Annotated in this window: 47 protein-coding genes and 1 tRNA gene (1 of these 48 running past the window's edge); 19 read left to right on the top strand and 29 right to left on the bottom strand. The window is 48.3% G+C overall.

Going from position 1 to position 57,671, the window contains the following annotated elements:
* Window positions 1–9: 9 nt before the first annotated feature.
* The 8 genes from BWI97_RS08845 to BWI97_RS08885 all read right to left on the bottom strand — a co-directional run bounded on the left by BWI97_RS08845 (window position 10) and on the right by BWI97_RS08885 (window position 10,432).
* Window positions 10–1,707, bottom strand: coding sequence for an ATP-binding protein (locus tag BWI97_RS08845; RefSeq protein ID WP_094813201.1), 1,698 nt, complete (start codon window positions 1,705–1,707; stop codon window positions 10–12).
* On the bottom strand, window positions 1,704–2,813 hold the full coding sequence (locus BWI97_RS08850; RefSeq protein ID WP_102200772.1) for a histidine kinase: 1,110 nt from the start codon (window positions 2,811–2,813) through the stop codon (window positions 1,704–1,706). The genes BWI97_RS08845 and BWI97_RS08850 overlap by 4 nt, the downstream gene beginning before the upstream one ends.
* A 63-nt stretch (window positions 2,814–2,876) precedes the next feature.
* Entirely contained in the window at window positions 2,877–3,935 is a 1,059-nt protein-coding gene (locus BWI97_RS08855; protein ID WP_102200773.1) for a porin, read from the bottom strand.
* Window positions 3,936–4,068: 133 nt separating this feature from the next.
* Entirely contained in the window at window positions 4,069–4,614 is a 546-nt protein-coding gene (locus BWI97_RS08860) for a K(+)-transporting ATPase subunit C (protein ID WP_102200806.1), read from the bottom strand.
* A gap of 345 nt (window positions 4,615–4,959) precedes the next feature.
* On the bottom strand, window positions 4,960–7,008 hold the full coding sequence (gene kdpB, locus BWI97_RS08865) for a potassium-transporting ATPase subunit KdpB (RefSeq protein ID WP_094814306.1): 2,049 nt from the start codon (window positions 7,006–7,008) through the stop codon (window positions 4,960–4,962).
* A gap of 81 nt (window positions 7,009–7,089) precedes the next feature.
* Entirely contained in the window at window positions 7,090–8,829 is a 1,740-nt protein-coding gene (gene kdpA / locus BWI97_RS08870) for a potassium-transporting ATPase subunit KdpA (protein ID WP_102200774.1), read from the bottom strand.
* A gap of 376 nt (window positions 8,830–9,205) precedes the next feature.
* Window positions 9,206–9,598, bottom strand: coding sequence for a DUF1398 domain-containing protein (locus BWI97_RS08880; protein ID WP_102200775.1), 393 nt, complete (start codon window positions 9,596–9,598; stop codon window positions 9,206–9,208).
* 3 nt (window positions 9,599–9,601) lie between these two features.
* A complete protein-coding gene (locus tag BWI97_RS08885) occupies window positions 9,602–10,432 on the bottom strand; it encodes an AraC family transcriptional regulator (protein WP_102200776.1) in 831 nt (276 codons plus the stop codon).
* 142 nt (window positions 10,433–10,574) lie between these two features.
* Between BWI97_RS08885 and BWI97_RS08890 the strand changes: the two genes are divergently transcribed.
* Complete coding sequence (locus tag BWI97_RS08890) at window positions 10,575–11,147, top strand: dihydrofolate reductase family protein (RefSeq protein ID WP_102200777.1); 573 nt, start codon at window positions 10,575–10,577, stop codon at window positions 11,145–11,147.
* Window positions 11,148–11,246: 99 nt separating this feature from the next.
* Here BWI97_RS08890 and BWI97_RS08895 read toward each other — a convergent pair whose 3' ends face one another.
* The 6 genes from BWI97_RS08895 to BWI97_RS08915 all read right to left on the bottom strand — a co-directional run bounded on the left by BWI97_RS08895 (window position 11,247) and on the right by BWI97_RS08915 (window position 16,022).
* Entirely contained in the window at window positions 11,247–11,729 is a 483-nt protein-coding gene (locus tag BWI97_RS08895; protein ID WP_102200778.1) for a hypothetical protein, read from the bottom strand.
* Window positions 11,730–11,787: 58 nt separating this feature from the next.
* The gene (locus BWI97_RS28285; RefSeq protein WP_233207789.1) at window positions 11,788–11,970 is read right to left on the bottom strand and encodes a hypothetical protein; all 183 of its coding nucleotides are present in this window, start codon (window positions 11,968–11,970) and stop codon (window positions 11,788–11,790) included.
* Window positions 11,943–12,524, bottom strand: a complete 582-nt coding sequence (gene bla / locus BWI97_RS08900) for a metallo-beta-lactamase (protein WP_233207790.1) — start codon at window positions 12,522–12,524, stop codon at window positions 11,943–11,945. The genes BWI97_RS28285 and bla overlap by 28 nt, the downstream gene beginning before the upstream one ends.
* 67 nt (window positions 12,525–12,591) lie before the next feature.
* A complete protein-coding gene (locus BWI97_RS08905) occupies window positions 12,592–13,923 on the bottom strand; it encodes a sigma-54 dependent transcriptional regulator (RefSeq protein WP_102200779.1) in 1,332 nt (443 codons plus the stop codon).
* Window positions 13,924–14,065: 142 nt separating this feature from the next.
* Entirely contained in the window at window positions 14,066–14,977 is a 912-nt protein-coding gene (locus BWI97_RS08910) for a flagellar motor protein MotB (protein ID WP_102200780.1), read from the bottom strand.
* Between the two features lie 547 nt (window positions 14,978–15,524).
* Window positions 15,525–16,022, bottom strand: a complete 498-nt coding sequence (locus BWI97_RS08915) for a hypothetical protein (protein WP_233207791.1) — start codon at window positions 16,020–16,022, stop codon at window positions 15,525–15,527.
* A gap of 633 nt (window positions 16,023–16,655) precedes the next feature.
* On the opposite strand from BWI97_RS08915, the gene BWI97_RS08925 reads away from it, so the two are divergent.
* A complete protein-coding gene (locus tag BWI97_RS08925; RefSeq protein WP_094814384.1) occupies window positions 16,656–17,876 on the top strand; it encodes a S9 family peptidase in 1,221 nt (406 codons plus the stop codon).
* Window positions 17,877–17,941: 65 nt separating this feature from the next.
* Here the strand turns inward: BWI97_RS08925 and BWI97_RS08930 are convergent, their stop codons facing one another.
* The 3 genes from BWI97_RS08930 to BWI97_RS08940 all read right to left on the bottom strand — a co-directional run bounded on the left by BWI97_RS08930 (window position 17,942) and on the right by BWI97_RS08940 (window position 22,980).
* Window positions 17,942–20,041 (bottom strand): hypothetical protein, encoded by a 2,100-nt coding sequence (locus tag BWI97_RS08930; protein WP_102200783.1) that lies wholly within the window; start codon window positions 20,039–20,041, stop codon window positions 17,942–17,944.
* A gap of 123 nt (window positions 20,042–20,164) precedes the next feature.
* Entirely contained in the window at window positions 20,165–20,404 is a 240-nt protein-coding gene (locus BWI97_RS08935) for a hypothetical protein (protein WP_094814380.1), read from the bottom strand.
* 104 nt (window positions 20,405–20,508) lie between these two features.
* On the bottom strand, window positions 20,509–22,980 hold the full coding sequence (locus BWI97_RS08940) for a ribonucleoside-diphosphate reductase subunit alpha (protein WP_102200784.1): 2,472 nt from the start codon (window positions 22,978–22,980) through the stop codon (window positions 20,509–20,511).
* Between the two features lie 418 nt (window positions 22,981–23,398).
* Between BWI97_RS08940 and BWI97_RS08945 the strand changes: the two genes are divergently transcribed.
* Window positions 23,399–23,644 carry a type B 50S ribosomal protein L31 gene (locus tag BWI97_RS08945; protein ID WP_094814378.1) on the top strand — a complete coding sequence of 82 codons (246 nt, stop codon included), beginning with the start codon at window positions 23,399–23,401 and terminating at the stop codon, window positions 23,642–23,644.
* Window positions 23,645–23,719: 75 nt separating this feature from the next.
* On the opposite strand, the gene BWI97_RS08950 is transcribed toward BWI97_RS08945, so the two are convergent.
* Window positions 23,720–24,487, bottom strand: a complete 768-nt coding sequence (locus BWI97_RS08950; protein WP_158242725.1) for an SdiA-regulated domain-containing protein — start codon at window positions 24,485–24,487, stop codon at window positions 23,720–23,722.
* Window positions 24,488–24,671: 184 nt separating this feature from the next.
* Window positions 24,672–24,956: a SelT/SelW/SelH family protein gene (locus tag BWI97_RS08955; RefSeq protein WP_094814374.1), complete on the bottom strand. Its 285-nt coding sequence runs from the start codon at window positions 24,954–24,956 to the stop codon at window positions 24,672–24,674.
* Between the two features lie 103 nt (window positions 24,957–25,059).
* Between BWI97_RS08955 and BWI97_RS08960 the strand changes: the two genes are divergently transcribed.
* Window positions 25,060–25,410, top strand: coding sequence for a YraN family protein (locus BWI97_RS08960; protein ID WP_094814372.1), 351 nt, complete (start codon window positions 25,060–25,062; stop codon window positions 25,408–25,410).
* Window positions 25,411–25,476: 66 nt separating this feature from the next.
* Window positions 25,477–26,868 (top strand): alpha-L-fucosidase, encoded by a 1,392-nt coding sequence (locus BWI97_RS08965; protein WP_102200786.1) that lies wholly within the window; start codon window positions 25,477–25,479, stop codon window positions 26,866–26,868.
* 64 nt (window positions 26,869–26,932) lie between these two features.
* Here the strand turns inward: BWI97_RS08965 and BWI97_RS08970 are convergent, their stop codons facing one another.
* The gene (locus BWI97_RS08970) at window positions 26,933–27,601 is read right to left on the bottom strand and encodes a phosphatase PAP2 family protein (RefSeq protein WP_102200787.1); all 669 of its coding nucleotides are present in this window, start codon (window positions 27,599–27,601) and stop codon (window positions 26,933–26,935) included.
* A gap of 150 nt (window positions 27,602–27,751) precedes the next feature.
* Window positions 27,752–28,579: an N-acetylmuramoyl-L-alanine amidase gene (locus BWI97_RS08975; RefSeq protein ID WP_102200788.1), complete on the bottom strand. Its 828-nt coding sequence runs from the start codon at window positions 28,577–28,579 to the stop codon at window positions 27,752–27,754.
* Between the two features lie 307 nt (window positions 28,580–28,886).
* Between BWI97_RS08975 and BWI97_RS08980 the strand changes: the two genes are divergently transcribed.
* The 4 genes from BWI97_RS08980 (at window position 28,887) to BWI97_RS08995 (ending at window position 34,072) form a co-directional block, all read left to right on the top strand.
* On the top strand, window positions 28,887–31,580 hold the full coding sequence (locus BWI97_RS08980) for a putative LPS assembly protein LptD (RefSeq protein WP_233207792.1): 2,694 nt from the start codon (window positions 28,887–28,889) through the stop codon (window positions 31,578–31,580).
* Between the two features lie 69 nt (window positions 31,581–31,649).
* A tRNA-Lys gene (locus BWI97_RS08985) sits at window positions 31,650–31,722 on the top strand.
* Between the two features lie 1,022 nt (window positions 31,723–32,744).
* Window positions 32,745–33,764 carry a sugar transferase gene (locus BWI97_RS08990; protein WP_102200790.1) on the top strand — a complete coding sequence of 340 codons (1,020 nt, stop codon included), beginning with the start codon at window positions 32,745–32,747 and terminating at the stop codon, window positions 33,762–33,764.
* A 71-nt stretch (window positions 33,765–33,835) separates the two neighbouring features.
* Window positions 33,836–34,072 (top strand): hypothetical protein, encoded by a 237-nt coding sequence (locus tag BWI97_RS08995; RefSeq protein ID WP_102200791.1) that lies wholly within the window; start codon window positions 33,836–33,838, stop codon window positions 34,070–34,072.
* A gap of 380 nt (window positions 34,073–34,452) precedes the next feature.
* On the opposite strand, the gene BWI97_RS09000 is transcribed toward BWI97_RS08995, so the two are convergent.
* On the bottom strand, window positions 34,453–35,379 hold the full coding sequence (locus tag BWI97_RS09000; protein WP_094814356.1) for an AraC family transcriptional regulator: 927 nt from the start codon (window positions 35,377–35,379) through the stop codon (window positions 34,453–34,455).
* A gap of 667 nt (window positions 35,380–36,046) precedes the next feature.
* On the opposite strand from BWI97_RS09000, the gene BWI97_RS09005 reads away from it, so the two are divergent.
* Window positions 36,047–36,451, top strand: coding sequence for a hypothetical protein (locus BWI97_RS09005; protein WP_094814351.1), 405 nt, complete (start codon window positions 36,047–36,049; stop codon window positions 36,449–36,451).
* 27 nt (window positions 36,452–36,478) lie between these two features.
* On the opposite strand, the gene BWI97_RS09010 is transcribed toward BWI97_RS09005, so the two are convergent.
* The 6 genes from BWI97_RS09010 to BWI97_RS09035 all read right to left on the bottom strand — a co-directional run bounded on the left by BWI97_RS09010 (window position 36,479) and on the right by BWI97_RS09035 (window position 43,654).
* On the bottom strand, window positions 36,479–38,386 hold the full coding sequence (locus tag BWI97_RS09010) for a sialate O-acetylesterase (protein WP_102200792.1): 1,908 nt from the start codon (window positions 38,384–38,386) through the stop codon (window positions 36,479–36,481).
* A gap of 60 nt (window positions 38,387–38,446) precedes the next feature.
* Complete coding sequence (locus BWI97_RS09015; protein ID WP_094814392.1) at window positions 38,447–39,178, bottom strand: 3'-5' exonuclease; 732 nt, start codon at window positions 39,176–39,178, stop codon at window positions 38,447–38,449.
* A gap of 161 nt (window positions 39,179–39,339) precedes the next feature.
* Complete coding sequence (locus tag BWI97_RS09020; RefSeq protein WP_094814346.1) at window positions 39,340–39,753, bottom strand: hypothetical protein; 414 nt, start codon at window positions 39,751–39,753, stop codon at window positions 39,340–39,342.
* 25 nt (window positions 39,754–39,778) lie between these two features.
* Entirely contained in the window at window positions 39,779–40,510 is a 732-nt protein-coding gene (gene lipB, locus BWI97_RS09025; protein WP_094814344.1) for a lipoyl(octanoyl) transferase LipB, read from the bottom strand.
* A 248-nt stretch (window positions 40,511–40,758) separates the two neighbouring features.
* Window positions 40,759–41,547: a uroporphyrinogen-III C-methyltransferase gene (gene cobA, locus BWI97_RS09030; RefSeq protein WP_102200793.1), complete on the bottom strand. Its 789-nt coding sequence runs from the start codon at window positions 41,545–41,547 to the stop codon at window positions 40,759–40,761.
* Between the two features lie 16 nt (window positions 41,548–41,563).
* Entirely contained in the window at window positions 41,564–43,654 is a 2,091-nt protein-coding gene (locus tag BWI97_RS09035) for a HEPN domain-containing protein (RefSeq protein ID WP_102200794.1), read from the bottom strand.
* Window positions 43,655–44,008: 354 nt separating this feature from the next.
* Here BWI97_RS09035 and BWI97_RS09040 point away from each other — a divergent pair, with 354 nt between their 5' ends.
* The 4 genes from BWI97_RS09040 to BWI97_RS09060 all read left to right on the top strand — a co-directional run bounded on the left by BWI97_RS09040 (window position 44,009) and on the right by BWI97_RS09060 (window position 51,871).
* Window positions 44,009–47,347, top strand: a complete 3,339-nt coding sequence (locus BWI97_RS09040; RefSeq protein WP_102200795.1) for a TonB-dependent receptor domain-containing protein — start codon at window positions 44,009–44,011, stop codon at window positions 47,345–47,347.
* A 332-nt stretch (window positions 47,348–47,679) separates the two neighbouring features.
* Entirely contained in the window at window positions 47,680–48,429 is a 750-nt protein-coding gene (locus BWI97_RS09045; protein ID WP_102200796.1) for a GLPGLI family protein, read from the top strand.
* A gap of 6 nt (window positions 48,430–48,435) precedes the next feature.
* Entirely contained in the window at window positions 48,436–50,973 is a 2,538-nt protein-coding gene (locus tag BWI97_RS09050; RefSeq protein WP_102200797.1) for a carboxypeptidase-like regulatory domain-containing protein, read from the top strand.
* Between the two features lie 592 nt (window positions 50,974–51,565).
* Window positions 51,566–51,871 carry a hypothetical protein gene (locus BWI97_RS09060; RefSeq protein ID WP_102200798.1) on the top strand — a complete coding sequence of 102 codons (306 nt, stop codon included), beginning with the start codon at window positions 51,566–51,568 and terminating at the stop codon, window positions 51,869–51,871.
* Window positions 51,872–51,886: 15 nt separating this feature from the next.
* On the opposite strand, the gene BWI97_RS09065 is transcribed toward BWI97_RS09060, so the two are convergent.
* Window positions 51,887–52,621 carry an RDD family protein gene (locus BWI97_RS09065; protein ID WP_102200799.1) on the bottom strand — a complete coding sequence of 245 codons (735 nt, stop codon included), beginning with the start codon at window positions 52,619–52,621 and terminating at the stop codon, window positions 51,887–51,889.
* Window positions 52,622–52,793: 172 nt separating this feature from the next.
* Between BWI97_RS09065 and BWI97_RS09070 the strand changes: the two genes are divergently transcribed.
* The 5 genes from BWI97_RS09070 to BWI97_RS27645 all read left to right on the top strand — a co-directional run.
* The gene (locus BWI97_RS09070) at window positions 52,794–53,753 is read left to right on the top strand and encodes a stage II sporulation protein M (protein ID WP_102200800.1); all 960 of its coding nucleotides are present in this window, start codon (window positions 52,794–52,796) and stop codon (window positions 53,751–53,753) included.
* A 15-nt stretch (window positions 53,754–53,768) separates the two neighbouring features.
* The gene (locus tag BWI97_RS09075) at window positions 53,769–54,629 is read left to right on the top strand and encodes a hypothetical protein (protein WP_102200801.1); all 861 of its coding nucleotides are present in this window, start codon (window positions 53,769–53,771) and stop codon (window positions 54,627–54,629) included.
* On the top strand, window positions 54,619–55,347 hold the full coding sequence (locus BWI97_RS09080) for a DUF4129 domain-containing protein (protein WP_102200802.1): 729 nt from the start codon (window positions 54,619–54,621) through the stop codon (window positions 55,345–55,347). Before BWI97_RS09075 ends, BWI97_RS09080 begins: the two co-directional genes overlap by 11 nt.
* A gap of 100 nt (window positions 55,348–55,447) precedes the next feature.
* The gene (locus tag BWI97_RS09085; protein ID WP_102200803.1) at window positions 55,448–56,701 is read left to right on the top strand and encodes a DUF4350 domain-containing protein; all 1,254 of its coding nucleotides are present in this window, start codon (window positions 55,448–55,450) and stop codon (window positions 56,699–56,701) included.
* 3 nt (window positions 56,702–56,704) lie between these two features.
* Window positions 56,705–57,671, top strand: partial view of an AAA family ATPase gene (locus tag BWI97_RS27645; RefSeq protein WP_158242726.1) — the 5' portion only. The gene runs 728 nt beyond the window's last position; only the first 967 of its 1,695 coding nucleotides appear in the window; the start codon lies at window positions 56,705–56,707; its stop codon lies beyond the right edge, outside the window.

Here is a 57,671-nt window from a genome sequence, read left to right on the forward strand (position 1 = left end):
GCTCTTTTGTTAGGTATGGAGTGGTAATCGGAAGGCAAACAAGCTGCCGTATCCCAACCCCTCGCTTTGAGCCCAGATGTTGCCGCCCTGAGCTTCGATGAAATCTTTGGCGATGGCCAGACCCAGGCCCGTACCCGTTTTTCCCTGTCCGTTCGGAATCTGGAAATACCGTTCGAAAATCTTGTTGAGGTACGATGCCTCAATGCCCCGCCCCTGATCGCGTACCGAAAATTCCGCCCATTGATCCACTTGTCGAATAATGATCTGTACAGTTCCCTGTTCCGGACTGTACCGAATGGCGTTAGTAAGAAAATTAATCAGTACCCAGGCCGTTTTTTCCGGATCCGCCAGTACGGATAAAGGAGTAGGCGGTACCTGAACGGCCAGTTGCACGTGCCGTTGATCCGCCGTACTTCGAACGCTTTCCTGGGCTAGGGAAAGAATCGTTTCAGCGGATACGGGAGCAATCTGTAGTTGAATATTGCCCGTTTCCACCTGCGAGAGTTCCAGGAGTTCACCCGTAATCCGCAGGAGCCGCTGGGCATCGCTCTGAATACTCGACACGAGTTGCTGCTGATCTTCGTTGAGGTCACCCACCCGCTTGTCGGTGAGTAATTGCAGACTCATCTTAATGGCTGAAATGGGCGTTTTTAGCTCGTGAGATACCGTTGCAATAAAGTTGGTTTTTGCCTGATCCAGATCGTGAAAGCGGGTAACGTTCCGGAGTACAATGACTTCACCAATCTGCGTATCGCCGTTTTTAACGGGTTGCGTTTCGCGACTGAAGTAGCCCTCCTGCCCTTCCATCACGATTTTCAGTTCATCGCGGTCGCCCTGCAACAGCGTGCGGAGCAGATCATTCCGTACGGCTACATCGGGGGCGTATTTACCTACCAGATCGGACTCTTTCATCCCCAGGAGCGAAAGTCCCAGTGGGTTCACAAACAGAATCGTCCGTTTTTCATCCAGACCAATAATAGCTTCCGGCATGGAAGCGATTACCGTTTCCACGCGTCGCTTCTCGAACTGAATTTTCGCCAGATTACTGTTTTCCCACTGGTCGAGTTTCTGGGCCATGGTATTGAAGGCGGCGGCGAGTTCGCCAAATTCGTCATCCGAACGAAAACCCAGCCGGGTCGCGTAATTACGGGCGGCAACCTCCTTGATTTTTCCGGTTAGTTCCCGAATCGGATTGGCAATGAAGGAAGGAAAGTTAATGGCAAACGAAAACGTCACCAGAAGGCAGAAGGTAGCAATACAACTGAGGAGTAACAGAGCGGTATCGGCCGTCTGACGGGCCGTTTGGCTCTTACGAAAAATAGCCTGTCGGTTCAGTTCGGAGATTCGGTGCAAGGGTTCGCGTAAGCTTTTCAGGGGAAAAAACTGACTCGTATCCCGTTGCCATTGCGTATAGCCCAATCGAAGCTGATGGGTAAGGTTCCGCTCGCCTACTTCAGTTACGTTTTGCTCCTGTTTTCGCAAAGCCGTTTCAAATTCCTGCATATCGGTCACGCGTGAACGGTCTTCGCGGCTATCAATGAAGCTGGTCATCTGCTCCACGTAGCTCAGGGATTCGTAATTGGCTTTAAGAATGTCCTGCGAATCCTGAGCCAGCTCCCGTAGGAAATACAGGCCGAGTCCGCCCAGCAGGGAACTGACCAGAAACAAAAACCACAATCCCAGCGAAAGCTTTGCCTTCAGTTTCATGATAATAGGATCAAATCAATGTCCGACTCGCTCAGTTGTTTAAGCAGTCGGCTGAATATATTGGTACGCCAGATCACCTGAAGTAAGCTCAGGTGTGGTTTGCCGATGCAGACCGTCGTAATCTGGTGTTTTTCGGCAGTTGTCGTAATGGCCTGGGCAATATCGTCTTCGTGCAGCTGAATGACTTCGGCTCCCAGTTCGGTTGCAAGTTTGAAGTTATTAATCAGATGACGTTGCAGGGCCAGGGAAATATTATTCTGGTTTTCTTTTGGCGTATGCACGTACAACAGCACCCACTGGGCATTGTAATACGAGGCCAGCCGGGCCGTTTTGCGGATAATCCGGCGGGCGGTGTCTGCCGAGGAGCTAATACAGGCCATAAACCGCTCGGGTTCGGCGGTACCGGGGAGTTCTTTCTGAATTTTTCGTTCGACCTGCGTGGCTACTTCCCGCAGGGCCAGTTCGCGGAGCTGAAGGATTTTCTCGGACTGGAAAAAATTACGCAAAGCCTGCTGAACCTTGTCCCGATGGTAGATTTTTCCTTCCTGTAAACGGGCAATGAGTTCATCGGCTGTGAGGTCAATGTTGACGACTTCGTCAGCCAGCCGCAACACGTGGTCGGGAATTCGTTCGGTAATGGGTACGCCCGAAATGCGTTCGACATCTTCATTCAGACTTTCCAAATGCTGAATATTCACGGCGGAAATGACACTAATGCCCTGGTCCAGAATTTCGAGGACATCCTGCCAGCGTTTTTCGTTTTTGCTGCCGGGGATATTGGTATGAGCCAGTTCATCGACCAGTACTACTTCGGGATGGGCGGCCAGTACCGTCGCCAAATCCATCTCCTCCAGTTCCTTTCCTTTATAAAATACCTTCCGGCGGGCCAGCATCGGAAGCCCCGTTACCAGGGCTTCCGTTTCGGCTCTTCCGTGGGTTTCGACAAATGCAATCTGAATGTCTACGCCGTTGCGGTGCAGGGTGTGGGCTTCCTGTAACATCCGGTAGGTTTTGCCCACGCCCGCACTCATCCCGATATAGACTTTAAACTTTCCCCGCCGGGATTGCTGAAGGAGTTCCAGAAAATGGCGGGTGGAATTTTCCATGATGGTTTATGAATAGAATAGATTAGCGTGAATGAAGAAGCTTTTTGAAAGCTGTAACGGTTGTTAAAAGGCAATGGAAATCGACGTTTTGATACTGGTACTCTGATCCGTATAGCCCCCGTTTTTCTGGAACACGTTTTCCGAACTGCTCAACTGACGAGCCTCCAGCCGAGCCAGCACCTGATCCGAAATTCGGTAATCAGCGTTCAGCGAATATCCGTATACCTGAAAGGGAGCGGGCGAAGCAATGATCACGCCTTTTTTATCTTCATAATACTCAAAGCGAGCGGCCAGAGCGAAGCGATCCGTCGCCGCAAACCGCAGAATTCCCACGGGCGAGTACCAGAAGTTGTAATCGCTGGAGCCTTTCGATGCCTGCTCCCAGCCGCTGTCAAATCCGGTGATCAAACCCCATTTGGAATTCAATTGGAAAATGCCGTAAAAGTTATGAAAGTACCGCATCTGCCGGGTGGAGTCGGGCTTGTCGTTTCCGATAAAGCTGCTGGAATTAAGCGTTACCCGATCCGAAGGTTTGTACTGTACCTGCCAGCCCAGGGCGGGCGTCTGGTTGCCATCCACCCGCCGGATTCGCTGCCATCCGTTCAGGACTAAGGCAGACAGCGACCACTTACTCGTAGCATAGGAAAGTTTGGCTCCGGTTTCGTAGTACGGCGAGTTTTCGGCCAATAAACTACGGCTCAGCGTCCAGTTGTCCTTACCAATGGCACTTTCAAAGCCAAGGTGCGAAGGCATGATCCCGGCATCCAGCCAGAGGTCCTTTGCCAGTTTTACGCCTACATTCGCTTCAAATACGTGACGCAGAAGTTCGGGTTCGGCCGCCAGGTTATACTGGGCGTAGGTACCGGCCATCAGAGCCAGATTGCCCCGAACGCGGTTGGTTTGGTAAGCGGCTTTGATGAAACCCAGGTTCAGATTGAATTCATTGTGACGGTTATGATTGTACAGAAAGCCATCGCTAAGGTGATTGGCGGGACGGTTAAAATCGTAACCATAGTATACTTCGGCGTAGCCACTGATGGTCAAAGCTTTCGTGGAGTCCGACTGGGCCTGAACGGTCAGGGCGGAAGCACTAAGTACGAAAGCAGTAAGAAGGGTTTTCATAGGTACTGAAAAGGGAGTGAAATAAAAAATCGATGTCTGGTCTGTGCTTTCCCCGCAGGGCATACGGGGCTATTGAGATTGAACGCATTAACCATCGTATCAAAGGGGTTGTACCAGACACCAGGAAAAGAAATTAAAGGGCTGCGTTGAGTTGAAGAACGTTCACCGTTTCGACACCCCCGATTAGTGAACGCTGCGTATGGGTTTTAACCAGTTGCTGGAGTTTTTCCTCGGAAATCTGCCGAAGCCGTGCAATGCGGGGAATCTGTACTAAGGCTCCCGGTACGCTGATGTCAGGATCGAGGCCGGAACCCGAAGCCGTTACCAGATCGGCAGGAATATCGGCTTTTTTTACGCCGGGATTATGAACCAGAAAGGTGTCGATGCGAGCCTGTACATCTTTCAAATAGTCGGGGTTAGACGGGCCTTTGTTCGAACCGGCGGAACTGGCGGCATTGTATCCGGCCGCCGACGGACGGCCCTGAAAGTAAGTATCCTGCGTAAAAGATTGACCGATCAGGGCCGCCCCTACGACTTTGCCTTTATGCTCGACCCAGGCTACCTTACCCTTCGTCGGACTTAGTTGAGCAATGCCCCAAACGAATGCGGGATAAACGATACAGAAAAAGAGAATCGTGAGTATAGTCAGCTTGAGGGCTGGAAAAAGATGAGATTTCATGGTTTTACTTTTATAATGATCCATTTAATAAATACTAGGGCTTCCCGTATTGCAGAGTCACTGTTTCGTCCCGCAAACACGGCTGGTTATTTAGTCCGTATCGCGAACGCCGCTCACTTCCTCTTGCTCTAGGCCACCGCATTGCCGAGGAAGTAGGCGACTTATCGCGATAGGACGGGATGCGGTTTTATTGCGTCCATGCAGAAATCGGCTAATTCCAAACAACAACTATCAATAAATGCTCGAAGATGCTCACGGGCTAGTCATTGGCTGTCTCTAAAGGATGAAGTTCGGCTAGGTAAATCGCTTGCCCGCTTGCCTCCCCAACCATCCACTCAACTTCTATTAAAAGAACAGTGATACGCCCAGATCTATCAGTTTAATGCCGATGAAGGGGATGACCACCCCGCCCAGACCGTAAATAAACAGGTTGCGGCGAAGCAGAGCACTGGCCCCGATGGGTTTGTACGCTACGCCTTTCAGAGCTAACGGAATCAGCATAGGAATGATGATGGCGTTGAAAATAACCGCCGAAAGAATGGCCGATTCAGGACTGTGTAGCCGCATAATATTCAAACGCTGCAAGCCCGGAATACTGAGAATGAACAGAGCCGGCACAATGGCGAAATACTTGGCGACGTCGTTAGCGATCGAAAAGGTCGTGAGGGTACCGCGAGTCATCAGCAACTGTTTCCCGATTTCTACGATCTCAATGAGCTTCGTTGGATCATTGTCCAGATCGACCATGTTTCCGGCCTCTTTGGCGGCCTGCGTACCCGAGTTCATGGCTACGCCCACGTCAGCCTGAGCCAGAGCCGGGGCGTCGTTGGTACCGTCACCCATCATGGCGACGAGCTTGCCGTTCGCCTGCTCGGTCCGAATGTACTGCATTTTATCTTCGGGCTTGGCCTCGGCGATGAAGTCATCCACCCCCGCTTTCTTCGCGATGTACTCTGCCGTCAGGGGGTTGTCACCCGTTACCATTACGGTTTTTACGCCCATTTTTCGTAAACGCTCGAAACGTTCCTGCATACCGGGCTTGATAATGTCCTGCAATTCAATCACGCCCTGTACTTCATCATTCTGAGCGACTACCAGTGGCGTACCCCCGTTTTGCGAGATCGCTTTCACCCGATCCGCAATCTCCGCCGGCACCGTATTCCCCTGCCGAATTACCTGATTACGGATGGAATCCTGGGCTCCTTTCCGAATCCGAACGCCCGAAGGAAGATTGACGCCCGAAGAACGGGTTTCCGCCGTAAAACGAATCAGTTCCACACCCGCGGGTAAACTCGCCTTGATTCCCTGCTGCTGGGCCAGCTCCACAATGGATTTTCCTTCCGGTGTTTCGTCGGCCAGCGAGGACAAAAGGGCGGTTTCCACGAAATCATTTTCCGTTACTCCATTCGCGGGCCAGAAGTGCGTCGCCCGACGGTTACCCAGCGTAATCGTACCCGTTTTATCGAGTAGTAGCGTATCGACGTCGCCGGCGGTTTCCACGGCTTTTCCTGATTTGGTAATCACGTTCGCCCGTAACGCCCGATCCATACCGGCAATACCAATGGCTGAAAGCAAACCGCCAATCGTGGTCGGAATCAGACAAACGAAGAGCGAAATGAAGGCCGCAATGGGGATAGGTGTGTTTGCGTAGTCGGCAAAAGGCTTCAGCGTAATACACACAATAACGAAGACCAGCGTAAAACCCGCCAGTAAAATCGTCAGGGCAATTTCGTTCGGGGTCTTCTGACGGGAAGCCCCTTCAACGAGGGCAATCATTTTATCCAGAAAACTCTCGCCGGGTTCGGTCGTGACCAGTACTTTGATCTGATCGGAAAGCACTTTGGTACCCCCCGTTACACTCGAGCGGTCGCCACCCGCTTCCCGGATTACCGGGGCCGATTCGCCCGTAATGGCCGACTCGTCGATGGTCGCAATCCCTTCAATAATTTCACCGTCGGAAGGAATGATGTCGCCCGTTTCACAGAGAAAAACGTCTCCTTTGCGGAGTTGCGAAGACGGCACCGTTTTGATCTCGCCCACGTATAGCTCACCGATGGGTTGTACCAGTCGGGCGGGTGTTTCTTCGCGGGTTTTGCGTAAGCTATCGGCCTGAGCTTTGCCACGGGCTTCGGCCAGAGCTTCGGCGAAGTTGGCAAAAAGCAGGGTCAGCAACAGCACGATGAAAACAATCAGGTTATACGCCAGCGAACCCTGGCTCTGATCGCCCGTCGCCGCGATATACACCGTAACGAGCAACATAACGATCGTACCCAGTTCCACGGTAAACATCACCGGGTTACGAAATTGACTACGGGGATTCAGCTTCACAAAAGCTTCCCGAATGGCCGTCTGCACCAATGCAGGTTCAAACAGCCGGGTGGATTTAGTACTCACGTTGAGTTATGTTTGGAGTTCCGGGTTTTGAGTTTTGCGTGCGGAAGTAACCCTCAACACTAAACTCAGAACCCTAAACGGTTAGATAGAGAAGTATTCAGCCAGCGGACCCAGGGCCAGGGCTGGGAAGAAAGCCAGAGCGGCGAGGATGACAATGACGGCAAAGACCATGATGCCAAACGTGCCCGTATCGGTACGCAACGTTCCCGCCGACTCCGGAATGTATTTCTTTGAAGCCAGCAGACCCGCAATCGCTACTGGACCAATGATGGGCAGAAAGCGACTAAAGATCAGACAGATACCCGTAGTAATATTCCAGAACGGATTGTTATCGCCCAGCCCTTCAAAACCGGAACCGTTATTGGCCGACGAAGACGTGTATTCGTACAGCATTTCCGAGAATCCGTGGAAACCGGGGTTATTTAGCCAGGCCGTCGCCGTATTGGGTTGACCTTCGGCGTTGAGGTACCACCAGCCCATGTTCACGTCGCCCGCCGCCAGGTAGCTCGCAATCGCTGTACCGGCCATAATCAGTAAAGGGTGTAGAAGGGCTACAATCATGGCAATTTTCATCTCTCGCCCTTCGACTTTCTTACCCATGAATTCGGGCGTACGGCCTACCATCAAGCCTGAAATGAATACCGCCAGAATGATGAAGATGTAAAAGTTGAGAATACCGACCCCGCAACCGCCGTAGAAGGCGTTGGTCATCATACTCAGCAGTTCAGCCATACCGGATAAGGGCATGGTACTATCGTGCATGGCGTTGACGGAACCTGTAGAAATGACGGTTGTAATGATGCTCCAGTACGCCGAAGCGACCGAGCCAAAACGCACTTCCTTGCCTTCCATACTGCCGCCAGGCTGGCTGATGCCCAACTGAGCGATGGCGGGGTTTCCCTGTACTTCACTCCATACCGCCGGAGCCAGTAAGGCCAGAAAACCGACGGTCATCACGCCGAATACCATGTAGCTGAATTTCCGGTTACGGATGTAGTAACCCAGGGCAAAAATCATCCCCAGCGGAATGATCGTTTGAGCGAGCAATTCCACGATCATCGTGAAATAACTGGGGTTTTCGAGTGGGTGAGCGGAGTTCACTCCGAAATAACCACCCCCATTCGTACCGATGTGTTTGATGGCGATCATGGCCGCCGCCGGTCCCTGTGACACCTGTACGCTATCGCCCTGCATGGATACGTACGAAGCCTTGCCTTCCAGATTCATGGGTGTGCCATTGAAGACCAGCGTTACAGCGACGATCAGCGAGAGGGGAAGCAGCACGCGGGTACAGGATTTCAGAAAGAAATCGTAGAAGTTGCCGAGCTGCGTCGTCTGTTTATCGCGGATGGCTTTAAACACAATCACGGCCGCGGCCATCCCCGTACCGGCGGATACGAATTGCAGGAAATTCAGACAGAAAATCTGCGTGAAGTACGAAACGCCCGTTTCTCCGGAGTAGTGTTGGAGGTTACAGTTGACGAGGAAGCTAATGGCCGTATTAAATGCCAGATCGGGCGTCATGTCGGGGTTTCCGTCGGGATTCCAGGGTAGCCAGCTTTGATTGGTCAGGACGAACATCGCCCAGAGGAACCAGACGAGGTTGATGGTCAGTAACGCTTTCAAATGCTCTTTCCAGGTCATTTCCCGGAGGGTATCAATGCCAGAAATCCGCAGAAACAACCGTTCGAGGGGACCGAGTACCGGATCAAGCAGAGTCCGCTCTCCGGCGTAAACGCGGGCCATATAGCGGCCCAAGGGTATCGAAAGGGCAATCGTGATTCCGAAAATCAGAGCGATGCCCAGTAGTTCAGTAGTCATACGTTAAAAATTTTCGGGCTTGAGCAGTACATAAACCATGTACGCGAAAACCAGAAGGGCTAAAACAAAGAGGGTGAGAAACATGGCTTTCAGATTTTTTCGAAAAAGTCGACGGATTTGAAAAAGAGCCAGAAGCAGACCAGCCCAAGCAGTAACCAGATAATCGTGAATAGCATGAGGAAGAAATGTTAGTCTGTTCTCTACTATTCAAGGCGTATGCCAGAGAGTGGTTGTTGGTTTTTAGCTGCTGGTTGTTAGGATATTACGGATGAAATGAATTGATAGGAAATGAAAAACCCTTCCAAAATGAAAGGGTCATTTTTCATTTTGGAAGGGTAAAAGGATGGCGGACTAAATGATTATTCTTGGGAAGTGCTTAGACAGCTGGAATGGCTTCGGTTACTAGAGGGTTTCCTGCGGGGTCGTAATACACTACGGTTAGGTCGAGCATATGAGTTGTCCATTTTTCTACTCCCGCCTGAGCCGCCTGCTGACAAAAGGTGAGGTAATCCGTTTGGCCTTGTTGATGAATAAGCAGAGCTTGTTTAAGCAGTTCGATGGAAGGCACTGCGGCAATGGGGAGAGCGGGATACTGGGCTTCACTGGACAGCTGAAAGCCGTTGGTACCTGTATACACGGCCCGGCCGTCGGCGACGTATAAGTCATAGTAATCTACACCGAGGGCTTTTAGCTCCTGTACATACTGCGGGAAGTTGGCTCCGCTTTTGACGTTGGAATGAATTTCGTGAATCTGATCTAAGGTGAACATACGCTAGCGAATGGTGAGAGCACAAAGATTCTCCTTACCATCGGGCCAGGATTGTAAAAAATCGTTTTTTGAGCGAGATCGGAAAAATTGCTCCGGGGTACAACCAGTGAAGCGTTTAAAATCTTTAATGAAGTGAGCCTGATCGTAGTACCCCGCCAGATAGCCTAATTCCGCCGCGTCTTTGACTAGTGGATACTGCTCCAAAAGGGATTGAAAACGTACAATCGTAGCAAATTTTTTAGGCGAAGCTCCGACCACCCGGCGAAAGCGTTTCTCAAAGGCACTAGGGCTACTGTTCAGTGAGTTGGCCAGATCCAGCATACGTATCCGTCCTTTGGATTGGTAAATCCGATGTACGGCCGCTTCCACCAGCCGATCCGGTGGGAGTAACCGAAGCTGCTCGAACAGAAAATGTTCCACTACGGAAATGCGTTGCTCGTCAGTGCCTGCCTGCGTGAGTTTTTCGCCTAGCTCTTCCAGGGTAGCGACAGGGAAAAAATGGTCGAGGGATAGACTTTCCAGAAACAGCTCGTGTACCGGTTGCCGGAAAAAATGAGCCGCTCCGGTTTCGGTAAAGTATACCAGTACAGTGGCGGTATTAACCGTATTTTTAAAGGTACGAACGGAATCCTGTAGGCCCGTTACACCAAAGGCGGACAGGGGCACTTCCTGTGAATCCGTGAGATAAGCTAATCGCCCGGCGTACTGAAATCCTAGGACCAATGAGGTGTCCGGAAAAACGGGATACGCCTGCTCGGCTTCACTTTCCGAAATGGCCAGGTGCCGGATGTACGGTCTGAGTGCGGTACTGGGAAGGTATAAGTCAAATCGCATGGGCTGAAGAATTTCTTAAAGATAAACAGAAACGCTTACGTTGCCATCAGAATCCGTACTGTCGCAATCGGCCCTTTCAAAGACGCATTAAGCCCCCGCTTGTGAGCCATTCATCCGCGTACTTTGTCAAAAAAACAGAAGCATGCGAAAATTGAAATTACAGGTACAAATGACCCTTGATGGTTACATCGCCGGACCCAACGGTGAAATGGACTGGATGACCTGCCCCTGGACTCCGGACCTGGAAGCCTACGTGGGCGAGATTACCGAACCCGTGGATACCATCCTTTTGGGACGAAAACTCGCTGAAGGATTCATCCCCTACTGGGCATCGGTAGCGGCTCAGGCGGAGCATCCGGAAGTAGCAGCCGGACAAAAGTTCACGGAAACACCCAAGGTAGTATTTAGCCGGACCTTAGCTGAATCAGCCTGGGAAAATACGGTACTGGCTCAGGATTTAATTCAGGAAATCAATCAATTGAAACAACAGACGGGCGGCGATCTCATCACGTACGGCGGAGCTACGTTTGTATCTTCTCTGATTCAGCACGGCCTGATCGACGAATACCATTTGCTGATTAATCCGGTAGCAATCGGACAGGGAATGCCCATTTTTCAGGAGCTTACGCAGTACCAACCGTTGACTCTGGTTCAAACCCGAGCGTTTGCGTGTGGCATTGTCCTGATGCAGTATGTGAATAAACGGGAAGCTTAAGGGGAAAAAGCTTGCAGTACTGGGTTTCGAACGTAACCTTGAAACCTGGCGACGAACCTTTTGATGTCTTCTAGTAACGATTAGTTACTGGCCTAACGTTTAGTGGCTATAATCGTAATACCTTCTAGCTGTGGGGAAGTAGCATCTTTGATCTGATAGTTGTTGGGCAACGCTAGCCACCCTAAGGATTGAAGGCTTTTTTTTTTGATAAAGCGTATCGTTCTGAATTTTGCCCCGGTAGTCTTCATCCGTTCGATACGCAGCTGACCATTTATAACCGCTACTGGTCTTTTCTAAGCCATGAAAATTTTCTGCTACCGTCTGCCCCAGATTTCCTGGCCGATTGACGGTTGTTATTAAGCTAATCGAGTCGGTTTTGGTACGATACGGTTCGATATAGAATGCTCCGGCTTCGATTTTATTAATGCCTGGTCTGTAGTAAAGCGTGTCGCCATTGAACACGTACAATTGTACATCATAGATACCCATCGGTAAAGCTTCTATGCCCTCAAAGGGATCTGAACTGGATTTACAACTCCATATACTGACGATTCCTAACCAACATAAAATGAGCTTGTTCATACCGTGGGAGTTTTGTAAAAAGTACTTTTCTGTTTTATGGATAGTTGTTTGTCAAGCGTTACCGTTTCCCGTACTTTTTCAGTAATTGCAAGGTATGCGTTAACGCTTTCGTATCTCCCCACTCCTCATGACCGGGAACGACCACTTGTGCCGTACCAAATTCGTTCATCAATCGTTTCATGGAGTTCCCCCATTCCTTCAGATTCGCATCGGCTACGTTGCCCATACCAAACGCTGCCACACTTTTAACAAACAACCGCCATGCAGGATTTTCTGCTTGGGAAGCCAGACTACTATATTATCACGGGTGTGGCCTTCCCCGGGAAAGTAACAACGAATGGGTATGCCGCCAACGGTAAACGTAGTATCATTGGGAAGAAGGCCTTCCGGTGATTCATAGCCTGCCTGTACGGATTGCTGAGCCGTCAGCGGCGTACTTACCACCCGTATGCCCGCTTTTCGAAGTTCGCTGATTCCGCCTACCCGATCGTCGTGCGAATGGGTCACGATACAAAGTCGAACGGGTTGGTGTAAGTGTTCGTCTACCCACTGGAGCAGTTGGCGGGTATTCTCCGTATCGTCTTTTGTATCCCAGCCCGTGTCTACTAGTACTACGCCTTCTTTGGTGTTAATAATGAGTCCATTGGAAGGAACGGCTGTATTCTGATACATTCCATAGGTCACATGCACATATACCCCTTCTTTCAACGGAGTCACGCTGAGCGGCGGCTTCTGTACCGTTTGGGCGTATAGGGAATTCGAAAGAAGGCAGACAAGAAAGAGTAGGAGTCGCATGGAATGGTTGGATTAAGATAAAATCATGGGTTTAAGCACGGCCTGGGGAGAATTCGCAGCTCATACCTTACTGTCCCAGCTGATATTCTTCAATTTTACGATACAGTGTGGTTAGTCCAATACCCAATAAACGGGCGGCTTCCGTTTTATTACCCTGCGTGTGCTGGAGTACCTTACGAATGTGACGTTGCTCAACGGCGGAAAGTTCGAAAGAATCCAGCGTGGAACTTTCCCGGAACGGCAGATTATCGGCTCGTAAAATACCATCCTCGGTCAGAATCAGAGCCCGCTCAATGACGTTGCGTAGTTCCCGGATATTACCCGGCCAGGCGTGCTGACTCAGCTGCTGTAAAAACGCCGGATCGATGCTTCGAAACGGAATGCGAAGTCGCTCGGAAAGCGTACGAGCCAATCCCTGAGCCAGTAAGGGTAAATCGTCAAGACGTTCGCGTAAGGACGGGAGTTCAATCTGAAAAACGGACAGGCGATAGTATAAATCAGCTCTAAAGTGCCCTTCCTGACTTTCTTTCAATAAATCACGATTCGTCGCGGCGATAATGCGTACGTTTACCTGCGTCGGTTTCGTATCACCCACGCGGATGAACTCCTGACTTTCGAGTACGCGAAGTAATTTGGCCTGTAGATCCAGCGATAATTCACCAATTTCATCCAGAAAAAGCGTACCGTGATTCGCTTCTTCAAACAAACCTTTCTTGTCTTTCAACGCTCCCGTAAACGCACCAGCCCGGTGGCCAAACAGCTCGCTTTCCAGCAATTCACGGGAGAACGCTCCGCAGTTAATCGCCAGAAAAGTTTTGGTTCGACGATTACTTTCCCGGTGGATCGCTTGCGAAAAAAGCTCCTTACCGGTACCCGTTTCTCCAATCAATAACACCGTTGTATCGGTATGAGCGACTTTTCGAGCCAGATCTTTGGCTCGAAGAATCGCGGGCGATTGTCCCTGAATCTGATCCAGTGCATACAGATTGCCAGCGACCTGTTGTTCCAGTTCCCGAATCCGAAATTGTAAGCGGGCTTTTTCGGCGGCTTTGGCTACCAGCGTTATGATTTTGTCATTATCATCCCCTTTCACCAGATAGTCGAAAGCTCCGTTCTTCATGGCTGTCACACTATCCGGAATGGTACCGTAAGCCGTCAGTAGCAATACTTCCATACAAGGATAGCGTTGCTTGATTTTCTGTACCGTATCCACACCGTTGCCATCGGGCAGACGAACGTCCATGAGGACTACTTTGATGTCGTTATTTTCTTCGAGTACCTTTAACCCGGAACGGATGTTCTCGGCTTCCAGAACCTGATACTGTTCAAGCTTCAGCAGGCGGGCTAGCAAACTGCGTAAGCGATTTTCATCATCAATGATGAGAATTTTATTTTCCATAAACGGAAGACGTATAATCGGCTGGAAAGATACAGGGTTCGACGATAGCCCTGGTGCAGACGGACAAGAAAATGCGGGTAAAAACGGAAAATCCCGAGCCTCTTCAGACCCGGGATTTTCCGTTTACTCAAAACCTTATGACTTATTTAGCCTGATCTTGTTGGGGAGTCAGGAGTTGGAAGAACTCATCCAGACGGGGGGTCAAGATGATCTCCGTTCTGCGGTTGACTTTGCGTCCCGCCGAGCTCTTGTTGGAATCCTTGGGCTCGTACTCACCCTTACCAGCGGCCGTCAAACGGGCCGGATCCACCTTGAACTTGCTTTGCAGTAACCGCACCACCGACGTGGCCCGACGCACGCTCAAGTCCCAGTTATCCCGGTTGAGATCCGTCGAGATGGGCACGGCATCGGTGTGACCCTGTACCATCACTTCCAGCTCGTTGTGATCGTTGATGACCTTGGCTACCTTGCCCAGCACTTCTTCGGCCCGGGCGTTCACGTTGGCCTGGCCCGTGGCAAACAAGAGCTTGTCCGAGATCGAAACGTAGACGACCCCTTTCTTGACCTGTACCTCGACGTCCTCATCGTTGACATTGGCCAGCGAGCGTTTGAGGTTGGTCACCAGCGTCAGGTTCAGCGAATCCTTGCGTTGGATGGAGGTGTTCAGACTCTGGATGTATTTGCTCTGCTGATCGATGGCTTCCAGGGAGCGTTTGATGGACTCGGCTCCCTGTTTGGAAACAATGGAGAGATCGGCCATGCGGTCCAAAAGACCGGCGTTGGTACGCTTTAAGTAATCCAGCTGATCTTCGACTTCCTTGACGCGGGCGGTCTTGGCCGTCAGCTCGTTGTTGCGGGCATCGAGCTGGGATTGCAGGGAAGCGGATTTTTGTTGACAGTCGCCGAGTTCAACGCGGATGCGTTCAGCCAGACGGGTGTTTTCGGTTTTGAGGTCATTGACCTGGGCTTGCAAAGCGGATGCTTTCTTCTTGCTCACGCAGGACTGACTCACAACGGCCACCGACAGGGCCATCATTACCCATACTTTTCTCATGGTTCTACAACTACTGATTTAAAGGGGATGTGTTAAAAGCAATTTCAATTTTGCTGCAAATATATCAGACTGACTTTTAGTATGCTATTATCAGATATACGGGATTTTGCAGGGATATGGTTCTTTTTCGTTTGTAAAAGTCCATTTTCGCCGTCGACGCTCAGAATCTAGCTATGACGCAGAAGCTGCGGAGCGGGCTCCAGCCTCCCTCATCCTCTAAGCATACAGAGGCATATTTAATAGGATAAACGAATCATGCTGGAGCGGTAGTGAAACTAAGTTGTATTTTTTTTCAACAAGTCCGAGAGCTACTTTATAATATCAATCTTCTCTAAAAAGTAAACCTTCTTCTCAAAAACTAATAAAGCATTGATGTATTCAGCGATTATTTGTTTTAAAGTGGTAAAGCCAGTAGATTAACTTTTAGTAAGGATTGGGATGGTTTATTTTTCTATAAAAAATTAGAGTACTCCATTAACGACTGGTTTGAAATTTAAAAGGCACGACTGAATAGTCAGCCGTGCCTTTTAATACGTACCTGTATGGTTTACTCTTCTTCGCCAGAAGTAGCTGCCGTACGAGGAGCTTTATCTTTCAATGAAAGCTCATAGCCGCTAATACCTTCTTCTTCATAAGAGAACGGTTTGATTTCAAACGTATAGTCATACGTTGTATAATCAAGTCCTACTCTGTCAAAAATAGCTCCCAATGCAATACCGTGACCACGGCCACTTTTGGCAATGACAAAAGCATCCGTATCCGCGTCATCGGCTTTCACGAGGAAGAAAGACCCTACGCCTCTCTTGCGTTCTTCCGTACCTACTTTGAATTTTGTTGAGCTAGGATCAGCTTCCAGTAATTCAAGTACTGCGGGTGATAAAAGCAATTTTCCTTTTTTAGAAATGGAAGTAGTAACCGCTTCTTTTGATTTGGTTGACTTCTTCTTTTCTTCTACGTTATCAGTAGGAGAAAAGAAAAGAATTGATTTTTTTTTCATGAAGGATAAAATAATTAATTGTGCTGCTTGTGTATTGTAACGAAACAAATATCTGTTTTATGATCAGAAAATCAAATTCCTCTTGGAGATAAATCAAATTATTTCGACGAACTTCTTCAAACCTTACTAAAAAAAAGCAATAATCGGGTAAAATCGATTTTATCTTCAAGGTTATAGAACTCAATCCAAGGCTTATTTGTTTTTTAATAGTACTTTAATTTTCTAACGTCCGCTTTAGTAAGCGTAAACTTTACGTAGATACGGGTAATTTTTAAGAGAGCAGTTAATGATTTTTTGGGCTAGAATTGATTGGTCTAAGGGGAGTTTTGTAGCGTAAATATTTTTTATTTTCCCCATCTTCCTCTGCCAGATATCTATCTCCATAACTCTGATATTACGCTATTCCGGCCCGGTAACCAGCTTTGGGCTTTTGAAACGAAGGCAATAGGAGGCGGATTTTTCCCGTTTGAATGAACTGGACGAAAATAAGGTACCCAGGGAATTGCGGAGATAATGTAATCAAAATCAAGGAAGTTTGCTCAAAATGGCGGAACTTGCTGAGGTTGACAAAAAAATCAATTCCCAGGGTGCGAATCATACGAGCTGGCAGCGTGTTTTTGAATAAGTAACGAGTTTGCATCGATTAAATCAGGCTTACCTTCTTTTATTTTTATAGCTACCATGAACAAACAACGTTTATTTTTCCATACCTGGCTTCCGATGCTGGTGATGGCGTGTTACCTAATGGCTTGCGGGGATGGAAATGACCCAAAACCCACCGAACCTGACCAGCATCTGGTACAGGCGGAAACCGTAAAAACGCTGACCAAAGAAGAAGTGGCTAAAGCGGTAGGTTCAAATCCCGTGTATCAGGCTATGGTCCGCTACGGCGTTACTGCGTATCGAATTACCTACAAAACAAAAGATACGGATGGCAAGGAAATTCAGGCCTCGGGAGCTCTGGTTATTCCAACCCTCGGACAGGGTGCCAGTGGCATACCCATGATTAGTTACCAGCACGGTACTTTATCGAGCGAATCGCAGGCTCCTTCCAACTTTGGTTCGGGTACGGATTCCCAGTTAACGACCCTGATGGCTTCGTTGGGTTACGTAGCGGTGGCCCCTGATTATATTGGCTACGGGGTTTCGAAAGAGCTGGCCCATACCTACGAACATCGGCAGGGTCTTTCGCAGGCTAGTCTCGATTTCCTGCGTGCGGTAAAGGAATATTTTGCCAAGAATAATACAGGCATCTGGGACAAGCGTCTGTACCTAACGGGTTATTCTGAAGGAGGCTATGCGACGATGTCTTTACTAAAAAAGATCGAGGAAGAAGCGGGTAGTGAGTTTAATATACGGGCGGTTTCAGCAGGTTCGGGAGCGTACAATAAAACGGCCTTCATGAAGTCGATTATCAATGAAACTACTACGACTAAAACCGTTGGTTACAACCGTTTATACGCCTGGGTTTTATTGACATATAATCGTATTTATGGTTTGAATCGTCCCGCCAGTTATTACTTTAAAGAACCGTACGCTTCACAAATTCCGGCGACCGTTAAACACGTAAGTGATCTAGGTCAGTTAACGATTAGTACCAATATTACAAATACGTTCACGGACTCATTTAAAAAGGCGGTTAACGACGGTACAGAAACCGGTTTCCTGAACGCGGTAAAAGATAACGACGTTTACGACTGGAAGCCCAAAACACCGCTCTGGTTGTATCACGGAACGGCGGATGATCTTGTACCTTTCTTTAATTCCCAAAGTGCGGCCGAAGCAATGGCGGGCCGTGGTGCGACAACTGTACGGTTGTTCCCAATTCCCAACGCGAATCACGAAGGGGGGGTATCGATCTACGCAGCGGGCACGGTGAGCATGCTCAGTACCTATCCCTAAGCTAAAACGCTTTCATAAAAAAAGCCGCTTTCATGAGTTGAAAGCGGCTTTTTTGTGGCTTAGGGTTAAGGCATCTTTTGTAGACGCTCCCAGCGAACTTTCCAGCCTTTGGGTAATCCCGGGTTGGTTTGTGTATTCCCATCAAAACCGGCACACAGTGCAGCAGCGGCAGTAAGTAGTCCGCCATTTCCGGGCAGGTAAATCCGTAAGCGGCCGTCCTGAAAATTATGACCGTTGGGCAAATAGGTATTCTTCTGAACGGGCATCAGCAAGGCTTCAATGGCTCGTTCGGGCTGGTACAGACGAATGGCCGTCAGGGCCGTTAAGGGAAAATCCCAGCCCCACGTATGATCCCAGTTCCATTTTTCCCAGATGACGTCAAGCGTACGGTGCATGGTTGACGAATCCGTACCCACCTGTAAAGGCATCATACCTAAGGCCCCCAGTACCGCCGGGTGATCGATCATGCGGTCGGGATTGGTATACGAATCGGGAGCACTTTCCGTCGCCAGATACACGTCGTCTTTTTGGGGTAAAGGCGAAAGTTTTTGCAGCACGTCATCCCATTCTTTGTTACGGGAAAGCTTTTGTCGTTCCCGCCACTGCTGGGCGGTTTCCAAGGCCCAACGCCAGTACGCCAGCTCAAACGTGGGGTTATACGTCTCTTCGGGTTTAAAACATTCCTGAGCCGGAATCAGCCCTTTGCCCAGTACGTAGCGGTCACCTTCTTTTGTGGCATACGAGGCCATAAATTCCGCCGTTTGATCAACCAGTTCCGCGTACTTTTTTAATACTGCCGGATTCCTCTGGTTTCGGTAACATAATTCAGCCAGATAAATGAAATGCGGCTGTTGCCAGATTAGGAAGGACCCTACTGACGAAGGCGTTTCATTGCCTTCCGGATCGGTCATTTTTTGCCAGCGTACGCCCTGGTACCCCTGTCGCTGGGCAATTGCCCGGGCTTTTTCGACCGTTTTCTGATACCAGTCCAGGCTTTTCTCCATAAGATCAGTTCGACCCCATAAGGCAAAATGAACGCCGTGCCACCAGTGCATTTCCAAGTGCGGCTTCCCGTACCAGCTATTGTACGTAAGGCCCGTTTCCTGAGGCGGCATGGCCTGCGTACAGTTAATTTTGGTCAGGTACTGGGAAAGAATAATGCGTCGTTCGAGTTCCTTCGCCCGGGGGTCGGCAGTGCCTGAAAAATCGATCGCTGCTCCGGAAGTCCAGAATTTTTTCCAGTCGTTGCTACTGCTGGTTTGCGTTTGAACAAAACTCGGAGCCGTACCCGTCTGAGTCGTAAAAAGACAGCTAAGGCTAAGGCTCGGTTCCGTACTACTCAACAGAAATTCGTGGGGTTGAGCGGCCTGTAGCGTAGCTTTTCCCGCCCAGTTTAGGAATACAGAATAACGATCCTGATCCAGCTGATGTTCGATCTGAGCCGTAGTGGCCGCTTGTTTGACGATACGCGAGGTATGCTGATTGGCGTGCGTATAATTCGCTCCAGCATCCACAAATTGATTGGTTGGGTACGGAAACTGCAGGCGAACTTTCAATCGATTTTGAGCCAGTAAAGGCGACTGAATCCGAGCGGCGACGGCATCCTGCGTCTGGTGGCCGTAGGTTAGTACATCCACGGGTGTTCCTTCCAGTTCAAAATGACTTTTCACGGCCCCCGTCCACATATTCAGTTCCTGACGAATAGTTGTTAGATCACCGGGTTGAGCTTCTGAACCGTCCTTCTTCAGTAGTACCAGTCCCAGATTTCCCAGTTGCAACCGATGCGGATTTTGCCGGACGAAATCGACCGCCTGTTTCTCACGGGTGCTTGTACCTCTTTGAACGGCATACATCACCTGACGGCCCTGATGTGGATACGGTTTCAGCGACTCCTGAAGCGTATAGTTTTCAGTATTGGGAAAGCTGTGCCAGCCCCACTCCGACTGCGTACCCAGTGGTACACCCTGAGCGTAATACGAAGGAAAGGTTTGTAATCCGGTGACATCGACAGTAAAGGCGAAACTACCATTTCCCACCGAAACGGAAGCCAGCGTATCCATCTTTGTAGTAATGACCGAATGCCGCTCCACAAGAGCTTTACGGTCAATACGTTGGGCAAATAAAGAACAAGGTAAGAGTACGAACGTCCAGAGGTATTTTTTCATCAGTCCAGCGATTGGCTTGACGAAGAGACGATGAAGGAGTCGGATTGCCCTGTAGAAATGATATTCAAGATAAGTGAAAGTGATAAAATAAAGGGTAAGCAAAGCTGCTTACCCTTTATTTTATTATTCACAAGAGCAATCGTCATCGTACTCTTGCTCTACTCCTCTTAAAGAACTTTTATAGTTATCAAAATCTGTAAAAGTACCTTGCTGAGAAGGGAGAACAATAGTTTCTTGCCAAATGACTATGTTTTTTTCCTGGTCGTATTTGGCCTCTACTTTAACTTCGTTTCCTTCTCTATTGACAGCCTTAAGAGATTTTCTACCTTTTTGACAAAAATATTGATTAGCTTCAGCAGCCATATATTTGATCTAATAATTAATGATTAAAAATTTTTGACAATAGAATAACATGCTTTGAAATTCTTTTCAGAGCATGTTATTCAAAATAAGAAATCATTAATTATTTAAGATCCACACATCTCACATCCGTCCGGATCATCCAGCGAGCAGGCAATCGCTGCCTTCGCGTCTTCTTCGGACCATTTCATGGGCTCTACTTCTTTCGTAGCCAGAGCGGCCTGAGCTTCTGGCGTGGCCAGGTAGTTCATGGCTTTTTCGTGAACGGTTGCCGTGCTGGGCTGAATCGCGACCTGAGCCTGCGTTTCCACCGTAAACTTGATGGCGTCGGCAGCAGCTTTGGTACGCAGGTAGTACATACCCGTTTTCAGTCCCCGCTCCCAGGCATGGAAGTGCATGGACGTGATTTTACCGAAGTTGGCATCCGTCATGTGAATGTTCAGCGACTGGCTCTGGCAAATGAATGCTCCCCGATCGGCTGACATATCAATGATGGTTTTCTGCTTGATTTCCCAAACCGTCTTGTAGAGTTCTTTCAGGTTCGCCGGGATTTCAGGGATATTCTGTACGGAACCGTTCGCCGCGATGAGTTTGTTTTTCATCGTTTCGTTCCACAAGCCCATTTTCACGAGGTCACGCAAGAGATACTTGTTCACGACTACGAATTCGCCGGAAAGTACGCGACGTACGTAGATGTTCGACGTAAATGGCTCGAAACATTCGTTGTTACCCAGAATCTGACTTGTCGAAGCCGTAGGCATCGGAGCGACCAGCAGGGAGTTACGAACACCGTGCGTTTTTACTTTTTCACGCAGCGATTCCCAGTCCCAACGATTAGATGAAGGCTTCACGCCCCACATATCGAACTGGAAGATACCTTGTGAAATGGGGCTACCCGCCCAGGTTTCGTACGCACCGTATTTCTGAGCCTCTTCCATCGAAGCCTCCATGGCTCCAAAGTAGATGGTTTCGAAAATGTCTTTATTAAGCTGACGGGCTTCTTCGCTTTCAAACGGCATACGCAGTTGTACGAAGGTATCCGCCAGACCCTGTACGCCTAAACCAATCGGACGGTGACGTTTGTTCGAACGCTCGGCTTCGGGTACGGGATAATAGTTGATATCGATGATTTTGTTGAGGTTACGCGTAGCAACTTTCGTAATCTCATACAGTTTTTCGTGGTTGAAACGCAGGAATCCATCCTCACCTTTTTCCACAAATTTGGGCAGGGCCAGCGAAGCCAGGTTACATACCGCTACTTCGTCCGCTGCCGTGTACTCGATGATTTCCGTACAGAGGTTTGAAGACTTGATCGTACCCAGGTTTTTCTGGTTCGACTTGCGGTTCGCGTGATCTTTGAAGAGCATGTAGGGCGTACCCGTCTCAATCTGAGATTCCATGATCTCAAACCAAAGATCCTGAGCTTTTACCGTGCGGCGGGCTTTGCCTTCGCGTTCGTATTTTTCGTAAAGAGCTTCAAATTCGTCACCGTATACATCTGACAAACCGGGGCACTCGTGGGGGCACATCAATGACCAAACGTCATTGTCTTTCACCCGCTTCATGAATAAATCGGGTACCCAGAGAGCGAAGAATAAATCGCGGGCCCGGAGTTCTTCTTTACCGTGGTTTTTCTTCAGTTGCAGGAAGTCAAAAACATCGGCGTGCCAGGGTTCAATGTACATGGCGAAAGAACCCTTCCGTTTTCCACCTCCCTGATCGACGTAACGAGCCGTATCATTGAATACCCGAAGCATCGGCACGATACCGTTCGAAGTACCGTTCGTACCCTTGATGTAGCTACCCGTTGCCCGGATGTTATGAATGCTCAAACCAATACCACCAGCTGACTGCGAAATCAGAGCACACTGTTTCAGCGTATCGTAGATTCCGTTGATACTGTCATCCTGCATGGTGAGCAGGAAGCAGGAAGATAACTGAGGTTTCGGCGTACCGGCGTTGAAGAGCGTTGGCGTCGCGTGCGTAAACCAGCGTTCAGACAGCAGGTTATACGTTTCAATCGCCGATTCAATGTCATTACCGTGAATACCGATAGCCACCCGCATCAGCATGTGCTGCGGACGCTCGGCAATTTTACCGTTGACTTTCAGTAAGTACGACTTTTCAAGCGTCTTGAAACCGAAGTAATCATAACCAAAATCACGATCGTAGATGATGGTAGAATCAAGCAAGGCTGCGTGCTTCTTCACTACGTCGTACGTTTCCTTGGAAATCAACGCAGCATTTTCGCTCGTTTTAGGATCGATGTAATGATACAGCTGCTTCATCGTCGCCGAAAACGACTTCTGCGTGTTCTTATGCAGGTTAGAAATAGCGATGCGAGCCGCCAGCGTCGCGTAGTCGGGGTGACGCGTAGTGAGGGAGGCGGCTGTCTCAGCGGCCAGGTTGTCAAGCTCTACCGTATTTACGCCATCGTAAATACCGGACACGACCTTCATGGCTACCTCGATGGGTTGAACAAAGGCGGGATCTAAGCCGTAGCACAGGCGTTCGATCCGGGCAGTAATTTTGTCAAACTTCACCGATTCGCGTCGGCCATCTCTTTTGATAACGTGCATATTGTCAACGAATTAGAAGATAGATGAAATGACTCTATTTCTGAATTGGATGGATATATTAAGCTGAAGCCTTACCCGCAGATGGGTACATCTTAAAAACTCGGACCAATAGCTTCAGTGGAGGATACCAGTAGTTGGCGATGTATACTTTCTGAATGTGAAATTAATGTTAAGTCGCCAATAACTTCTACTCGGGAAGGGTAAAAAAAAATATAAAAAATAAAGTTCATTCAGAGCCAAAAAGTTACCCTTTCGAATGATTGTTCGTATTTGGATTTACGTTTGATAATGCGTATACGAAGAATATTTTTATAGAATAAAAAAGAAAACATCGGGACAACCTTTGTTACATTCCCAAAAGATGATTATTTTTGCGGCCTATTTGTGCAAAGATCGTAACTGACTAACAATCAATATAATGGCTAAAGCAGATATTCATCCTGAGTACCGCGAGGTGGTATTTTGGGATCTTTCCAGCGATTACAAATTCCTGACCCGCTCTACGTCTACGACGAAAGATACGGTTGAATTCGAAGGCAAAACGTATCCTGTAGTGAAAGTCGAGGTTTCTTCACAATCTCACCCTTTCTACACCGGCAAAAACGTACTGCTCGATACGGCTGGTCGCGTTGATAAATTCAACAAACGTTACGGCAAGAAATAGTCTTTGTTCCGTACCGACCGTTCAAAAAGAGAATCCTGCCCTGAGCAGGATTCTCTTTTGCTTTATATGCCTGTCTTATTTCGTTCTGGGCTTAAACTCCCAGATTTTTCCAGGCCCTTTCTTTCCCTCGCTCGAAAGGAAGAGGGTACCATCCGGGGCAAAACAGATGCCTTCGGGCTGTTCGAATACCTTCGGGTCCAGTTTTTCGATGGCTACAAAATTGCCGCCTTTCCGGTCGAGTACCAGTAATTTGTGTCCGACTGAAGCGAGAATGTACACTTCCTTGGTTTGAGGATGCGTCGCAATGGCCGAAGGTTTGAACTCCGTATCTTTCCCCGTCAAACCGACTTCTTCGAAACTTTTCTTCCGTAAGACGATTCCTTTCCAGGAAGCATTTTTCTGCTGATCGTAGAAATACACGTACCGCTCGTCTTTGGCTTTTTTGGTTTCCTTGGCTGCTACAAAAAACCAGCCAGTTTTACTATCAAACGTCAACCCTTCCACTTCGTTCTGACCGGGTAACTGAAGATTAAAGGTTCGCATGCTTTTGGATTCACCACTAATGACGCCACCGGGTAAGTACGTCTGATTGAGCGTGAAAATGAAAAGTTGCCCGTCGCTTCGCAAGACGTAGAATTTGCCTTCGTGGTAAACAATATCCTCGTAGTCGCCAGCATTGCCCCAAATCCGCTGTTCGGTCATTTTTCCGGTTTGGTAATTAATCAAAAAGAGATCGCCCTGTTCGTCGTTAATGGCCGCCAGCTGACCCGGTTTTACGTACGTAATACCCGAAATTTCCTTTAAAACCGGGGGAAGACTCGAAACTTTGACGGGATGTTGCAAGTCGTAGTCCAGCGGCTTGAGCGTATGGGCCTGTACCGCGACGGTTTCCTTCGTTCTTTTTTTCTTTTTTGGGTGACTGGCAGGCGGACAATAAGCTAAAAGCCAGAAGGCAACCCAGCAGAGGTGCCGTTTTCATAAGGGTTGAATGCATCAGAGGTAAACTAGTTTGGGTTAAGCAAAGCTACTACTCCGTTTTGTGGTCGGAATGGCCGAGGGATTTTTCCGGAGCAATCAAATCCCGTACCTGTTGTTTTAGGGTTTTGATTTCGGGGAAACCACCGGCTTGCTTGCGGTCAAAAATTTCCTGCCCGTTCAGGTAGATTTTGAAAGTACCGGAAACTTCAGCCGGACGCAGACCAACTTCTCCCAGCTCTTCCCAAAACGTCGTCAATAATTCCTGAGCTAGCCAGGCCGACCGCAGCAACCAGCCACAGCGAGGGCAGTATTCAATCGTAAGAATGGGTTTCATGGATTCAAGCTTAATTAGTGGATAAACGAACTACGGAACGGCATCCGTACTTTGGCAAATCTTAGCATCTTTCCCGTACATTCCATCAATCTGCAGAATTTTTGTGCCAACGCATGTACAGACCGGACAACGAGGGGAAGTGCTGGCCGCTCGCTTCCTGGAACAAAAAGGGTATGAAATTGTCGCTCGTAACTACCGGGCCGGACGGGCGGAGGTTGATCTCATTGTACGTCGGGAGCAGTGGCTGGTTTTCGTCGAAGTGAAAACCCGTACCAATCTGAAGTTTGGTTTTCCGGAAGCCTTTGTATCTGCCCGAAAAGAAACGCTGCTACGACAGGCCGCCGATCAGTACGTCTATGAAACCAACTGGCGGGGACACCTCCGCTTTGACGTAATCGCCGTGGTAATGACGCGGAAATCAGAAGAGCTGGTACATTTTGAAGACGTCTGGTAATCATCCAGAAAAAGGGTAGCAAAGGTTTCTTTTCTTCTTTTGTAAAAAAACCTCTGTTCTTACTCTATGAAAAAAGTACTGCTTTCCGCTTTATTGAGCGTTTGTTCCTGTATGGCTATGGCTCAGAAAACCTACGAAGCCAACTGGGCCTCCATTGATTCACGGCCCGTTCCGAATTGGTTTGAAGACGCCAAGTTTGGCATTTTTATTCACTGGGGACTATTTTCTGTACCTTCCTACGCTCCAACCGCCCGTGATGGCATGGGCGTCTACGATCAGTATTCGGAATGGTACTGGCAGAAGTGGCAGGACGCCAAGAGCAAAACTTCACCGCTGTTTCAGAAATTCCATAACCGCGTGTATGGAGCAGACACCAAGTATCAGGACTTCGTCAAAGACTTTAAAGCCGAATTTTTCAAGCCGGACGAATGGGCAAAGGTTTTTGAGCAGGCTGGTGCGAAATATGTTGTACTGACGTCGAAACACCACGAAGGCTTTACGCTCTGGCCGAGTGCTCAGGCCTGGAACTGGAACGCCGTAGACGTAGGTCCGCACCGCGATTTACTGGGTGATCTGACAACTGCCGTCAAGGATAAAGGCTTGCACATGGGCTACTATTATTCCCTGTACGAATGGTACAACCCCTTGTACAAACAAAGTGTGAACCGCTATGTAGACGAGCACATGATACCCCAGTTGAAAGATCTGGTAACCCGCTACAAACCTGATGTGGTGTGGACGGATGGCGAATGGGACCATTCATCGGAAGTGTGGAAAAGTACGGAGTTTCTGGCCTGGCTGTACAACGAGTCACCGGTGAAAGAATCCGTGGTGGTCAATGATCGCTGGGGAAAAGAAACGCGTTCAAAACACGGGGGTATTTATACGACCGAATACGACCTGGTACATTCAGGTAATGCCGATAATACGAAGTTTACGCACCCTTGGGAAGAATGCCGGGGAATCGGCGGTTCGTTTGGCTACAATCGGGCCGAGATTCTGGAAGATTATGCGACGTCAGCGGCGTTGGTACACATTCTGATCGAAAAAGTGGCTCGCGGCGGCAATCTGTTGCTGAACGTCGGACCCACTGCCGATGGCCGTATTCCCGTCATCATGCAGCAACGGCTGAAAGACATGGGTGATTGGCTCAAAGTCAACAAAGAGGCCATCTATGGTACACGAGCCTGGGACAAGGCTCCCGCGTTCAAGAAAGGTACCAAACTGTTTTTCACGCAGAAAGGAAAAGACCTGTATGTATTGACGACGGAATGGATGGATAACCTTTCCATCGATGGTATTACTAAACCACAAAGTGTCTCTCTGCTGGGTTTTAAAGGAGCGGTGAAAACGAGTATGAAGGGAAATCAACTGACAATCGCGGCTCCGAACGTTACGCCTGCTACGACACCCTGCCAGCACGCCTGGATATACAAGCTCGAAGGAGCAGCCCGATAACTTGCGGGTTTCAGAAAAAAAGGCTGGACGGGAAGATCTTCGTCCAGCCTTTTTTCGTGAATAGTTAAGCGACCCTTCGTCTCAATTCCAGACGTTTATCCAGCCACTTTTTGGGATGATGTTGCCAGTAGGTTTCTAGCCCCGTAAACACCAGCAGCGTAGATACCGTACCAATAATCGAACCTACGTAGATGTCCGCTACGAAGTGCTGGAATAGGTACACGCGGGAATAAGCCCCCAGAACGGCCAGAAATAGAAATAGCCAGCCCCAGCGTTTGTTGCTCACCAATAAGGTAAGCAGACAAAACAAGGCAAAAACGGACGTTGAATGCCCCGATGGAAAACTATTGACGCTGTGTAAATTCAGTCCGTCGACGGTATGAAAAACCCATCCTGAGTTTTTGTAAAAAGCACTGGGACGTAGTTCGCCCGCGAAAAGGCTGTGTTTCAGTAACTGCGTAAACAGGCCAGCAATTAGTAAGGATAATACGCCAGCCAAAGCCCATCGGTACCGAACAAACACCAGGCCAATGACAATGCCAAAACCCACGGCTCCGTCCGCGAGATCGGTCAGGTAATAAAAGAACACATCCCAGAACGGATGATTGACGCCATTAATCCACCGCATCAATACTGTTCGATCCAGCTGAGAAAGCATACTGCCGACGACAATAAGCAGCAAGGCATACGGCAGGAAGAACGAATAATTCTGTCGGATCAATCGAAAAAGCATGCGAAGGGGTCGTGAAGAGTTGTTGGTTAGTAGTTGATCGTTGTTGGTTAGTAGTGCCTTGGAAAGGTCGGCATACCTGATGGATGATACAGGGCAAAGTAACCGAACCTTTCAACTAATAACCCTCAACTACTAACGAACAACTTAAATCTAATTATCCATTTCATTTTTATACTGCTCGAAGGCACGGAAAATGGCTTCGGCAAGTTTGTCCTGTCCGGCGTCACTGGCAAGGAAAGCCTCTTCGGTCGGATTGGACAAGTAACCCGTTTCAATCAGTACAGAAGGTGTGGCGGTGGTCCAGAGTACCAGCAGTCCGGCCTGTTTTACCCCTCGGCTCACGCGGTCCGCTCTTTTAAAGGCCCGTTCTACCTTTGAGGCAAAATTCACACTGTTGGCCAGATAAGCATTCTGGTAGTTTTCCAGCATGATTTGGCCCAGGGGAGAATTGGGATCGAATCCTTCGTACTTCTTTTCGTAGTTCTTTTCCTGGAAAATTACGGCGTTTTCGCGTTTCGCTACGGCCAGGTTTGCCTCCGATTTGTGTAACCCCATCACGTACGTTTCCGTACCGTAGAAATCCCGGCGAGTCGCGGGCAGAGCGTTGGCGTGAATCGACATGAACAGGTCCGCTTTGTTTCGATTGGAAACGGCTCCACGTTCGTGCAATTCGACAAATACGTCCGTTTTACGGGTAAAAACGACCTTGACGTTGGGGTAATGTTCTTTGATTTTTTCTCCGACGGCCAAAGCAATCGGCAGGACTACGTTTTTTTCCCGCGTACCATTTTTGCCAATCGCTCCGGGGTCTTTTCCACCGTGACCGGCGTCAATGACAACGGTACGAATCGCGTCTGCTTTAGGGTTCGCGACGGGTGGCCTTTCGGATACCGTATTCTCCTGGAAACTGAATAAAACCAAAACCAGCCCTAGTACGGGCCATACATTAACACACTTTAACGGGCTTTTTTCACGCATGCTTCTGAAGGTTGGGACAGTTACTATGTATTTTTGCCCGACAAATTTAAAGGAAAATGCGAGTCACTGACCGATGAAGCATGATTCAGTCGCCGTATCTTCGCTTCTTAAATTCGGAACCGGGAATTTTTAGTTTGTTCGTTAGCAATCAACTCATACCAACGCCAAAAGTTTCCCCGATAGTCTGCTGAAAGGCCAGAAACATGAACATTAAATTCCAGGACCGTTGAAGAACTGTTTTCTTTTGATCTTTTTTGTGATGCTTGGTGTTGTGCAGGCCTGGGGACAGCGTCCGGGATCAAAACGCATGGCTCTTCCCTTTGGCCGGGTCCAACGCCCCGTACAACCCGATTCACTAAAGCCGCTCGCTCCGGCCGATTCCATCCGTCTTTCCAAAGCCGATTCCCTACAAGATGAGAGTGATTTGAAATCTCAGGTGGAGTATTTCGCCAGGGATTCAACGATTATGACGACCGACGAGAAAGTAGTAGAGTTGTACGGAGATGCCAAGGTCGATTACGAAGACATTCACCTGAAAGCCGACTACATCAAGCTGAATTGGGAAACCAACGAGGTATACGCCATTGGTCGGAAAGATTCAACGGGCAAGGTAATCGGGGAGCCCATTTTCGAGCAGGGGGCCGATGCATACAATACCAGCGAAATTCGCTATAACTTCAAGACACGGCGGGCCGCTATTAAAACTATCGTTACCAAGCAGGGCGAGGGCAACGTACGGGGAAAAATCGTTAAGAAAGACAGTTCGAACAACTTCTTTTTACGCGGAGCTTTCTATACGACCTGCGACTTACTGCATCCGCACTATGGCATTCAGGCTCCAAAAATCAAACTTGTACAGGGCAAAGGTGATAACAGGCAGGTCATTTCCGGGCCTTTTAACCTGGTGATTGCTGGCGTACAGTTGCCGCTGGGCCTTCCGTTCGGATTCTTTCCTTTTTCAGAGAAGCGAAAATCCGGCTTCATTCTGGGTAACTACGGAGAGGAACCGCAAAACCGGGGTTTTTACCTGCGGGATTTTGGGTATTACTGGGCCGTGAACGATTACCTGGGTCTGCGATTTACGGGGCAGCTCTACTCAAAAGGCGGCTGGGGTGCTGGTTCGCAGGGAAATTACATTAAGAAATATCGATACAGTGGCAGTTTTAGTCTGATTTACAACCACAATAGAGCCGGGGACGAAATTGGCCCAAACCGTACCATTTCAAACGACTTCAGTGTGCAGTGGTCACATACGCCCCAGACGCTGGGTCGGCCGTATAGTTTCTCGGCTTCGGTAAACGTCGCCAGTAGTAATTACCTCAACAACAACGAGCAAAACCTAACGAGTCAGACGGGTGGACTAGGCCGATACCAACAGAACGTGTTTGGATCTTCGGTACAATATTCGCACAACTTTGGGCAGTATCTCCAGACCAGTGCCAACGTACGGATCAACCAGAACGTAACGACCCGGGCGTTGACCATTGGAGGGGGCGTAACGGCAGCGGTAACCCAGTTTCAGCCGCTGCGACGGAGAAAAGCCGTAACGCCAGCCTGGTACGAATCCTTCCGTCTGGGAGCTAACCTGTCGAGTACGGTAGATATTTCCAACAATATTCAGCCTCAGGTAATTAGTAACAGTGGTTTCGCCGGTGAATTCCGGATTGCCAACTACATCCCGGATACCCTGAATACCCGTACGACTTCAACACCTGAAAATGCTCAGACGCGGGTATTGTCCGGAAATATTCCTTTCAATCTCGAGAACTTACCGACCATTTTAAAAAATAGTCAGGTTACCACCACCTTTTCGATTCCTATTTCCTTACCTAACTTCAAAATTGCCCGTAACATCAACGTTACGCCGGGCGTAAGTTTACAGGGAAACCTCTATACAAAACAATATTCTTATCGTTACATAAGCCCTGGAACGCCCCTCGAATCCGTACGGGCTGGCTTTGTGTCGGATAGTGGTGGGGTTGTCGTGGATACCATCAGCCGTTTATCGCCGGCTTACACCTACTCTACTTCCTTAGGGATCAATACGCGGGTATATGGAACGTATTACTTCAAAAAACTGGGTCGCCTGGAAGCGATCCGGCATACGTTTGCCCCTTCGATCAGTTTGAGTTATACACCCGATCTGTCGAGTAAGTTTTACCAGCGAGTACAGATTAACGAGCGGGGGGATCAACGTTTGCTTTCTAAGTTTTCGGGTTATAGTGGAAGCATCGGGGCGGCGGCGGCAGCCAGTTTCAGTTTAACCAACCAGCTGGAAATGAAAGTCAGGGCCAAGTCCGATACGGCGAAGGAGGCCTTTCAGAAGATTAATATCCTTGATAACTTCGGGCTATCGGGTAGTTACAACTTCCTGGCCGACTCGTTTAATCTCTCCAATCTGTCGCTAGTGGCCAATACGGTCATTTTGAAAAAGTATAACATCAACTTTGCCTCCACCTTTGATCCGTACGACGTTGTACAGGATGATTATCTGCTCAGTGGCCGAAGGGTAAATCGTCTAAAAGTGGCTTCCGGCAAAGGCTTGGCCAGTCTGCAAAGTATGACCATTGGGTTTAGTACGGGCTTTAAAGGCGGGCAGAAAAATAAAAAGGGCCAGCAGCAGCAACAGCCCAAGGAAAAACCCGAAGGCGTGAGTGATGCAGAAATGCGGTTTATTCAATCGAATCCGCAGCTGTATATCGACTGGGATGTTCCCTGGAATGTGAACCTGAGCTATAACTTCAGCTATACGAAGTACGGCCTGGGCCGGGCCCAAACGTTCCAGACGTTAAGTATGAATGGTGATATCAAACTAACCGAGAAATGGGCCATGACCTTTACCACGGGCTGGGACTTTGTACTGAATGCTCCTTCGCTGACGAATATTGGCCTGACGCGTACCTTCACTGCTGGGAGGCCTCGTTTAACTGGACGCCGATTGCTCAAAATCTCCGGGGTGGGAACTACAATTTTGAATTACGCGTTCGGTCTGCTATGTTGAAGGATCTCAAGCTCTCCCGCCGTCGTAGCTTCTACGATCAGGGGGGTGGGTTCTAAGTCAACAGAAATAGTCTCCGTAGCTCAGTTGGTAGAGCAATTGACTCTTAATCAATGGGTCGCAGGTTCGAACCCTGCCGGGGACACGGTAACAATAAAGCCCTTACGGCATCTAACCGTACGGGCTTTATTGTTTACCTGAGTACCAGAAAATCGCGTTGTCTACAGTCCATTTGAGTGATACCATTCACCGTGCATGAAAAAGTACTGTCAAGCTATAACGGCGATTAAGATCATGGCCTAACTTGTTTAGATACAGGATGTTAGCTCTTTATAGATTAAAACACGTCTTGAATATATTATAAAATGTTAATTATTTAGCAACTTACTTATTTAATCAAGCAGATATAAAGCTTCATATTAACAATCGCTATACCTAGTCAGAAAAATAATTAATATAGGCGTTAGTACTTAGCTTACGTCTATGACGTATATAAAAAATATTTAACTTAATTAATAAATACTTTTTGAGTATAAAGTATTAGTAGATAGTGCTAGTTAGTGGGTGTAATTTGTATATACGTTTAAGCTTGGACACGTTTTGTATTGGAAAATAGGCGTAATCTGAACCTTTACCTCTTATTATCAGAATATTAAGTTTCTATGTTTCTCCTGTTCCTGTTAAGCGGACTGAAACAATAAGCAGCTTTTTCTCCTATCTAGTCAGTATAAAAGTTACTATAATTTAATGTATGCTTACTAGGGTTGAATCAAAAAAACTTATACTTTTGTACACATAGTAATGACCTGCCTTCTTCATTACTTACAGTATACACTAGCCAGCAGAAATGATTGTTAATCTAGAGTATGGTTAGCCCGCCCTAAGTATATTCTGCCGAGTAAAACCTTTTTAGCTCAACTGAAATAACCCATAGTACTTATGTGAAGAAGCCGTACGTCTTCATCGTAAGCGTATTCTGTGCCCACATCATTTAAAGTAGCTGTATTTTTTAGCGAATAGCAGTGCCTTTATCCTTCTACAGGCAGGCTACGTTGAGGCTATGTGCTAATCTCAGAACGGAATGCTGTAAAACAGAGGCTTTAACGATTGACATGGTGACCATACGGCTGCTTTCATTGCCAAATATCCGCTCCAAAACCGGAATCTATGAATAACCTATCCTCTGTTCTACCCACCGTTTTTACTGCTCATCGCCGGGTCGTGCATCGTTTGCGTAGCTCTAAAAGTATTGGTAGACAAATATTAGTTATCACTGGTTACGATTATTTTCTGACCAAACGGGATATCAAACGACTAATGCCTCAATACGAGGAAATCGTTTTAGTGCCCCGCCATACCGACGCTGAGTACCTGACTAATGACGTATTACACTCCCTCCTGAATTGCTATCAGGAGTTTTATTTAGTAGCTAATCCTAACCACGACCACCAACATCAGGTTATTCATCAGCTAATTATTCGGGAAAGTAAGGTCAGTAAGGTCAGCACAGTAGCCGATTTTTGTAAGAACCATTTGCAAAAAGTATACATCGCTGAAAATGCGGAGGAATTAACCTGGCCCGATCAGTTGCCCCCATTCCGGCCGGAAGTACGAACGTTTAAGAAAGCTCTGGATGTGGTTACTTCATTGGGTTTTCTAACCCTTACGTCTCCACTGTGGCTATGGAGTGCCTGGAAAATAAGGCAAGAATCGCCTGGACCCGTTCTGTATCGGCAAAGTCGCGTTGGGGTGGCGGATGAGGAGTTTCAATGCATTAAATTCCGCTCCATGCGACTGGATGCGGAAGCCTCCGGGGCTCTTTTTTCAAGCCGCAGGGATACCCGAACTTTTCCCTTTGGTGCTTTTATGCGAAAGATACGTTTGGACGAACTGCCCCAGTTTCTGAACGTACTGAGAGGAGAAATGTCTTTGGTTGGACCTCGACCAGAGCGACGGGTATTCACCCGGAAGTTTGAGGAGCAAATCCCGCATTACGCCAACCGACACGTGGTTAGGCCTGGAATTACAGGCTACGCTCAAATCTGCTACCCGTACGGAGCCGGAGCTAGAGACGCCCGCCATAAGTTGATGTATGATCTGTATTACATTGAACAATGGACGCTCAGTCTGGAAATGTATATTTTATGGCGAACCTTCATTACCGTAATAACCAAGCAAGGATGTTAGTTCGCTAACAACCCGATGCATGAAACCTGTTTTGACTTCTTCCTCCAGAATTTGAAAACCCTTTTATTGTTATGACCGAAGAAACCTTGAGAATTGTTCTGATTTTACTGGTAGCTTTTGTGATTACGGGGTTAGAAAAACGAAAAAGCCGTCAGAAATACCTGTCCGTAAATCCGTCTACTGCCCGATATACCTTACTGAACCGCCGTAAATCCCATGCCAGACGTACGCAGAAGATGCCGAGGCAATTGCAAAACCAACAAGTGCCAATACCGTGTTTAAACGAAGCATCTGCCGTATTGAAATAAAGTATATCGAAGACAGAGAAGTGTCGCATAACGGCGTATGCAGGGTATTCACGATAAGCCCTCCGGCCAGTGATCAAAGATTGGCGAAAGACAGGATCAGGCCGGATGGGATGGACGTTGCAGCTTTAATCCTGAATTGAGAATGAGGCTAAAACTGCGTTTAGCCCGTCATTTCGGCTATCTAGCCCATAAACCTTACTGTCCATAGAATAAACCTCCTAAAAACATACCTTAACGGTACTTTTGTACCATAGGTTTAGAGGTTATGGTTGAAACTCTTTCGCGATTCGCGGAAGAGTTTTTAGTTTGTACATGTCCCGTAAGGGCATAAAGAAAGCACTTATCTTGGGGGATAAGTGCTTTCTTAAAAGAAGCAATACTTACAAGTTCATCAGCGATTCGCGACGACGCATCTTGCCTGCGGGAATCCCAAACATCATTTTAAAGCGACGGCAGAAATAGGCCGTGTCCTTGTAGCCTACTTCGGCACCAATGGCACGAATACTCTTCTTCGACGTACGCAGTAAATTTACTGCCGCTTCCATCCGCTGGTATTCGATATAGTCCTGCGGATTGATACCCGTCAGCATCTTGAAATACTGGCCGACGTAATCTTCAGAAACGTTGGCTACGTTGGCGAGTACCTTGTTGGACAGATCGCCGCCAATGTTATCCTTGATATACGTAAAAATGTCGATCAGACGAGGATCTTTGAAATACGTACTGTTGGTAGCTAATTGCTCCACAAACAGACGGTGTTTCAGAATATACCGAATGATATTGATGACGATCTCTTCCGTCTTGATTTTGATAATACGACCCCGACCTGCTTCGTCCCGAAAATCTTCCGCTAGAATCTCTTTCAGAGCGTGAGCCAGCGATTCCTCCCCTTTAATAAGGAAGGGCGGTACGTCCAGAGAAGTAAAGAAGTTAACGGAATCGAAAACCTTGGCTTCAAACGCTACCAAACCAAAAGAGTGGGGTAATTTCCCAATCTCGGCCGGATCCCGACGCGAATCGAAATACCGTTCGCGGAAGGTGAGAAACTCTTCGTTTGAGATAGCCTTTGGATTTTCACTGCTACCGTAGGTAATATTCAACGACTTGCCGCCGGGGATAAATAACATATCACCGGGTTCGGCTAGGGTTCCTTCTTCGCCAAATGACACTTCACCGTCGTATAAAATCAACAGTGAGTTTTCGATGTCATAAAAATTCTTGATTCGGATGGCTTGTTGCATCCGAATATGCCGGGCCTTGATAAATCGGACGCCCAGCGACTCAATGATTTTGTTGTAATCTTCCATTGCGATGGGGTAAGGCCGGTGTTTTTCGAAAGTCTGGCCTTTCTAAAATTAGGACAAAACTAATAATTGTATTTTTAAAAGCAAATTGGACAAAAAAAATAAATTTGATTCGAAAACCGCGTTTCTTTAAAAAGAATGCCCGTTTGTAGAAACAGAAATTTAACACGGGGGGGAGGGGGGACTATCTATTTTTTGTATTTAGCAGGTTAAAAGCTCTTTTTATGGGTTTCGGGAAGTAGACTAACCAGGAATTCTCAGAGACGAAAAATTAGTTTAGGAGCTAAGGCAACCCCATCAATATACGTTGACAAAAAGGACTTTTAACTAGTGGAAATACGACCCAGAAGCGTTTCCCACGAACCTTGATGGCTTCGTTTGGTCAACAGTTTCCTGCCGAGCCTGTGAAAATAGATCATTTGAGTGAAAGAGAAATAAAAATAAAAAATTGGTATGTCAGCATACCAATTTTTTGACAGAAGTAGCTATAAAGCAACGCTTTAGCTTACGATACTTTAGAAAGTAATAATGAATCAATCTTTAGCTATTGATGAAGATTTTGTGAAGAAAAAGTACAATTTCACTCGGAAGTGCAGGCTTTCATTCAATGAACATCCATTCGGCGAGGACGTTTATGGAATAGTATATTGGATTGAAACCTTCACATAGTATGACTCAATACACCCCTTCTGAATGTTTAGTACAATTATTGGTAGAGAATGGATTTCGAGAAGTAACCGAACAGTATTTTCCCCATAGTCATGTTCGGCTGGAGCTAAAGGGTGAATCCTACCACCCAGCTTATTTTCAACGGGCCTTTCGCCATGGTACGGGCACGGCACTGCTGATTCTGAATTACCTGACCATCCGAATGATTTACAAATCGTATGTACTGGTGGAAAGTCGTCGTCTGACAGAAGACGAAGCCCAAACCATTATCGCTTTTTGCAAACTCCCGGCCAAGCAACAGGGGATTTTATCCCGCAAAATTTCAAATCTTACGGATTTACAGGCCGCTTTGCAGCAACACCTGACAGTGCCCGAGCCTCGACTCAGACCTTATCTGGTACGCTAAAGAAGGGAAAGCTCCCCACCCTTTCAATTAAGGGTTGGGAGCTGTTGTATTTTGCGTAGCTTTAATAACGACCCGATGGTTAGGACGCAGGTCTACGTTCGTTTTCGACGTAGGAATGCAGCCAGGGCAGTTGGCCGTCCAGGTAGCGGGATCATCCCAGTTACCTGATTGAGCTGATGTGTAAGAGGTAATTACTTGTACGGGTTTGCTCGTCGTAGCCGTACAACCGTAAATGTTCGTAGCCGTCAGGTTATAAGTTCCTGTTTGAGCCGCTGAAACATCAGCCATCTGAATGGTTTTCTGGGTAGATGTGTAGCCGTTAGGACCACTCCAGCTATAATACGGAGCATCGCCAGCCGTCAGTCCGAGGGTGTGGCCCGCTGAAAGTGGTGCATTGCCTGTAATGGTTGCAGCAACGGTACCCAGCGAAGCAGGAACCACGATACGCGGCGACATAATCACATTGCCATTGCCATCGCTTGCTTTCAACTGATACGTACCGGCCGTAAAATCAGCTGAGTTACCCGATGCTACGGAGTTCACGCCGTTATTGTTTAGCGGATTTACCCACGTATACGAAGCCCACCCGTCTTCGCCTTTTATCCGCATTTGTGTGCTGCTCAGGCAGGAAGGATACAGGCGAGCCGGAGCCAGAGCCGCATAGGGCGTAGCTAAAGTTTGAATAGTAGCGGCATCCAGAGCGTCAGCCCAGGCCTTGGCTAGCAGTACCAGTCCCGGACCTTTGAAGTGAACATCTACTTCATCGCGGTTATCGGGACCGTGAATATCGTCCGTGGCTGGCCCGGCGAAGATTTGTTTAGCAGGATTGACCAGAGCGTTCTGAGCACTAATAATTGTCGGATTGTTGACACTAGGACCGGAGGTGTTCGTGCGGTCAAAGTAGCGACTGGCCCGGGAAATGACCCAGGGAAGATTGGCTTTGCCGGAATGCGAGCGACTGGCTGCAATGACAGCGTTCCAGTTTGCGATGTATGTTTCCTGCGATGTATTGGCAAAGTTATCCGTTTCGCCTTGGTGGAGTAGCACGGCCCGTACGCCATACTGAGAAGCATAATTATTCAAACTAATCCGCAGGTTTCCGTAGGGTTGACCTTTCGGATAGGGATAACTAAAAACAGGGTTCAACGCCGGGTCTTGCGAAGGATCAATACTCGTGAGCCAGTTGACACTGCCCGTACCGGACCAGCCTCCCTGGAAAAACGCCACCGGAACTTTCCACCGTTCCACCAGCAGATCGCCCAGTGCTCCCCAGCACCAGGCTGAAAGGCCAAAAGGAGCCAGTTTCGTTGTCGCATCCAGGTGAACAAATTCGGGAGTAGCTACCTTGTCCTTCACATTCGAATAGCTCCAGGGACCCCATTGGCTTGGATCGTTCAGATCCGGATTCTCTGCAATTTTATAACCGATGCCCACGGCACTCACCTGATCGTAGGTTGCCGATGGCCCCGTATTGTTAGGGTCCGCAATTCCGGTTGCATTCGACTGGCCGGCAATTACGAAGACTTCACCAACGCCAACTTTTGTCAACGTAGTTTCCTGCCCAAGCAAAGAACCGTTCTGATAGGCCCGCACCTTGAGATCATACCAGCCTCCTTTGGCTGTAACCGAACCCTGAAAATAACCGTTGGAAGGACTACTGGTGGTATTGCCGGGATAGGTCCACAGGGGTTGCCACTGGGTATCGACGGCATTATTAGGACCAATCGAACCACCTGCCGGAATGGGAACCAAGCGTACCTCAATCCGGTCTACTTTTTCCGTATAAACACCTGCTACGTGTACAGAAGCCTGATTCGATAAATCACGCTGAAAAACGGCTCGCGTGGTGGGAAAAGTAATGCTTAACTGGGCGAAACTCTGGTAATACGTAAAGAGGAAAAAAAGCAGACTAGCTAATCTGTACAAATGTTTCATAAAGGACAAACCGGTAAAATGGGCGGGTAAAAATAACGACAAACATGTAAAAAAAACAATTTACTCCAGACGAATAATTTGTTTTTCCTGTAGTAATTCCATTTGATGATAACGCAAATATAGTTGGGCTAGCACTACAACATCTTCCCGACAATACTGAGCAATGGAAATCAAATTATTTTTATGATAATACGTTGTATTTACTTCACTTCCGGAAAGCGTGTCCTTACTCGAGGGAATATCAAATAAAGCGGCCAGTAACTCCAGGCTCGTATAATTTTTAAAATCGCCGAATTTCCAGTAATCCATCGTATCCAAATGCGGGGAGTCGTAGCGTCTCCAGTGGGTATTCCATAGAGAGCGGGGGATCGGTATACCGTGAATCATCATCCGCCGACAGAGATACGGATAGTCAAACTCCCGTCCATTATGAGCACAGAGAATCAGTTTACGAGCGTACCGCTTTTCTACCAGTGTGCAAAACTGACGAAGTACGCTGGCCTCATCATGCCCGTGAATGGTACGAACCCGAAAGGTAGCCTCATCTGCCTCCCAATGGAAGAAGCCTAATCCGATGACGATAATTTTACCGAATTCGGCGTAAACGGCGGCTCGATCAAAGTAAAGTTCTGCATCGCTGGGCCCCTCGGTACTGCGAAGTCGATCCGCTTTTCGTAACCATTCTTTTTGCAGCCGTTCGGATACTAATTCCAGCGAAGATTCGCCCGAAACAGTCTCAATATCAATGAATAAAAGATGTCTGGCCGTAGATTGAAATTCAGCTGCATTCATGAGGAAATACGAAGGTACACGTCGAAAGTAACGAAGAAAACAATCTCCTCCGTGCTGCATTGAGCAAACGGTAACCGATGAATTAACTACAGGTATACGCACAAAAAAAACGCGGACTTTACCACCGTAAAATCCACGTTTATAAGAAAAAAAGGGAAAGCTTATTCGTGCAGAATACCTTCCTGAGCTAACTGATTAATTTGAATCAGATTGGCTTCGTCCAGGCTACCCGGTACGAAAATAAACCGCTTGTCATAAATCTGATTATCGATGAAATAACTCACCCAGTATTCATTCGTTAAATGAAATACTGAGGAATCAATGGGTTCAATCGGCTGATGACTATGGGCAGGGACTTCCTGAAAAAAATGGCGTAACGTTGATGTTTCCTGAGCTTCTTCACCCTGATGTTGGGGTTTACTATAGCCACGGGAAGTTACAAAAACGTTTTGAATGGCTTTGTCATTACGGTTGAGTAAGTAGACCCGCCAGGCAGCTTCATTGAATTCGTTCACTTCACGGGCTATGGCTACTTTTACCCCTTCTACGGGCAAAAATGGAATGTCTTTTTTCATGGGAATGAATGGTTTTATGGGTTACTCAAACGGTCGGCATGGTGAGCGATTCTTCGACAAAAACCATTTCGAACAAATCGGCCAGATGAGCTTTTAATCGCTGCGAAACTTCCTGGAAATCGAGGGAATGGCCCAGCTCTTTCGCCAGGGAGGTTACTTCTTTTCCCTCCAGACCACAGGGAACAATATACTCGAAAAAAGCAAGGTCATTATTTACATTCAGGGCAAAACCGTGCATGGTCACCCAGCGGCTGGCTTTTACGCCCATTGCACAGATTTTCCGGGGATTCTTCTGTTCGACGTAATCCAGCCACACGCCCGTCATTCCCGGAATGCGACCCGCCTCCAGTCCATAATCCGCACAGGTACGAATGATGGCTTCTTCCAGCATTCGCATGTACCAGTGAATATCGGGCTTGAAATTATCCAGATCCAGAATGGGGTAACCTACTAATTGACCCGGACCGTGATACGTAATATCCCCGCCCCGGTTGATTTTGTAGTACTGAATGCCGAGCTGTTCCAGCTTCTGTTCATCCTCCAGCAGATGTTCGGGTTTGCCACTTTTACCGAGCGTAAATACAGGCGGATGCTGCACAAAAAGAAGGTAATTATTCGTGGGCAATTGCTCCGCTACTGCGGCCTGCCGATTCTGAACCTTACGGGCTACGGTAGCGGCTAGCAGCTCTTCCTGGGCGTCCCAGGCCGACTGATAGTCCCGAAGGCCCCAGTCCTGAAAAATCACTTGCTTATTCATGAATACACTTAAAATTCATTCTAAAGATAACAAGAAGCCCGTACATATAATTCCCTGCTTGAGTCTAAGCCCCTTGTCGTTAAAAAAGTAATGCGATGCACCCAAAGAAGCTTTGAATGCATCGCACGTATAGTGAAGTAACAAATCTAAAGTTTGATCGGGTTTGAGGTTTGAACGTTAAAAGGCTAAACCTTTCAACGCTATGAACGAAAACCCGTACAGGGGTCTTACTCCTTACGTAGGCGGTTTTAACCCCGCGTATCAAAAAATTGACCGTTTTGCAGGAATTCCTGCCAGTCGGTAGACGGTGTTCCCGAGCCGTACCGAACGACTTCGCCCAGTACAATCACCGCTGGATTGGTCAATTTCTGCTCCAAAGCTAACCGGGGCAATTCCTGAGCGGTACCAATGGCGGTTCGTTGTTCGGCTGTTGTACCACTTTGCAGAATGGCTGCGGGTACATCCGCCCGGCCCATCTGAACGCAAAGGTCCGCAATTTCCTGAAGTTTGTTCATGCCCATCAGGACGATAATCGTAGCCGTTGAGCACAGGGCCAGACAGAGGTCGCGGGAAAGCGATCCATCCGTCTTCGTACCCGTAATGACCCAGAAGCTTTCACTCACGCCACGAGCCGTCATGGGAATACCCGCGTTGCCGGGCACGGCCAGAGCCGAAGACAATCCGGGTACGTAATCCGTTTCGATACCAAACGGGCGGGCATAGGCCAGCTCTTCCTGACCCCGACCAAACACGTACGGATCGCCCCCTTTCAGGCGGACTACATGTCCCGCCGCAAACGCTTTTTCTACAATCAGTTCATTGATCCAGTCCTGCGAATGGCTCTCGCCGGGGCGTTTGCCGACGTAAATTTTCTCCGTTTCAGCCGGGCAGTGTTCCAGTAAGACGGGATCAATCAGGGCGTCATACAAAACCACGTTGGCATTCCGTAGAGCCTTGACTGCTTTCAGCGTAATTAAATCGGGGGCACCCGGTCCTGCTCCGACAACGGTCAGTTTAGGGTTCGTTTTTCTGCTCATGCGTAGTAATCGCGTCTCAGGCTTTAGCCGCAACCGCTTCTTCGCGGAACGCCTTCGCCCGTTGAAGAAAATCCAGGGCCTCTCCCAGAAAACGCTCGGCGAACTCCGGCGAGGGTTCCAGTTGATTAATCTGTAGTACTCGTTCCGTAAAGGTTTGACCAGCGAACGAGAATTCACCGCTTTCCACAAATTGCTTGTCAAATTCTTTAATGACCGCATGTTGCGTACTCACGCTGACGCTCTTGTCCAGTAACAGAGCTTTCGCTCCCGAGACAAAAACGCTGTAGCTATAGTAGATCGAATCGGCGTAGCGACCTTCTTTCAAGGCTTGCTCGGCCCAGTCGAATTTCTCTTCGGTTTCGAAAAGCAGCGTAGCCACCAGATCGATAATCACGCTGGCACATTCACCTACGCCAATTTCCGTAGCAAAAGATTCGGTTTGACCCCAGTCTACAAAATCGCTGTCTACCACCGTGGAGAGATCCGTCAGCGGTTTCAGAATGCCGTAGAAGTATTTTTCACCCTGACGATCGTAGTAATCATTGAAATACTCGCCGTCAGTAGCATTTTGTTCGTAATCATTCAGAATCCAACGCAGGGCTTGCGGACCACGTTTCGACGGAATCTTAATGACTTTATCAGCTACCCGACCCGAGCCATCGCCCAGCGTTCCACCACCCAGCAGAACCTGTAAAGCGGGCAATACGCGTTTATCCGGAGCTTTCATCGAGCTGCCGTGCAAACCAATCTGGGCCATGCTGTGCTGGCCGCAGGCGTTCATACAACCCGAGATTTTAATTAAAATATCGTTGTTGAAAATCAGGTCGGGAAACTCCTGACCGATGACTTTTTCCAGTTCCAGTGAAATGGACGTCGAATCGGAGATCGCCAGGTTACAGGTATCCGTACCGGGGCAGGCCGTAATGTTGGCCGTACTGTTCGCACCGGGCTGAGCCAACTCGTGAGCCGCCAGAATCTCGTAAACGCGGGGTAAATCTTCGGCTTTTACAAAGCGGAACAACAGTCCCTGGTTGATTGATACCCGAACATCGTTGGCAACGTAAGGCTCGATCTGTCCGATCAGGTTACGGCTGGTTTCGGAATGAATATTGCCCAGCGGTACGCGTACGAATACGCCGTAGTAGCCACTCTGTTTTTGCGGGAATACGTTGGATTTCAGCCATTGGTTGTAGACCTCGTCCGTTCCATACGCCAGTGATGTGGTAGGCGTTTCCAGGACTGCTTCTGCCGGAGCTTCAATCGTATAAGTTTTGGATTTGAGGGCGGTCCATTCTTCCGTAACCAGTCGCTTGAATTCATCGAAACCGATTTTAGCAATCAGGAATTTCAAACGAGCCTTATGACGGCTGTTACGTTCGCCGTGACGGTCGAAAATGCGTAAAACCGCTTCCACCGTCGGAATAAGCTGATCGACGGGTAAAAATTCGTGATACAGGTGAGCCAATGCCGGCTGGGCACCCAGGCCGCCGCCCACGAGTACTTTAAAACCCCGTTGCCCATCCTTGATTTTAGGAACAAAGCCTAAATCGTGCATGTAGGACAGGGCCGTATCGGCATCGGAGCTGGAGAAGGAAATCTTGAATTTCCGGCCCATCTCCTGACAAATCGGATTTCGCAGGAAATAACGGAAGGTGGCATCCGCGTAAGGCGTGACGTCGAAGGGTTCCTGCGGATCAATCCCCGCCGTTGGCGAGGCCGTTACGTTCCGTACGGTATTTCCGCAGGCTTCGCGAAGTGTAATGTCATCTTGTTCGAGTTTGGCCCAGAGTTCGGGCGTACGATCCAGGCTAACGAAGTGAATCTGAATATCCTGACGCGTCGTTAGGTGAAGGTTCCCCGTGGAATATTCGTCCGAAATATCCGCAATGCGTTTCCATTGGTTAAACGTCATCTTGCCGTAGGGCAATTTGATGCGAACCATCTGAACGCCCTGCTGCCGCTGACCGTATACTCCCCGGGCCAGACGCAGGCTTCTAAACTTTTCCTCGTGAATTTTTCCCTCCCGGAAAAGGCGGATTTTTCGCTCTAAATCGACGATATCTTTTTCTACGAGGGGATTCTCCAGTTCGGTACGGAAACTTTGCATGGCTCTGAGAAGTCTTTTATTCTATCGAATAACTAGAATTAGCTTACAAACGTAGGACTCTTACGCGTAACGGCCAAACCCGCGTACGAAAATTTTAGTGCCTTTTACACCCGATTTATTCTGAAAAACAATTGCTTATCCGCCGCCCGTTCAGCGGTGGTTGGGGCGTAAGTAGTCCTTAAAGATAAACTAGCCATAAACGCTTGGCATATCTACTTAATACCCCCGTTCATCGATGAATTTATGAAAAGAGTCCTACCGCCCCCGTTCACCACTAAACTTCCACCACTCCAGGCAATCTATGAGACAATTCTTTACGAGCCTTCTAGCCAGCACCGCCGCGTGCGATAGACAATGAAAACGAACCATTACCTCTCTTTACTGATCGCTACGCTATCATTTTCCCAGGCCTGGGCCCAAGAAGGTGCCATCAGCGGCCGCGTGACGCAACCCACCCAAAAGCCAGTTTCTGAAGCTAAAGTAGTTTTACTCCAGCCCGCCGATAGTACGAAACGACTCACCAGCCAAACCGATACCGCAGGTCGATTTCTGTTTCGTGGACTGGAACAGGGACCCGCGTACCGTATACGCGTAGCGAAAGCGAATTTTCAGGCTCGTGAAGTAGAAATAGCTCCGTTACGGGCTCAGGTAGATGTCGGTGCCGTAACCTTGTCGCCGGTTACTACGACAGCGGTTGCGGACACGATTCGCCCGGCTACGACTCAACCCAATCCGACGCTTCCTTCCAACACGCCCATACTGCCCGCTGATATGAGTCGTCAAGCAGGGACAGCAACGCCCGCTGTTCGGGATACCTTACCTCCCACGGCACGTCCTGCCACGCAACCCGTGCCTACGACTCCATCCACGCAGGCAACGACAGAACCCGGCGTGAATGGAACTGAACTACGGGGACGAGTTACGGATAAAAATGACGGCTCTGTACTTTTCGGCGTGACAGTTCTATTGATCAATGCCAGTGATAGTACCAAACGCAGTGGAACTACTACGGATGCCGAAGGACGTTTTGCCTTCCCGAATCTGAGTCGGGGTAGTTATCGCTTACGTCTTTCAAATATTGGATACAATACCGAACAGATTCAGGTACGGCCCTTCAACAACGTACTTGATTTGGGTACCTTACCGTTGTCTTCCAATTCCAGAAACCTGAAAGAAGTGACGGTGAAAGGCATGCAGGAACGCGTAGAGCAGAAAGCCGATACACTGATTTACAACGCCGATGCGTATAAGGTAACGAAAGATGCCAATGTAGAAGATCTGGTTACGAAAATGCCGGGGATCACGATGGAAAATGGAACCATTAAAGCCCAGGGACAGGATGTGAAACGCGTATTGGTAGACGGTCGGGAATTTTTTGGGGATGATGCCTCGCTCGCTTTGAAAAACCTGCCTTCGGAAGTGGTGGATAAAATTCAGGTATTTGACCGGCTGAGCGATCAGTCCCAGTTTACAGGTTTTGACGACGGTAATGCCGAACGTACCATCAACATTACGACGCGAAGTGGGAAGAATAATGGTCAGTTCGGAAAAGTATACGCCGGTTATGGTACCGACAATCGGTATTCGGCCGGGGGAAATATCAACTTCTTTAACGGAGCCCGCCGGATTTCACTCATTGGCCTGAGTAACAATATAAACCAGCAAAACTTCGCCATGCAGGATTTGCTCGGAGCCCTGGGCTCAGGTGGCGGTGGCAACCGGGGTGGTGGTAACTTTGGTGGCAACCGGGGCGGCGGCGGCGGCGGCAACCGTGGTGGCGGCGGCGGTGGCGGATTTGGCGGAAACTCCGCCGGAAACTTTCTGGTAGGTCAGCAGGGTGGTATTACCTCTACGAACGCCATCGGCTTAAACTATACCGATAACTGGAGCAGTAAGGTGAAAGTGACGGGCAGTTACTTCTTCAACAACGCTCGTAACCGGTCCGAAACGACCTTGAGCCGTACTTCGTTTGCGACGGGCGGCAACGGTCAGATTTATGATCAGAACAGCCAGTCTAGCAACAATAACAACAACCACCGGGCCAATCTGCGACTGGAGTATCAGATCAGCAAACGAAGTTCGTTGATCTGGACGCCGCGGATTAGCGTTCAAAACAATAACAGCAGCAGTACGGTCGAAGGGGCGACCCGCGAGAGCGAAACCGGAGCCCAGATCAGCCAGACCAGTACCCGCAATACGGCCCAGAGTAACGGTTACAACTTTGGCCAGAACCTGTTGTTCCGCCATCAATTTGCCAAGCCCGGACGAACCATTTCCGTGGGGCTGGGAACGACGTTGAATGCCAATAACCGGAATGGCTTACTAAACTCCGAGAACCGCTATGCCCGCAGAAATGGGGTGGATTCGCTGGCCTTGATCCGACAACAATCGGAAACGGAAACCAACAGTAATACCTGGAATGCGAACGTGAACTATACCGAGCCGCTGTCGAAGATGAGTCAGTTGCAACTGAGCTACAACGGTTCGATCACTAACAGCAAAAGCAACAAGGAAACGTACGATTACAACGAAGCTACGCAGGGATACACATCGCTGAATTCGATTCTGAGCAACCGTTTCGACAATCAGTACTCGACCAACCGGGCTGGACTTTCATACCGCTTACGTAGTCAGAAAGGTTTTCTTTCGGCGGGTGTCGATTATCAGTTAGCGGATTTATCGGGGAATCAATTATTTCCCCGGACGTTCTCGGTGGATAAAACTTTCCAGAACTGGATGCCGAATATGGACGTGAACTACAAATTCACGCAAACGAAAAATCTGCGGTTCAACTACCGAACCTCCACGAATGCTCCTTCCATCACGCAGTTGCAGAACGTGTTTGATAATACTAACCCGCTCTTCATTTCCAGCGGTAACCCGAACCTGAAGCAGGAGTACTCGCATACGCTTTCCTTACGCTACAATAGTACGAATGTGGCCAAGTCGGTGAATTTCTTCGGGGGGATATTCGCCACCTTTACGGCTAATAACATCACCAACGCTACCGTGATCGCCAACCGGGACACGACGCTGACCGAAGGCGTATTACTGACGCGTGGGTCGCAGTACAGTCGTCCGGTGAACTTGCAGGGCTACCGGAATTTGCGGGCGTTTATGAACCTGGGCTTGCCCATTCAGTCAATCAAGAGTAACCTCAATCTGAACGGGGGCGTGAATTACTCCCGTACGCCCGGTTTAATCAACGAAGTAGAAAGCTTCTCGAATAATTTCGCCATCAACGGTGGAGCTGTCCTGAGCAGTAACATCAGCGAAAATCTGGATTTCTCCGTTTCGTATTCAGGGGCGTATAACATCATTCGGTATACGATTCAGCCGCAACAGAACAGTAACTATTTCTCGCATACGGCCCGTTTTCGTTTGAACTGGATTTCAGCTAAGGGCTTCACCATCAACCCGGACGTAGCCAATACGCTGTATACGGGTCTGGGTGCCGGCTACGACCGGAGTTTTACGCTGTTCAATCTGGGCGTAGGGCAGAAGATCCTGAAAGATCAACGCGGTGAAATTCGTCTGACGATTTTCGACTTGCTCAATCAAAACAACAGCATCAGCCGGAATACGACGGAAACGTACGTGGAAGATACCCGCACGCTGGTGTTAAGCCGGTACTTTATGCTAACGTTCACGTATAACCTTCGAAACTTCAGAGGAGCCGTGGCGAAAAAGTAGGTGCTTGAACGAATAATGAATAGCGAAGGCTTTCCCTGCGAGGGGAAAGCCTTTCTTTTTGATAGAAATACATGTTTCGGCTTTAGTCAGTCCATTTAAACTAGAAGGTGATGGAGTATTGAAAAAAGCACACTTCACTGGAAACCTCTCTGAATCGTATCTGAATACAGGAAAATAGTAGTAATTATTCATTTAAATTTTTAAAGAAAATTAGGCCTTTTTAGTTATATTAATATGAATTTTTATAGAAGCTAAGTTACATTTTATTACCTCAATTGATATAAGGCCGGATTTCCCCCATACTTAGTTCTGCACCCCTAACTAGCGTACGTATGAAAATGATTTTATGTTTTATCGGTTTGTTGAGCAACGGTTTGTATGCTCAATCTCAGGTAGGCATTATAAACTATCGTCAATTGGAAAATCAGCCCTTAGATCCCGGCTATTCGGGAAATGGAACGCTAATAATTACTAAGACAAGCTCTTTCTATACCGAAAAAAGTTTATTAGCAGATAAAGAAGGCGAAGAGATTAAAGATCAAGTCAACATTTCCACTATATATGGCAAATCTTCCAATAATGAAATAGATCAGTTTTATCTGGATTTTTCAAAACGACAGGTACTGTCTAATGAGCGAATTCTATCTCAATTTTTTCCAGTAAAAGATACCCTGTTAAAACCCCAATGGAAGATAAGTACTGAAAAGCGAAAAATTGGTGGATATGATTGTCTGAAAGCCGTCGGGATGGTGAGAAATCGAACGTATACCGCCTGGTTCACGCCAGCCATACCCGTGAGTGCAGGTCCCTGGAAACTATGGGGATTGCCCGGACTTATTCTGGAAGCCACCTCCACTGATGGAGCCGTGAAGTTTCTCTTTCAATCCCTACAACTGACCCCCAATGGACCGACGCTTAACCCACCTAAATTCCGTAAAAAACCAGTTACTCTTGCTCAGTTTATCGCCTACCGAAAAGAACGCTTACGCCAAATGAAGAAGATGGATCTGGGGAGTAATTTTAAAGAAGTAGGAGGGCTTACGGAAATCAATACGTTTAGTGTCGAGAATTTTCCCAATTAAATCATCATGCGAATCCTGCTATTGGTGGGAGGCTTCCTGTTCCTGCTTAGTCACGCTTTCGGTCAAGTTAGCATTCGCGGAAACGTTTCTTCCACCGCTGGGCAGCCACTGGTGGGCTGTGTAGTTCTTGTATCGAAGGCAGATTCAAGCATTCTCGCGTACACGACTACCGATGAAAAGGGTTGGTATGTACTGGAAATGGACCCGGATACCACGCACGTACTCCTCACCATTAATAACCTGGGTTACGTCAGTCAAAGCCGTTGGGTTTCGGCTGAATCGCAGTCGCTGGATTTTGTGCTGGAAAAGGAGCCCGTTGATTTAAAACCAGTCCTTGTGAAAGGTGAGTTACTGCCCATTCGCGTTCGGGAAGATACTACGATTTTTACGGTACAGAAATTCGCGGATGGCTCGGAGCGAGTACTGGAAGAACTACTTAAAAAACTTCCGGGTATTCGGGTAGATGAAAATGGAGGGATCTCATTTAAAGGCAAACCCATTGAAAAAATACTGCTCGAAGGCGATGAATTTTTTTCGAAGAATTACCATCTGCTTTCGAAAAACCTCTCTGCCCAATTACTCGGTACAATAGAGGCGATTGAAAATGCTTCGGATACACCCTTGCTGAAAGGCATTGAACGTTCGGATAAAACCGTACTCAATGTTAAACTCCGGGAAGATCGCCGCAAAGTAATTTTTGGTACAGCCGATGTAGCTGCTGGTCTGACCCAACGCTACGAAGTCCGAGCCAATGTATTTTCGCTGATAGATCGCCTGAAACTGGGTGTGATTGGAACGGCCAACAATACCGGACGAAACCCCATACCAGAAGTTACCTACGATTTAGGAAAAGAAGAAAATGAATCGTCTCCCGTACAGGATAGTAATCCAGGCCAAGTCCTGATTCAAAAACCCGGCTTCACTGTGCCAGGGATAGCCGCTGAACGGTTTAATCAAAACCGGGTGGGGTTGGGAGCCGCTAATGTGACCCTGACGATCAGTCCCAAGGTTAAGATGAAAGCGTTTACGTATCGGCTTGGTGATAGAAATCCGCAACAAATCATCAACCGATATACGTATGTACTGGAACAGTCCCCGCTAATTATACAGGATACCCAGCAACTCGAAACACGTCCCCGCTTGCAGGTGAGTCAGATGGCTCTGGAATATATGCCTTCAACCACAACCCGCTGGAAGTGGGAGGGCAACTGGCAAACCGAGCGGATCAACTCGGCCTTTGACATTACCTCATCCAATCCAGCGTTTACGGAACAATTGCAGCAGAAAATGTTCTCCCGCCAGGAGGGCATGCAACAGCAACTTGGTTATATTCACCGGTTTCCGGGTAGGCGAGCCCTGACGGTAGATGCCTACTTTCAGCAGCAAAATCGGCCCCAGGAACTACGCATACGCTCCGATCGCTTCAAAGCTTTTTTTCCGGAAAATACGGGGGAAATTACCCAGTCTGTTGCCAATCAACGGCAAATCTGGGCCTTACAATCTCGCTGGATGGGAGCCTGGGGTGACAGACGCAAGTATGCCTTCAACGCCAATTTTTCGGATCTACGGGAATCGCTGTCTTCCAGGCTGTTGTCCCAGGCTCAAACTATTGAAAATGCCGACTACCAAAATGAACTCGCGTATCGTAAGAAACACGGCTCCCTAGAAGCCCAGACAACGTTGCCGTGGGGTAAACTGGAGTTCTTTCTGGGGGCGTCGGTTCACCTCGTGCAGCTACAGGCGTCTGGAGAAGAGACCACTTTCCGATACCTCAACCCCATGGCAGGGCTTACGTTTCGCATCAATCAGGACACGAAGCTGGGGGCTTTCTATGGTCGTAATCAGAGCCAGCCTAGCAGTACAAACCTAATGAATGGCTATGTACTGAGCAGCTATCGTTCGTTTCAACGGGGATATGCCGGGTGGAATCGTCTTAAGACCAGCTACTTTGTTCTGAATTTTTCAAATACAGACTGGCTGCATCAGTTTTCAATGCATACTAATTTTACCTACGCTTCCGAAAAATCGCCGTACATCCAGCGAGTAGGTGTGAATGATCAGTTTACATTTAATAGCCTGATACCAACCCCCTTTCCAAACGATTCCTATGAGCTGGCAACCGACCTGAGTAAATACCTTCCGGTACTCCAGTTGAATACTAACGCCCGACTCAGTGCCGGATGGAATTCGTACCAAAGTATGGTGAATACCAATATTCTAAATCGGGGGGCAGTTCGGTCACTGCAGGGTAAACTGGTGGTACGAACGGCCTTTGACGGAATGATCAATCTGGAAGCTGGGTACGAAGTTTTGTGGTCAGACGTCCGGGAAACGGGCGTTTCGCTAGGGTATAATCGTTTGTCAAAACCGATCGTTGCGTTGAAGATGAATCCTTCAAAAGTCTGGTTTTTTATTTTGACTTCAGAATGGACTCATCTGAAGACCGATGCGATGCAGAATCAATTCTATTTTCTGGATGGACTCATTCGATTTTACCCCCTAATCGGAAATTTTCGCTTGAACTGGTTGGTAAGAATTTACTGAATAGCCCTAATGCCACGTACAGTCAGCTAACCAATTATCTCATTAGTCAGTCCACCTATCAACTAATGCCTCGCTACGTCATGCTACGGGCTGATTTTCAATTTTAAATAGTCTTACTCTAGGCAAATTGGAGTCCCTACCCGAATTTCCGATTGATCAGATGGGAAATAAAGCTTGAAAACCTGTGGAAAGCCAAGTTGTTGATGACGCTCCGCTAAACACCAACAACGGCGGAGAAAAGCTTTATTCAGCACCGCCAGTCCCAAATAGTTGGTAGAAGAATGAGGAGACGTAATAGCTTGCGGGAAATCAAGAGCTTTGACCGATGTCCGAGATTCTGACTTTACTAGTAGAATGTATCTTAAGAATGATAGTCAGGGAATTGCTATGCAATGTGCCCGTAGGTACCCTGCGATGGCTTTTTTTTCGTGTAGGTCTGCGAAGCAATCGGGCGTGGATGGATTTTATAGCGGATGACTTTACGAATGCTATTTTGGCAATAATCCTCTTCGTAGCCTGGATGATTTATATCCTTACGTATCAAAATGGAAACGTTCCTTGAACATCTTTGCAGGAATAATGTCACCGTATCATGTGGAAAACCCTGCCCTCGTATCTGCTCCTGGCAAGTGTATCGCTGCTTTTTGTGTTTGGACTGTTAACGGGTTATGACTTGTACCAATCCTATCAGGACGAAGCGACCTACACTCGGCTGTATACAAATCTCGCCGATTATCGTAACCGAAGTGTATTGATTATTGGGTTGGTTGGAAGTGGATTACTGATTTTCAAATATTGGACTTACGCTCCCAAACGCGTCACGCTACTGGTGTACCTGGCTTTGCTGGTGGCTACGATGATCGTAGTTCTGATGGGTCCGGAACGCCAGCCGATCTAATCTGATTCCGGCTTTCTATACACTTTCCCGTACCGCCAATACGGTATGATCCTGTAAAAGCGTAGTGAGAAAAACCCAATCGTCGAGGTCGGTTTGAATTCCTGTAACGTCTTTTACCCGTTGGGCAGTCATGGCCAGCAGATCGAACGTATGGTGTTGCTGCGTTTTGCGAAGTACCCGGCGAATGGTGTTCAGATCACGGTCGGAAAGTAGTAAAGCCTGCGGAAAAATCACCTGGTACTCAGGATGGTCTTCCTGGGTGAGTTCTTCCAGTCGTACGGGTGGCCGCAATTTTACCACGGCTGTTTTGGCAGCCCGGTCACCTAGCCGTTGACCTTGGTAGATGGCCATGGTAATCAAACCCACCAGTCCCGAAAAAATCCAGATGTCGAGCATTCTAAGTAGCCATCGCAGAAAGTAATCACCCACGCCGGCGGGTGTACCGTTGAGGCGTACGACCCGAAGTCCCAGTACCCGTTTACCTACCGACTGGCCGTTCATAAAGATTTCCGACAGTAAACTGTAACTCATGACGGGTAGAGCAATCACCAGCATATAGATGGAGAATAGAACACTCGTATTCTCTACAATGGTGGTCAGATAACTGCTGAAGAGCAAAGAACCCAGAATCAACCACGCTCCCATAATCACGAGATCAATAAGAAAAGCCAGAATTCGGTCGCCAATGCTGGCGGGCAGAAATTCCAGCGTAACATTCTGGGTCGTTTGGATGGATAAATGCGTAGACATGGCTGAGTTAGGCAACGGCTGATTCTCGGGAATGGACAAACAGAAAATTCGTTTTTGGGAAACGGTCCGATGAATCCTTTGGGATTCGCAGCGAATTACGAAAAAGTTTTTGCTATTTTGGCCGATAGCCCGATAGTTTAGTCGCAGTTATCTGGTTTAAGCGGAGAAGCCCATGCGAGAAGCGGTATTTATTAAGAAAAATAAGGAAAAGTGGAAGTATTACGAAGACCATCGGACCAAGAATCCCGATGAATTATCGGAGCAGTTTATTGAACTGACCGACGATCTTTCGTACGCCCGTACGTTCTATCCCGATTCGCCCGTTACCCGCTACCTGAATACGCTGGCAACGCGGTTTCACCAGAAAATCTACGCCAACCGTAAGGAAAAAAGCAATCGTTTCGTCCAATTCTGGGCGTACGAGTTACCCTTTCTGTTTTACCAATCGCATCGAACGCTGCTGTATGCCTTTCTGTTCTTTTTCGCCGCTACGGTGCTGGGTGTTATTTCGACGCTGTACGACGAAAGTTTTGTCCGTTTGATTCTGGGCGATCGGTATGTGAATATGACGCTCGAAAACATCCAACGCGGTGATCCGATGGCGGTGTACAAATCCGAGCAAATGACCGTATCCTTTCTCACCATTACAATCAATAACGTACGCGTGGCTTTTGCGGCTTTCGTATACGGCATTGCCCTTTCCGTAGGAACGGTCTATGTACTGTTTCAAAACGGCGTCATGCTCGGAGCGTTTTTTACGTTTCTGTACCAGCAGGGCGTCATTCGGGCGGCTCTGCTGACGGTCTGGATTCACGGCACGCTCGAAATTTCAGCCATCATCATTGCCGGTTGTGCGGGGCTGACGATTGGGAATAGTATTCTGTTTCCTAAAACCTACTCCCGACTCGAATCTTTCCAGCGGGGAGCCCGTCAGGGGATGAAAATCGCGATCGGCCTGGTTCCCATTTTCATTACGGCGGGATTCCTGGAAGGCTTCGTAACCCGACAGCCGTTGTACCCGGCCGTTAGTATACTCATCATCGCGGCTTCGGCCTTTTTTATTGGCTGGTATTTCGTCTGGTATCCGATCCAGCTGAACCGGAGAGCCACCTTGCGACTTCCCCAATCCTAGCCTAAAAACGTACTTATGCGTACCATTCAACTTCGCGAAGAGCGAAATTTTAGCGAAATCATTAACGTTACCTTCCAGTTTACCTTTCAAAACCTGCGTACACTGGGGCCCATTCTGCTGTATTTCGCGGCTCCTTTTTCGCTGATTTCCGGAATCGCTACGGGCTTATACCAATCGCAGCTTTTCAGTTCGGGATTGGGCCTGGCGGGTGCTTCCCGCTTCAGCAATTTCTTCGGCCCTTCGTACCTGATGAGTATTTTGTTCAGTCTCCTGGCAAGTATTACCATTTCCCTGGTCGTGAGCAGTTATCTGGTACGGTACATGGACAGCGACGAGCCTATTGAGCCCGCCGAGGTCTGGCGAATCGTACTGCGAAATTTATTACCTACGTTACTTCTGTACGTGATATACGGGTTCTCTTTACTACTGGGCTTTGTCCTGTGTTTTCTACCGGTAGCATACCCGTATACCACGTTTAGTTTAGGTACGATCAGTCTAGTTCGCGAAGAGCGGCGACCTTCGCAGGCTCTACAACGTTCGCATGAACTGGTAACGATGAGCTGGGGTGACGCCCTGACTACCTTCGGTATCCGGATACTGGTCACGTTGGCAGCCAGCTTTTTAGGAGGAATTCTGTCCATTCCCATGTATCTGGTCATGTTTCTGCAAACCTTGAAAGTAGTAGGAGATGACCTGCAGTGGGTAACGATGCTTAGTTCGGTAATAGCCGTAACAGGTACGACCATTCTTTCGGCCCTGGTCGATGTAGCTCTCGGATTTCAGTATTTTTCGCTCGTGGAAAAGAAAGAAGGTATTGGCCTTATGCAGGAAATTGAAGCCATTGGTCAGCAAAATCGCCGTGACGATGCGTATTAAAGGACTTTACTACTGGCTGATTGCTTGTCTGCTCTGGTTTCCGCTTTCGGGAGCATACGCTCAGAAGGAGGCTACGGGTGTAGGTAAAAAGGTTCTTCCTGCCGAACCTGCCAGACCAACATTACGGCAACCGCTGCCCGAAGGCTGGAATGAGACTAAAGAGGCCCGCGAATACCAGTATGGTCACGATGTGGAACCACCCTCGGGTTTGATCGATGAGCTTTGGCAACGGTTTCTAGCCTGGCTTTTCGATTTTCTCTACAGTACCGATACCCGAAAAAGCCGCGAATGGGTACAAATTCTGTTCATTACGGCCGTGGTTGTATTTGTGCTGTATAAGTTCATGGGGATGGACAAAATGGGCCTGTTCCAGCGGAAATCGAAACGATCTACGCTTCCTTATTCCCTGATGCAGGAAGACATTCACGCGATTGATTTTCGGGAAGCGATTGACCAGGCGGTTCATCAGCACAATTACCGACTGGCCGTACGACTCCTGTACCTGCAAACCCTCAAGACGATGGCCGATCGACAGTTGATTTCCTGGCAAATCAATAAAACCAACCGTACGTACGTCTATGAGGTGAATCAGCCCGGCTTACGGCCTACATTCGAACATTTGACTTCGTTGTTTGAATACGTCTGGTACGGCGACTTTCCGGTAACGGAAGAACGGTACCGGGAAATTCAACAGGAGTTTAATGAGTTTAGGGTTTAGTGTTTTCAGTTAGGTAGTTGTACTAACTCCATAGGAACCACATATTGGTAATTTGAGGGGCAAATCTAGGTTCCCTCCGATTTATAACGTTTTTCCGTTCGTGAAGCATTCGAAATTTCTGTTCTTTCTGCTCAGTATCATCGTCCTGTTTGTGGCCGTGGAGTACTTCCGTCCGCGACCCATCGACTGGACGCGGACGTATCGGAATGACCAGAAAATGCCTTTCGCTACCCAAGCCCTTTATGACCTGCTGCCGGGACTGTTTCCGAAACAACCCGTTCGCTCGGTACGCCTGCCTTTTTATAACCTCTGGAAAGAACAGCAACTCGCTCCCCGGAGTACCTACTTATACATCAGCGAAAACTGTACGCTCGAAGACGCCGACGTAAAGGCTTTGTTTGCGTACCTGAAACGCGGAAATGTCGTTTTTCTCTCGGCCAACGGTTTTCCACAGCTTCTGCTGGATTCACTGCATTTGAAAATAGGTACCAATCATCTGGTTGATTTCAACCGGGCGTATCAGGAACAGGCTCAACCGGACGAAGATCAGCAGGCTTTTTACAACCGCTTTCGGCTCGATACCATGGCTCTGAACCTGACGAATCCGGCCTTCAAACAACCCGGTAAGGGCTTTGTCCTGGAAAGAGAAACCGCTGAAAACCATTTCCTTACTACTGAGTCTACACAGAAAGCTACGGTTTTGGGCGTAAACCAGCACGGGCAGTATAATTTCCTGAAATTCAACCTCGGAGCGGGTACGTTGTACCTGCATTCGGCTCCGGAAGTCTTTACCAATTATTACCTCCTGCAACAGGGTGACGCCAATTATGCCTTTCGGGCCCTTTCGTACTTACCCAATTTACCCATTCTGTGGGATGAATATACGGAACAGGGTCGCGAGGGAGAAAAAAGCCTGTTTCGCTTTCTCTTTACCAGTCCAAGCCTAATTTGGGCGTATTACCTGACTCTGGCGGCTTTATTTTTGTTTGTACTCTTTGAAAGTAAACGACGACAACGCGTCATTCCGGTACTGGATCCGCTACGGAATAGCTCCCTGGAATTCGTCGAAACGGTAGGCCAGTTATACTACCATCAGGCCGATCATAGCGTGATTGCCGAAAAGAAAATTCAGCATTGGCTGACGTACGTACGCCAGCGGTTTGGTCTGAAAACGACGGAGCTGGACGAAGAATTTAAAGAATTACTTACGGCAAAAAGCGGACTCGAACGTTCCGAAATTGATCGATTATTGGGTCGAATCGGGCAGGTACGATACTTTTCAGGAAATTTGCCCGAAAACCAGCTGGTTGATCTGAGTAACCAGATTGAACAATTTTACCAGCGTACCCAGTAACCCATGACCCAGATTCAGGAAACCATTCGGCGTATTCAGGAGATTGCCCGCTATCTGCAACGGCTGGAATCGGATGATGACGCTCTGTTTGCTGAACTGAATGCCATCGACAAAGCCGTGATTGCTCAGTTGCTGGAAGAGTACAAAGTCGTTGAAAAACAGTTCAAGCCCATTAAACTGCTCCGGTACGAAGTGCTGAATCAGTTGCAGGAAGAACGCCCGCCCCTGCGTGCAGAAGACGTGGATTTTTACCGCGAACGCATCGAACGGAGAGATACCGAATACTTTCAGAAGTACGGATTAAAAGTGGTCGAAGGCCTGGCAAACTCCGAGCCGCGAGATTCGTTCAGTGTATATCGCCGTCAGGGCAAAAGTCTGTACTTCCGGTTGTTGTACCCGATTTTTTACCGAAAACTGCAATCCAATCTTATCAAGCCAGCCCTGCAGGAAATTACTACTGCTATTGCCGAAACGCTGGGATTGAGTGAGTACCGCACGCATACTGTTGATTTCCGGGGGAGCACCAATTTTGGTTCGCTCGTATGCTGGCTGGCTCTGTACCCGGCCCGCTTTCGCTCGCATCAGGAATGCCATCACCTGTTTCTGACCATTACGGCTGATGGATTAAAGGCTGGTTTGTGGTCGGGGCTTACTAATAAGGCTTCCTTTGAAGGCTCCGTCCAGAACGTTCAATCCTACGAAACAGCGGTAGAGTTCTTGAAACGATTGCGTAGCGATTACTACGTATTCAATCAGGAAGGAAAAACGCCTAGGAAATCCACAAAAAAAGCGGTTGTATCGACACCGGCTCCGGTTGTTGCCGAACCCATACCAGCGTATCAGCCCCGGCCTTATACCGCAGCGGATGCTTTGCAGGAGTTGTTTCTCACGGACGAACGCTTTCAGGAAATTCAGGATGCGTTGGTGTACAAGCAAAATTTGATTTTGCAGGGTCCGCCCGGCGTGGGGA

The sequence above is a fragment of the Siphonobacter sp. BAB-5405 genome, from assembly GCF_002872335.1.
Classification (GTDB): Bacteria; Bacteroidota; Bacteroidia; order Cytophagales; family Spirosomataceae; genus Siphonobacter.

Bases quoted from the DNA above. Each gene is read 5' to 3' on its own strand.
- BWI97_RS09015 (WP_094814392.1), bottom strand. From the start codon at position 39,178: ATGAATGCAGCTGAATTTCAATCTACGGCCAGACATCTTTTATTCATT.
- BWI97_RS08925 (WP_094814384.1), top strand. From the start codon at position 16,656: ATGAACAAACAACGTTTATTTTTCCATACCTGGCTTCCGATGCTGGTG.
- BWI97_RS08930 (WP_102200783.1), bottom strand. From the start codon at position 20,041: ATGAAAAAATACCTCTGGACGTTCGTACTCTTACCTTGTTCTTTATTT.
- BWI97_RS09065 (WP_102200799.1), bottom strand. From the start codon at position 52,621: ATGTCTACGCATTTATCCATCCAAACGACCCAGAATGTTACGCTGGAA.
- BWI97_RS09075 (WP_102200801.1), top strand. From the start codon at position 53,769: ATGCGTACCATTCAACTTCGCGAAGAGCGAAATTTTAGCGAAATCATT.
- BWI97_RS09000 (WP_094814356.1), bottom strand. From the start codon at position 35,379: ATGGAAGATTACAACAAAATCATTGAGTCGCTGGGCGTCCGATTTATC.
- BWI97_RS08855 (WP_102200773.1), bottom strand. From the start codon at position 3,935: ATGAAAACCCTTCTTACTGCTTTCGTACTTAGTGCTTCCGCCCTGACC.
- BWI97_RS09050 (WP_102200797.1), top strand. From the start codon at position 48,436: ATGCGAATCCTGCTATTGGTGGGAGGCTTCCTGTTCCTGCTTAGTCAC.
- BWI97_RS09045 (WP_102200796.1), top strand. From the start codon at position 47,680: ATGAAAATGATTTTATGTTTTATCGGTTTGTTGAGCAACGGTTTGTAT.
- BWI97_RS08945 (WP_094814378.1), top strand. From the start codon at position 23,399: ATGGCTAAAGCAGATATTCATCCTGAGTACCGCGAGGTGGTATTTTGG.
- lipB (WP_094814344.1), bottom strand. From the start codon at position 40,510: ATGAATAAGCAAGTGATTTTTCAGGACTGGGGCCTTCGGGACTATCAG.
- kdpA (WP_102200774.1), bottom strand. From the start codon at position 8,829: ATGACTACTGAACTACTGGGCATCGCTCTGATTTTCGGAATCACGATT.
- BWI97_RS08970 (WP_102200787.1), bottom strand. From the start codon at position 27,601: ATGCTTTTTCGATTGATCCGACAGAATTATTCGTTCTTCCTGCCGTAT.
- BWI97_RS08980 (WP_233207792.1), top strand. From the start codon at position 28,887: ATGGCTCTTCCCTTTGGCCGGGTCCAACGCCCCGTACAACCCGATTCA.
- BWI97_RS08965 (WP_102200786.1), top strand. From the start codon at position 25,477: ATGAAAAAAGTACTGCTTTCCGCTTTATTGAGCGTTTGTTCCTGTATG.
- BWI97_RS08990 (WP_102200790.1), top strand. From the start codon at position 32,745: ATGAATAACCTATCCTCTGTTCTACCCACCGTTTTTACTGCTCATCGC.
- BWI97_RS08955 (WP_094814374.1), bottom strand. From the start codon at position 24,956: ATGAAACCCATTCTTACGATTGAATACTGCCCTCGCTGTGGCTGGTTG.
- BWI97_RS08850 (WP_102200772.1), bottom strand. From the start codon at position 2,813: ATGGAAAATTCCACCCGCCATTTTCTGGAACTCCTTCAGCAATCCCGG.
- BWI97_RS08910 (WP_102200780.1), bottom strand. From the start codon at position 14,977: ATGAGAAAAGTATGGGTAATGATGGCCCTGTCGGTGGCCGTTGTGAGT.
- BWI97_RS09010 (WP_102200792.1), bottom strand. From the start codon at position 38,386: ATGAAACATTTGTACAGATTAGCTAGTCTGCTTTTTTTCCTCTTTACG.
- BWI97_RS09035 (WP_102200794.1), bottom strand. From the start codon at position 43,654: ATGCAAAGTTTCCGTACCGAACTGGAGAATCCCCTCGTAGAAAAAGAT.
- BWI97_RS09005 (WP_094814351.1), top strand. From the start codon at position 36,047: ATGACTCAATACACCCCTTCTGAATGTTTAGTACAATTATTGGTAGAG.
- BWI97_RS08975 (WP_102200788.1), bottom strand. From the start codon at position 28,579: ATGCGTGAAAAAAGCCCGTTAAAGTGTGTTAATGTATGGCCCGTACTA.
- BWI97_RS08995 (WP_102200791.1), top strand. From the start codon at position 33,836: ATGACCGAAGAAACCTTGAGAATTGTTCTGATTTTACTGGTAGCTTTT.
- BWI97_RS08940 (WP_102200784.1), bottom strand. From the start codon at position 22,980: ATGCACGTTATCAAAAGAGATGGCCGACGCGAATCGGTGAAGTTTGAC.
- BWI97_RS09080 (WP_102200802.1), top strand. From the start codon at position 54,619: ATGCGTATTAAAGGACTTTACTACTGGCTGATTGCTTGTCTGCTCTGG.
- BWI97_RS08935 (WP_094814380.1), bottom strand. From the start codon at position 20,404: ATGGCTGCTGAAGCTAATCAATATTTTTGTCAAAAAGGTAGAAAATCT.
- BWI97_RS09060 (WP_102200798.1), top strand. From the start codon at position 51,566: ATGTGGAAAACCCTGCCCTCGTATCTGCTCCTGGCAAGTGTATCGCTG.
- BWI97_RS08860 (WP_102200806.1), bottom strand. From the start codon at position 4,614: ATGAAATCTCATCTTTTTCCAGCCCTCAAGCTGACTATACTCACGATT.
- BWI97_RS08895 (WP_102200778.1), bottom strand. From the start codon at position 11,729: ATGAACAAGCTCATTTTATGTTGGTTAGGAATCGTCAGTATATGGAGT.
- BWI97_RS08845 (WP_094813201.1), bottom strand. From the start codon at position 1,707: ATGAAACTGAAGGCAAAGCTTTCGCTGGGATTGTGGTTTTTGTTTCTG.
- bla (WP_233207790.1), bottom strand. From the start codon at position 12,524: ATGCGACTCCTACTCTTTCTTGTCTGCCTTCTTTCGAATTCCCTATAC.
- BWI97_RS09070 (WP_102200800.1), top strand. From the start codon at position 52,794: ATGCGAGAAGCGGTATTTATTAAGAAAAATAAGGAAAAGTGGAAGTAT.
- BWI97_RS08885 (WP_102200776.1), bottom strand. From the start codon at position 10,432: ATGCGATTTGACTTATACCTTCCCAGTACCGCACTCAGACCGTACATC.
- cobA (WP_102200793.1), bottom strand. From the start codon at position 41,547: ATGAGCAGAAAAACGAACCCTAAACTGACCGTTGTCGGAGCAGGACCG.
- BWI97_RS08905 (WP_102200779.1), bottom strand. From the start codon at position 13,923: ATGGAAAATAAAATTCTCATCATTGATGATGAAAATCGCTTACGCAGT.
- BWI97_RS09040 (WP_102200795.1), top strand. From the start codon at position 44,009: ATGAAAACGAACCATTACCTCTCTTTACTGATCGCTACGCTATCATTT.
- BWI97_RS08890 (WP_102200777.1), top strand. From the start codon at position 10,575: ATGCGAAAATTGAAATTACAGGTACAAATGACCCTTGATGGTTACATC.
- BWI97_RS09020 (WP_094814346.1), bottom strand. From the start codon at position 39,753: ATGAAAAAAGACATTCCATTTTTGCCCGTAGAAGGGGTAAAAGTAGCC.
- BWI97_RS08880 (WP_102200775.1), bottom strand. From the start codon at position 9,598: ATGTTCACCTTAGATCAGATTCACGAAATTCATTCCAACGTCAAAAGC.